This is a genomic window from Ruegeria atlantica, from assembly GCF_947495585.1.
Taxonomy (GTDB): Bacteria; Pseudomonadota; Alphaproteobacteria; order Rhodobacterales; family Rhodobacteraceae; genus Ruegeria; species Ruegeria atlantica_G.
The window spans coordinates 288,358-346,028 of sequence record NZ_CANLZK010000003.1; the positions used below are offsets into that span (position 1 = coordinate 288,358).

Consider the following 57,671-nt stretch of genomic DNA (forward strand, 5'->3'; position numbering starts at 1 on the left):
CCTTTTCCTCTTGTTGGCCAACGTTGCCCCATCCGGTCTGAGCCTGAGCCAAGGTTGTCGTAGGTAGGAAGGGGAGAATGAGAAGAAGTTTACGCATATCGAACCTCACACACGACCCATCGCGAAACCGCGCGCGATGTAGTTGCGGACAAACCAAATGACGATGGCTCCGGGGATGATGGTCAGGGTTCCGGCAGCGGCCAGCAGGCCCAACTCGTACCCGGCGCTGGAGGCAGTACGCGTCATCACGGCCGCGATGGGTTTAGCCTCTACCGCAGTCAGGGTTTTGGCCAACAGCATCTCGACCCACGAAAACATGAAGCAGAAGAAGGCCGCGACACCGACACCCGCTTTGATGTTCGGCAGGAAAATCGTCACGAAGAAGCGTGGGAACGAATAGCCATCCACATAGGCGGTCTCATCCAGTTCTTTGGGAATGCCGCGCATGAAACCTTCCAGGATCCAAACGGCCAACGGCACGTTGAACAATGTATGGGCAAGTGCCACGGCCAGATATGTGTCGAACAGACCGATAGAGGAGTAGAGCTGGAAGAAAGGCAGCGCGAACACCGCAGCAGGAGCCATACGGTTGGTCAGCAGCCAGAAGAACAACTGTTTGTCACCAAGAAACCGATACCGCGAGAACGCATAGGCGGCGGGCAAGGCAACACAGACAGAAAGCACTGTATTGATAGTCACATAGGCGATGGAATTGATGTAGCCCCAGTACCACGTCGGGTCTGTGAAAATGGTGATGTAGTTTTCCAGCGTAAATGTTTGGGGAAACAGGGAAAAGCCCGACAGAATCTCGTTCGTGGTCTTGAAGGACATCGCAACCAGCCAATAGATCGGCAGCATCAGAAACGCGATATAGAGGATCGGAATAAGGGAACGCTTCTTCATTGCGCGTCATCCTTTGTCATCAGAGTGTAGAATACCCACGACACCAGCAGCGTGATTGCGAAGTAGATCAGGCTCATCGCGGCTGCAGGGCCAAGGTCAAATTGTCCCAGCGCGATCTTCACAAGGTCGATCGACAGCAAGGTGGTTGAATTGCCGGGGCCGCCGCCGGTCAGAACGAAGGGCTCGGTATAGATGTTGAAACTGTCCATGAACCGCAGCAGTACCGCGATTGTCAGGACTGTTTTCATCTTGGGCAGCTGGATATAGCGGAATACCGACCACGGGCTGGCGCCGTCAATTTTGGCGGCCTGATAATAGGCGTCCGGGATCGATACGAGGCCTGCATAGCAGAGTAGTACGACCAATGAAGTCCAGTGCCAGACATCCATGATGACGACTGTGATCCATGCCGACAGCGGTTGCTGCGTCATGTCATAGTTGATGCCTAAAACGTCATTCAGGAAATAGCCCAGCAAGCCGATTTTGGGCAGGGTAAAGATATTCCACATCGACCCGACTACATTCCACGGGATCAACATCGGCAGAGCCATGAGAACCAGACAAACTGGAACCCAGAACCCTTTGCGCGGCATCGACAGGGCCACAATGATGCCCAGGGGCACCTCAATCAGCAGGATCAGGAAAGTGAACAGGAACTGCCGTCCAAGTGCGGCCTGGAACCGGTCGGACCGCAGGATTTGTTCGAACCAGCCCAGTCCCTCCCAGAAGAACTGGTTGTTGCCGAAGGTCTCCTGCACTGAGTAGTTGACCACCGTCATCATCGGCACCAGCGCATTGAAGGCGACCAGTGCCAGAACCGGTAAGACAAAGAACCATGCCTTTTGGTTTTCCGTTCTCATTGTGCCCGCTCCTCGCTAGCGATCCAGCCGTCGCGGTAGACGCGCGATTGTTCAGGTTTGAATTGCAGGAAGACTTGTGATCCCGGTTCCGGGACACTGTGTTCAGTTACTGCTTTCAGGGCCGTGTTACCGACCATGGCGCTGACCACGTAGTGACGGCCAATATCCGAGACCTTGGTTACATGTGCCGGGATACCGGTGTCACCGAACCCCACATATTCGGGGCGGATGCCCAGATCGGTTCGACCGCCATCACCATGGGTCGGACCTTCCAGCATCACTTCGTGACCTTCAAAAACGGCGCGGTCGCCCTTGGCTTCACAGGGCAGAACGTTCATGCCAGGTGAGCCGATGAAGTGACCAACAAAAGTGTGCTGGGGCCGCTCGAACAGCTCAACAGGCGTGCCAATTTGAACCACTTCGCCATCCTGCATCACGACCACTTCGTCCGCGAAGGTCAGCGCCTCGGTCTGGTCATGGGTCACGTAGATCATCGTGGCTTTGACGCGCTGATGTAGTTCTTTCAGTTTCGACCGCAGCTTCCATTTCAGGTGTGGGTCGATCACAGTCAGCGGTTCGTCGAACATCACCGCATTTACGTCGTCGCGGACCAGACCGCGACCCATCGAGATCTTCTGTTTGTTGTCCGGGCTAAGGCCCGACGCGCGGGTTTTCAGCAACTCGGTGACGTCCAGCATCTCGGCAATCTCATCGACGCGGCGTTTGATTGTCGCGGCGTCGACACCCCGGTTTTTCAGCGGAAAAGCCAGGTTTTCACCCACGGTCATCGTGTCGTAGATTACTGGAAACTGGAACACCTGCGCGATATTGCGTTGATCGGGCGGCAAGGCCGTCACGTCGCGGTCATCGAACAGGATCTGCCCCTCAGACGGTGTCAGAAGACCGGAAATGATGTTCAGCAACGTGGACTTCCCGCAACCTGATGGCCCCAACAGGGCATACGCCCCGCCATCGCGCCAGGTCACGTCAATTTCCTTCAGCGCGTAGTCATCCGGGCCTTTTGGCGTCGGCATATAGCTGTGTTTTAGGTTTGAAAGCTTGATCTGTGCCATGTCAGGCCACCCTTTTGCCGTCTTGGCCGAAATACCGGCAATGGGCCGGGTTCATATAAAATCGGTGATCTTCGCCCACCCGATAAGGGTGCACGCCTGCCGCCAAAGAGACCCAAGCATCATCCCCGTGCTGGAAGTGCGCGCTGGAATCCGAACCCGATAGCTCTGTGACAATCACACGACCTGTCAGTTCCACATCGGCATCCGAGGTGCGGGTGGGAGTCACTCGGTGCGGTCGTACTGCAACTATGTACTCGCCGTCCGCCAAATCCGAAACCGCCCAGCCGCCGCCGCCCGCAAGCTGTGCCTGCGTAGCTGACACGGTGACGCGGGCCACATTGATCGGCGGGTCTGAGAACACGCGCGCAGCGGCAATATTCTCAGGGTTGCGATAGATATCAGCAGTCGGGCCGAATTGCGTAACGCGACCGTCTTCCATAAGGGCGGTATATCCACCCAAAAGCAACGCTTCCTCGGGTTCCGAGGTGGCGTAAACCACCACCGCCCCGCGACCGGCAAACAGGTCGGGTAGCTGTTCGCGCAGTTCTTCACGCAGCTTGTAATCAAGGTTCGCCAGCGGTTCATCAAGGAATACGGCGCGGCTTTCTTTCGCGATGGCACGGGCCAGTGCGGTACGTTGTTGTTGTCCGCCTGACAGCTCATGCGGTCGGCGATGCAACATAGGGCGCAGTTGCAGCAGGTCGGCGGCCTCTTCCACGCGCCCTTCAATCTCGGATTTCGCCATCCCAGCCACACGCAAAGGCGAGGCGATGTTGTCAAAAACAGTCATATGCGGATAGTTCACGAAGAACTGGTGCACGAGGCTGATCTGCCGCTTTTGCGTGTTCAGCCTTGTGACGTCCTGCCCGTCCATCAGCACCTTGCCCGAGGCGATCGGGTCCAGCCCGGCCATCATCTTGATCAGAGAGGTTTTGCCCGATCCCGTCGCGCCCAGCAGCACATTGAAATGGCCGGTTTGCAGCGTCAGGGTCGTGGGCTTGATATGGATGACGTTGCCAACGCGTTTGGTGGCATCTTGTAGTTCGATCATGTCCGTGGGTTCCGGTTCTTCAGTGCGTCGCACTGGCCTTGAGGTGGGGATGCCTGAAACGGCATCCCCGGGTTTCAATGGCTTACTGAGACTGCCAGCGCTGAACCAGTTCGTCGTAGTTGACGGTCTGGCCCTGCGGCTTTTCGTTCTCGAGCTTGGCTTTGGGCGAGCCTGCTTTTTCCAACCAGAACGACGCATCCTGCGGTTCGTTCAGGCGGGGACCACAGCCACCGTAGACACCAGCACTTTCATCCGCGGCCTGCATACGGGCCATGGTGATGTCCATCTCTTCGGCCAGACGGTCCATCGCCTCTTGCGGGGTGAAGGCGCCTGAGTTCACGTCACCGATCTGCTGCCACCAGATCTGAGCCAGCTTCGGATAGTCCGGCACGTTGATACCGGTCGGCGACCATGCCACACGGTCAGGCGAGCGGTAGAACTCGACCAGACCACCCAGCTTAGGTGCGCGCTCGGTAAACGACTCGTGGTTGACCGAGCTGTCGCGGATGAAGGTCAGACCCACGTGGGACTTCTTCACATCGACGGTCTTGGACGTCACGAACTGAGCATAGAGCCAAGCCGCCTGAGCACGATCCGCAGGGGTCGACTTCAGGAAGGTCCAGGAACCCACGTCCTGATACCCGACCTTCTGGCCATCTTCCCAATAGGGGCCGTGCGGGCTGGGTGCCATCCGCCAAAGCGGCGTGCCTTCGTCATCTACAGTGTTGTTGCCTTCGGACTTCGGCTTCACCATGTCGGCGGTAAAGGCTGTGTACCAGAAGATCTGCTGGGCCACGTTGCCCTGGCTGAGCGCCGGCAGCGACTGATAGAAGTCATAAGACGCCGCACCCGGAGGTGCATAGTTCCGCAGCCATTCATCCCACTTACGGATCGCATAGACCGCAGCCGGACCGTTCGCAGCACCACCGCGCGACACCGAAGCACCGACAGGGTTACAGGTGCCTGCTTCCATGCGGATGCCCCATTCGTCGACGGGGATACCGTTTGGCTCGCCTTTATCACCTGCACCAGCCATCGACAGCCATGCATCAGTCATACGCCAGCCCAGGTCGGGCGCACGTTTGCCGTAATCCATGTGACCATAGATCGTGGTGCCGTCGACTTCTTTTACGTCGTTGGTGAAGAAATCTGCGATGTCTTCGTAAGCTGACCAGTTGACCGGAACACCCAGATCATAGCCGTACTTCTCTTTGAACGCGGCCTTGTTGGCCTCATCATCAAACCAGTCCTTGCGGAACCAATAGAGGTTTGCGAACTGCTGATCGGGCAGCTGATACAGCTTGCCGTCCGGACCGGTGGTGAACTGAATGCCCATGAAGTCATCCAGATCCAGCGTCGGCGAGGTCGTGCCCGCCCAGTCGCCACCCATCATGTCAGTCAGCGGATAAGCCAGCTGCAGACGCGAATGCGTGCCGATCAGGTCACTGTCATTGACATAGCCGTCATACAGGTTCCGGCCGGTTTGCAGTTGAGTCTGTACGGCCTGGACAACTTCGCCCTCACCAAGAATCTGGTGATTGACCTTGATGCCGGTGATTTCCTCGAACGCCTTGGTCAGCACCTCGGATTCGTAGGAGTGGGTCGGAATGCCTTCGGACAGAACGTTGATTTCCATGCCATTGTAAGGCTGTGCAGCTTCGATGAACCATTGCATTTCCGCCATCTGTTCGTCTTTCGACAGGGTCGATGGCTGGAATTCGTCGTCGATCCAACGTTGTGCTGCGGCTTCGTCGGCCCAAACGGGACCGTGCCCCGCAATGACGGCAGCAGCCGCCACTGCGGAAAGTAGATGTCTCCGCATCTCTTTCCTCCCAAAAAATTATGGTTTTCCGGCGCAAACCGGATAGCAGACAGCATCAGCGATTTTCTGCGCGCCTGTCAAACTAAATTTTTAGTAAATAGATAAATCCAGCATAACTATTTAATAATAATCATTATTTCAAACAAGCTAGCGTATCTACCAACGGCAGGAAAGTGTCCGACCATCGTAAAAAACACCCTGAGGGAAGATTGCTTAAGCTGACAAAAACCATTGTCGAGGATATGAAACCGTTCACGATACATATCCCGTGCTTCACCACACCTTCGAGCCAATAGAAGACGCCATTCTCATCTGGATCTCCCGATAATACACGCGAAAATTTTTAGGAAAAAATAGTTCGATAGCGACACAAAACGACGGTGCAGCGCAATCATGTCGCGTTGTCGCTTGACAGGATGACAGCATGCGGCCTGATCAATTCAATTCGCGGAATTTTCGATGACTCTGTCGACGGTTTTCGGAACAAAGCCTTATCGCGGTGGCCAAGTTCCGCCGCACGATCGTGAACCGCGCTCTGACTATGCACAGGACAAATCTATGATCCAAGACAACCCTGCCCTCATCGACGCCATCCGCGACCGGTTCGCCCATGTCGGCACTTGCCCATTTCAGGGCGAACGCATCTTTTTTGAGAATGCGGGCGGAGCACTGACATTGAAATCCGTCGCTGAAACCTCGGCTTTCTATGCAGCAATCCCGGACAATCCCGGGCGCATAAATCCGGCAGGTCAGGGAACCCAAGACGTTATTAACAAGGCCAAGGACGACCTGGCCGTGTTCATGAACGCATCTTCCGGGCAGTTCTTCGCAGGTGAAAGCGGAACCGAGCTGCTGTTTCGCATGATCCGCACTGCGTGTCTGGTCGCCCCCAACGGGTCAAAAGTGATAGGTTCATCCATCGAGCACCCGGCCACCCGAAGCGCAGCACGCCGCTGGGCTGAAATCGCAGGGCTGGAGTATGTGAATGTGCCCCACGGCAACGACACCGGATTGGTGACGGCCGATGACTATATCGCGCTGATGACGCCAGATGTCGTAGTGGCAACGATCCTGCATGCGTCGCCCGTGACAGGCATGGGCATGGACGTAGCTGCGATTTCCGCGGCGATCCGTTCTGTGGCACCGGATTGTTTGATCATCGTCGACGGCATTCAGCATGCGGCCCACGGGCAATTGGACCTGGATGGCTATAATGTCGATGGCTACGCGATCTCGCCCTATAAAGTGTTTTCGCGTCACGGATATGGTATCGCCTGGATTTCTGACAAACTCAGCGCTTTGCCGCATGACATGTTGATCGACGCACTCGCAACCGGGTGGGAGTTCGGGACCCGTGACGCGGGATCTTACGCAACTGTATCGGACGTAGTGGCGTATTTTGACTGGCTCGGTAGCGAAGTCTCGGATGAGACCGAACCGCGCAAGCGGATCGAGGCTGCAGGTCGCGCCATTCACACCTATGAAACCCACTTGACCGATACTGCTATCAACGGCACCGGCAATCTGCCAGGGCTGCGTGATATGGATCACGTGACCATTCTGGCGGGCACCGAAAACCCGGCACGCGAAGGGTTGGTGTCAATCGTGGTCGAAGGTCATGCGTCCGAGGACGTGGTCGAGATATTGAATCAACAGGGCATTCGCACCCATACGCGAAAGGCTGACCACTATTCCGGCAACGTTCTTACACCGCTGGGCCTGTCGGATTGTATCCGCATTTCTTTTTGTCACTACAACACGGAACAGGAAATCGCCCGTCTTCTGGGGGCGATCAAGGTATTGGGCGAAAGCCGCTGACTAGACTGGTGAATACATACGGGTGCGCGGCCTGTAGCCGCGCATCCGAGCGTCATCAGATTCGCAGCAAAGACACGACCGGCGTCAGTTCGATGATGGCCGTGGTGAAACCTTGCGTACTCACCAAATACCAGCGCAAACTTGCAATGGTCTTCTGCCAAGCAACGATCCTCACATTGCGTTGTTGTGAAGGATTGGTCAGCATTTTTCCGCACGCTTCGGCTGCAAATCTGTCAACCATTTGTCGGGTTACATCATCGGTAAAGTGAACACTGCCAAAGCCATCCCATCATCCGCAGCAGGTTTGGGCAAATGATCCCAAAAAGCCTGATTCCCACCCCAAGGTTGAACAACCATGTTGGCCCCATCGCAAACCACCTAGTCGCCCGAAACAACGCTCTTTTTCAAGCGCACCCAATGTGGCACCGCTGCGCACCCAGCGACGCAGAGCATTGTCCGTATTCAAGGTCAGGTACCGTTCAAGTGTCCAGCTCGTTGAAGCCACTATGGAATCGGCAGCTTCGACGTCACTAAGCGCAACTATGCTTATCCCCACGCCATTGCTAGTGACACAATAGCCGCCTGTCTCTGACCCGAAGCTCCATTCTAAATAGGGTTTGCTATCCAGACAATTGACCGCACGAAACGGATCAATAAGCCCCATTGTAGCGGCAAGGTTAAAGTTGGACGCGACCATGACAAGAATGCGGCTTAGGGCCTGAAGTACTGGCCATGTGGACTCTGTCTCGATTGCGCTATTTGAAGTTCAGGGGAGTATCCCTCCATTCAACGTGCGAGTTAATGCCAATAAACCAAGGTTAAAACGCCAATTACGAAGCTCGCTCGGCGGCATATGGACCATCCGCGACGACATGTATTTCCACTGTTGGGACATCAGTCTAGGATGCGCGCGAATGCTAGCCCATTCGAAACCCGAGCAACAAACACGAGAAGCTTCGTTCGTGAATATTAAGAACCACATGGCAGCACAGCCAAGACGTGAAATGCAATCGGCGCGCAACCAGGGGATCACATTCCTGGCGCTGGCGTTTTTGTTCAGTATCTTTGTCAACTTGCTAATGCTGACCGGGCCTTTGTTCATGTTGCAGGTCTATGATCGCGTTCTTGGGTCCCGAGCGGTCGAGACTTTGGCTGCGCTGTTTCTGCTGGTGGCACTTTTGTACGGCCTTATGGCCATGCTCGATTTCGCGCGGGGTCGAATCGTGGCACGTTTCGGCGCTCGGTTTCAATCGCAGTTGGACGAACGCGTCTTTGATGCAACCCTGCGCCGATCGCTACACCCACGCGCCCGGGCTGCACCTGCAACAGCGTTGCGCGATCTGGAGTCCATCCAAAACCTGTGTTCTTCTCCGGTTCTGCTGGCCGTCATGGACATCCCTTGGACGCCGATTTTTATCGCGGCAATTTTTCTGTTCCATCCTCTTCTGGGCTGGCTGGCCGTCGGTGGTGGCTCGCTTTTAGTTGTGATCGCGTTGTTGAACCAAATACTGACTCGTCGCAAGGTCGCCTTGGCTCAATCCGCGTCGGCAAAAGCCAACATCTTTTCCGAACATGCCCGACAAGCAGCCGAGGTCGTACACTCGCAAGGCATGCAAGAGGACATCACGCGTAGATGGCAGCGTCAACGAACAGACGCCTTGCAACAAACAATCGCCGCCAGTGACTGGACCGGCAGCTTTACGTCAGTGACGAAATCGCTGCGGCTGTTTTTGCAATCTGCAATGCTGGCGCTTGGGGCTTTGCTTGTTCTGCGCAATGAATTGACCCCCGGCGCGATGATCGCAGGTTCGATCCTGCTGGGTCGTGCCTTGGCACCCGTCGAGCAAGTTGTTGGGCAATGGGCTGTCGTTGAACGCGCCCGAACTGCGTGGAACTCGTTGAGCCAGTTTCTGGATGCCACGCCGCCCGAAATACAGCGCACCAAGCTGCCTGTGCCCCAAGCCCGGCTGACGGCCAAGGGTCTGACGGTCATCCCGCCCGGAGCGGATACTCCAACCCTCCGCAACGTCTCATTGAACCTCGAGCCCGGGCGGGCGCTTGGTGTTATCGGAAAAAGCGGGTCAGGAAAATCCACTTTGGCTAAGGCGCTTTTGGGTATTTGGCGTCCTGCAGCAGGCGAGATCCGATTGGGAGGTGCAACGCTGGATCAGTATGATCCAACTGATCTGGGCCAACATATCGGATACCTTCCGCAAGAAGTTACGTTGTTCAATGGAACTGTCGCCGAAAACATCGCGCGCATGTCGGAAGACCCAAACCCTGAAGCTGTTGTAGCAGCAGCCAAAAAAGCCAATGCGCATGAGCTGATTCTGACGCTGGAAAAAGGCTACGATACCATTCTGGAAGGCAATGACAGTCAGCTGTCAGGCGGTCAGAAGCAGCGGATCGCGCTCTCTCGCGCGCTGTACGGAGACCCCGTTTTGTTGATCCTGGACGAACCGAACTCGGCGCTGGATGCCGATGGAACCGAGGCGCTGAACGCCGCTGTCCGCGATCTTAAGGCCGCAGGAAAGTCTACGATCATCATGACGCACCGTCCCCAAGCGATCTCGGAATGTGATGATCTTGCAGTGGTCGAACGAGGCCAGGTTGTCAAATCCGGCCCAAGGGATGAGGTTTTGGGTGCAGTCGTTCAAAATGCCGGATCGATCAAGCGCAACCTCAGCAAGGCTGGCAACTGATGCAGGACAAAACAAATAATCCGCGCCCTGTATGGCGCATTACGATCCCTGCCTTGGTCGGGTTTGCGGCCCTCGGCATCCTTGTTGGCGGCTTGGGTGTTTGGGCAGTCAACACGCGTTTGGCCGGTGCCATTATCTCTCAAGGCATTATCGAGGTAGAAAGCAACCGTCAGGTGATTGAACACCCCGACGGCGGCGTTGTTGGTGAGATCTATGTGCGCGATGGTGATGCCGTCACCAGCGGCGAATTACTATTGCGGTTGGATGATACGTTTCTGTCGTCCGAGAAGACCATTGTCGAAGCCCAGCTGTTCGAACTGCTGGCCCGCCGGGCCCGTTTGGAAGTCGAGCGCGATGGCGCAAATGCCGAAGCTCTGGCCACCCGGTTGACTGAGATTCAGCAACAGGAAAACATCGACCATGATCTGATCGCCGGTCAGCAACGCCTGTTTGAGGCGCGATTGAATACATTGGACCAGCAAACTGAGCAACTGGGCAAACAGACCGTTCAAATCGAAAGTGAAATCGACGGTACCGAAGCGCAGCTTGTCTCGCTGCGGCGTCAGGTTGAATTGATCCAAACTGAACTGGATGATCAACAAAGCTTGCTTCAGCGCGGCCTTACCCAGGCCAGCCGAGTTTCGGCCCTACAGCGCGAAGAGGCCAGCCTCACAGGGGATATTGGTCGATTGGAAGCTGCCGCCGCGCGCCTGGGAGGCCAGATATCAGCGACCGAAATCTCGATCCTTGAGCTTGAAGCAACACGGCGAGAAGAAGCCATCACGACCCTGCGTGATATTCAGTCCCAGATTGCTGAATTGGCCGAGCGCCGTCTGTCACTGGACACCCGCCTTTCGCGACTGGATATCCGCGCCCCAGTTTCGGGAACGGTTTACGGCAGTCAGGTCTTTGCCCTGCAGTCCGTGATCCAACCGGCGGAACCAATGATGTATCTGGTACCGCAGGATACGCCCCTGGTCGTCGCCGCGCGCGTTGATGCAATTCACGTGGACCAGTTGCATGTTGGCCAGCCGGTTTTGTTGCGGTTTCCCGCGTTCAATCAGCGTGAAACGCCTGAAATTGACGGACAGGTTATGAATGTCTCTGCTGATACGTTTACCGACGAAAACACCGGCCAGACATTCTATCGCGCCGAAGTCGTTCCACAAGACGGGCAAGTTGATCGTCTGAAAGGGCAGGAATTGCTGCCCGGCATGCCAGTGGAAACATTGATCAAGACGGATGAACGTACGCCCCTGTCCTATCTGGTGAAACCGTTGGCAGATTACTTCAACCGGGCGTTCCGAGAGTGACCGCCCGGCCGCACTAAGGCGCTTCGAGGTTGCCCAGCAGGATCGAGGTCATGTCGGTAGCAATCAAGCCATCCACAGCCACTACATTGGCCCCGGTATCATAAGAAACATCGGTGCGCGTGATCCCTGAAAGGTCCGCGTCACTTTCGATGAAAACCCATCCCGGCGGAACGGCTGTCGGCTGTCCGACTGCTACTTGCAGAATCAACAATGCATCGAGCGCATTCACCGAACCATCCCGGTTGAAATCTGCCGCTATCAAATTCTCCGGCGAGGCCGGTCCCCATGTCGGGTCCAGTCCGACCGAAATTCGCAAAACCTGCAGCGCGTCCAATGCGTTGATGTCCTTGCTCGCAGTGGAATAGGTCTTGATGACGTCAAACTCGCCCTCAAAAGTGCCGGACGGTAAATTCAAATCGAACCGTCCATTGCTGTCTGCACGTACAGTGATTGTAGCTCCGCCATTTGGGGCGAAGCTGATTTCTGCGTCGCTGAGGCTGGGGTTGGCGGTTTCTGAGTTAATTGAAACATCCCCCAAAACCCCATCGGAACTGCCCGGATCGAGCCCCCCGAAATCGCCGAAATCGACGGGAATGTGATCGGGGCCGCCAAAACCCGCGCCAAACACCTGAGCGCTGGTCAGCGGACCACCAGAGGCGGAGTTCACGAATATTGTCTCATTGAAGTATTCAATCCGAGCGCCTTGTGCCGTCACGGTAAAAGTCAACTGTCCGGGCGTTCTGAGCAGCGGATAGTCGAATGTGTCCAACCGGTCGATACCGGCCTGAAAGTCCGTGATTGTGGTGGTTTCCGCTCCGTATTGCATGACAAAGATGTCGGCACCGGACCCGCCCGTCATTGTGGTCGCGGCCGAACCCGCAATCAATATGTCATCCCCGGCCCCACCAATAAGGGTCGTCGGAAGGATATTGCCGCTGAGTATATCGTTACCGACGGTCCCGTTAACGGTTTCCAGGCCACTACGCACGACGCCCAGATCCGCGACATCCACCGTAAGTTGGGTCAGCCCCGCATCCTGTTGCGACGCGACCAGAATCTGCAACTCATCACCGACCTGCGCGACGCTGAACGACTCCACATTCTGCAAACCGCTTTGGAGCGTATCGGCAAAACTGTCCAAATGCACCAATTGTCCGCCGGGCGTCATGGCGAACAAGGTTATTCCATCATCGCCACCGCCCGCGACAACAAACACATGCCCATTGACCTCAACCACTGAAAGATCCTGAACCGACTCGAACCGTGTGTGCAGCGAATCCAGGACATGATCGGTTGGGATTAGACGGCCATCGGCGGCCAATTCCATCACACTGAGAGAGTTGCTTTCAGCCCCCGCGACCACCACCCAGGACTTGCCATATGCCTGTATCACTTCGACCGCCGTGGGCGCAGCAATTCCCAAAGTCGTCAGGACCTCGCTGTTGTCTACCACTGCTATGGCTGCAGTTCCCCCATCAACCCTGTAGGTCGAGACAGTGTTGCTGGCCCCGTCGGCCGCAATAACAAAGTTGTCTGCGCCAATGCTCAATGACTGCATCGAATCAGATCGTGCCACGATCACGCCCGAGGACGTCAACGTGCCGTCCCCGTTCACGGTATAGGTGACAATCCGCCCGGTATCTTCATGCGCCATCATCAGCAGATCGCCGGACCCGGTCGACAGTTTCACCAGGGCCGAAATGTCACCGCCGCCAGTCAATGTCCCGGTTTCCCGCAAGGATCCAACGGTCCCATCCGCGTTCAAATCATATCCCACAAGCCCATTTGCAGTGTCGATATCCAAAACGAGCTGATTACCACCACCAAATGAGACCGGTGTTCCGATGCTGCCCACCTGAAACGTGATCGAACCACTGAAATACTCGGTATCGACCAGTTGCGGCACAGCGCCATCAACAAGCTTCCAGACCGCAACACCGCCTCCGGGGCCGGTCAAACTGTACAGATACGTGGCCCCGTTAAGCGTTTTTAAAGCCGTATCACGGATACCTGAATCGAGCGCTGCGCTCCCTGTTGCAACCACGCTTTCGAACTGAAGCATCATACTACATCACCCCACGCCAAACTTGGCAATGACTGCAGGATGATCCGATGCCCGGCCCGATACCAAAGCGGAATTGTGGTGAAAATGAGGAGTTCGGTTTGAGTTTAACACAATTTTTCCTGGTCCGACCGCATGAGTCACAAACGCGAAAGACTGATGAACAAAACCTGGCCCATCCAGGCGGACACAGACATCACATGTGAGGGTAAGATGACCAAAGAACATGATCCCAAAGCCAAAACTGCAGACCCCGGATCAGACAATGGTCGCAAGGACCACATTCGCCGGTGGATTGATGGCAAGATGCGACGCTGGGTTGGACGCGGTATCGCTGGGGGGCTTGGCTCGACTCTCATGGCGCTACCCGCCTTGGCGCAGGCAACGATAGAAGAGCTTTATGCCTATCAGTTTGCAGAAACGATTCCCGGCGTTCAGTCAGTGAAGCTCCTGAAAAACGGGGATGTTCTGCTGAAGATGATAGATGGCAGTACAATGATTGTCGCTGCGGAAAACGTTCAGGTTCTGGACAGTGGCGCGATCATGATCGCCGAAAATGCCGTGAGTGAAATTGCGCAATTCAGTCTGGCTGCCGAAGCAGGTGGTGCCGCTGCGGCGGGCGGCGGCATCAGTGGCGTCGGGGCTGCATTGGGCGGATTGGGCCTGGCGGGGGCCGCCGCTGCGGGGGCCGGCGGCGGCGGTGGTGGAGACGATGGTGATTTTCAACCCGCGCCGCCTGCACCGCCTCAGGTTTTGAACCTCGCGCAGGCACAATCCACTGCGCTCAGCAGCACGGAGGCGAATATCAGGGTCCCGGATGGAACCGAAACAGTGGAACTTACGATCGGGTCTTTGGTCAAGTCTGTGCCACTCAATCCCGATGGAAGTTGGAGCATTTCGCTGACAGCCGTCGAAGCGGCCAGTCTGCCACAAGGTGTTCAGAACGTCACGGTTCGTCACTTGGACAGCGGCGGGCGAGAACTTTCGGTAGAGACCGTATCTTACAACATCGATACAATCCCCCCTACTCTGACAATTTCCGGTTTGTCGGATGGTGCGGTCATAAATGCGGCGGAAAGTGCAACGGATCTGACCGTCTCCGGGACGACAAACGCGGAAAACGGTCAGACCGTGACGGTTACTCTGAACGGCGGAACATACTCTAGCACTGTGACCGACGGTCAATGGGCCGTCACTGTTCCTGCCAGCGATCTTGCCGCGTTGCCGGATGGCGAAACCATCGTGTTGACCGCAGATGTTTCAGATATGGCGGGGAACCCGGCAGCACAGGTCAGTGACTGCATTGAGACAGACTTTACGGCACCGACCGTTACCCTGGATCCTCTCCCCGTCGACAAAATCGAATTGGTCGACGTTCAGAACGATATGGAGCTGAGCGGATCGACAACAGCAGCTGATGGCCGGGCAGTTTTTGTCGAATTCGGGGGGCAGACCTATTCGACAACCGCCTCTGACGGTAGTTGGAGCGTCACTATTCCATCCGCTGATCTCGCAAGTCTGCCCTCAGGTACTCCTGTGTCGATAAGGGTCGTTGTCAGCGATGAAGCAGGAAACACTTCGGTTCCGGCAACGACCTCCGTTCCGGTAGATCTGACTGGCCCTGCAATTTCCATATCGCCGCTATCAGTTGGATCCGCTGTGAACGCGGCAGAAGTCGGTTCGGATTTAACAATTTCGGGAATTACCGGGAACGTAGAAGACGGCCAGCAAGTAACAGTCGTGCTGGACGGCCAGAGTTACACCGGCGCAGTGTTCGGCAACAGCTGGTCGGTGACCATCCCAGCGGCCGACCTTGGAGCATTGGCAGACGGGGGCACATTCACCATCACCGCAAATGTATCCAATACGGACGGGCTCGCAGCCAACCAGGCGAATGCACCCGTATCCAAGGATGTCACCGCCCCGACCTTGACCATCGACGGATACTCTGATGGTGCCGTCTTGAATGCCGCTGAGCGTGATACGGACCTGACAATCACCGGATCAACTGATGCAGAGGACGGACAGACCGTAACTGTATCGTTAAACGGCCAGGATTATACTGGCACCGTCGCTGGTGGTGTCTGGAGCGCGACTGTACCCGCGGCAGATTTGACGGCACTGTCCGATGGCGCAACAATCCCGGTGACTGCAGACGTGGCAGATGCCGCCGGAAACCCAGCGCTGCAGGCAAGCGGCAGTTTTGACACTGATTTCTCACCTCATTCCATCACCATCACCAATTTGTCCGACGGCCCGGTCATGAACTTGGCGGAACGCGGCACGGATCTGACGGTCTCAGGCACATCGGATGCCCCGGACGGCACCACCATCACCGTGGAAATCGTCAGGGCAGATGGCACTGTAGACCTGAGCAATACCACTACGGTCAGTGGCGGCACCTGGACGTTGGTTTCGTCGGCGGCCGGCTTAAATGCCCTGCAAGACGACGAAATTTACAGTGTGAATGCGACGGTTTCAGACACGGCTGGAAACAGCGCTAGCGCGAGTGATGGGTTTGGAACAGACTTCACAGCACCAACTGTGACGATCAACCCATTGGCTGTAGGATCAGTTTTGGACGTCTCCGAAAAGGGAAACGATCTGTCCATTTCCGGGGCGACATCGGCGGAAGAAGGGCAAATAGTCACCGTCATGCTGGATGGCCAATCATATACCGGTGTCGCCACTGGCGGCACTTGGTCGGTCACTGTACCTGCGGCGGATCTTTCCGGATTAGCGGACAGTACAAATTTCCCCATTTCTGCAACGGTCAGTGATCAGGCCGGCAATAGCGCCAGTCCGGCGACCACAACACTCGCTACGGATTTCCGGCCGCTGTTAGACCTGAATTCTATAGGGGCGAACAACTCAATTTCACTCGGCGACGCGCAGAGTTCTGGCGTTGTTGTATCTGGAACATCCGTTGGCCTCGCCGCTGGCCAAGCGGTGAACGTAACACTCAATAGTAACTCTGTCGGCACCGCTACTGTCGCAGCTGATGGAACCTGGTCGCTTGCAGTTCCGGCGTCGGATTTCACAGGTATTTCAGCAGGTGATGACCTGAACTTTCAGGCGCAGGCCACGGTTTCCGGCGGCCCTGATCCTTTACCGGCAACCGGTGAGACGACGGCGCATGTACCGGGCGCATATGTCATTGCAGAAGCGGGTCGGAGCGGTTCAACTATCACGTACCAAATCTTCGCAGACGCTGACCGCGACGTTTCCAGCGGGCTAGCGATGACGATCGAGTTGGGATTTGATCCGTCAGTTGTGACCTTCGACGCAGGATCCGATATTGGGAACGGGGCTTTCGGTCTGTATCTGTCCAACCCAGTTGGGGGCTCCGTGGTCAACTTTGCAGGTGTTGCGACCAGCTTTACGGATCTGAACCAACCTCTGGTAACGTTCACCATGACCGTTCAGGACCCCAGCAAACCGGTTGAACTGTCGCTTACCACCCCGGATGGGGGTCCGACGACCGTCATAGTCGGCACTGATGGAAATGACACTTTGGTCGCCAGCGATGTGGACAGCTTTGTTCGTGGTCAGGGCGGTGACGACGCCATCAATGTCTCGGACGCGGGTCGCGACGTCGTTGTGTTCGAAGCCGCCCCTGCGGCTAACGGAGTGGACACGATCACCGGCTTTTCACTCGGCGCGGCAGCGGATGTGTCAGATGCGTTGATGCTCAGTGGCCTCGATCACTCTACTTTGCGTGGCGATGGCACGGACGTTGAGACATTAAATGTAGGCAGCGCAGTTGGTGCCAACACGGGCGTCATCGGCTTGACCACAGCTCTGGCCGACCTGTCGATCAACACAATTGAAACTGCCGTCGAAAGTTTGACGGGACTTCAAGCCGGTGACGAGATCTACGTACTCGCGACAGATGGAGACGACAGCGTTCTGGTCAGGGTCGACTATTCATCCCCGACTGCAGCCACCGTTGAAACCATGGCGCATTTTTCGGGGTTGGACGACCTTAGCGGATTGAGCGCGGACAATATCCTGATCGCCGACCCGACCGGAGCAACGGCTTGATCAAAACACGGACTGCCGGCTTTTCAACCGGCAGCCACTCCATACACCAAAGGATCAAACATGGCAGAGAACGGCCTGTTTCCAGTCACATATGAGCGGCACAGTGGCAAATACTGGAAGCGTTTTTCATCTTACCACTTTGCGGAAACCCAGCAGGTTTGCTCGATTGTCGAGAAAGAAATTCTGCTCGTCGCGGCCACGTACCCGGTATTGTTTCGCGAATCCGAGGGGGAAATTGAACCTGTAGCGCTTTTGTCATTTAACACGGACGCGCCAACCCCTTTTGTGTCCGACGAAGGCCGATGGTTGGCCACCTACATTCCGTCCGCGTTACGGTGCCCGCCCTTTCAAGCGGGTGTGCCGAGTAAAACGGATTGTGAGCCACAACTTCAGGTCGATGAATCTTCTGGCCTGGTCACTGACACTCCGGAGGACGAACCGTTCTTTACCGACGCTGGTGAGTTGACCGCTGAACTTTTAAACGTCCTCAGGTTTATCCAAGCACGAGAGGCTTCGGCAAAGGACATTCGGTCCGTGTGTAAAGTCATTCAAGAGATGGGTCTTTTTGAAAAAATGACCAGCTACGAAAACGTCGCCTTGCCGACGGGGTACCTGGTCCTGGATGTCCGACGCCTGAAGGCTCTTTCGCAGACAGAGAAGCTTGCGTTGTTTGATGTCGGTGCAATTCAATTGCTGCACGCTCACCAAGTATCACTATCACACATTTCTTGGCTGTCGCAGGCACAGGAGCTGCTGGCAAAGCCAAAACTTCAAAAGCAATACACCGAAAATTCAGACATTTCGCGTTTCCTTACCGCCATGGCACACGCGCATAATGACGAACTTTTAGTGACCGGTGAGGTGTGAATATGCCTCTGATCTGCTGCAACTCTGACCTAAAGTATCTTGCCTGTCTGTGTATTCCTTTAATGGCGGCTTGCGCACCTCCGCCTGACCTTACGGGCGTAGAGGTTTCACTGTCAGCAGGTTCTGTCGGGGCTGGCGCGCAGCCCCCCCTTCCACGTCTGACGCAAAGCGAATTTGGTCAAAGGGTGCGGGCGGCTGTCGAAACCAACCCAAACCTCGCACAAAGCGCGACACGACTGGAAATCGCAGACGCTGACGAAAATGCGGCCAAGGGTGCTTTCCTTCCTCGCGTATCAATGGGCATCAATGCGCGATCACACCGTGTGAATTCCGATATTACAGATTTCACCCCGTATCTGCGCGTTTCGCAACTCGTCTATGACGGAGGCGCTGCGTCGGGCGAACTGGCTGCGGCTCAGGCTCGCGTCCTCGAAAGCCGGGGCGGTCAGCTGCAAACCGCAGCGGCGCTGGCCCTTGCCGCGATCGAAGCGTATGTTGTGGTCCTTGATCGGCGAAAGATCCTGGATATCTCAACCCAGAACGTTGAGGTTCACGCCGAGATCGTGCGCCAGATCGCGGAACGCAGCACGCAGGGCGTGGGCTCAAATGCCGACGTTTTGACCGCACGCTCGCGTATGGCCGACGCGCGAACGCAGCTTGCCGATGCAGAAGCTCGGACAGACAGGGCCGAGGCACAGTACCAGGAAGTCTTCGGACGCCCACCGGGGGCACTTTCCGCTCCGGTCGCTGCGCCCAAATTGGCTAGAACGGATTCGCAAATCGTTTTGGACAGCCCACAAGTACGACGTGCGAATGCCGCTTTGATCGCCGCAAAGGCCGAGCAGACCGCAGCCATTGCGCGGCGGCAGCCAGGTGTAGAGATCGCGGCTTTTGCTGATCGCGATGACAGTAATGACGCCAATTTCGGTGTCGACCTGTCCGTTAACTATGAACTGGACAGCACCGGTCAACGTAAGGCCGCCATAGCTGCTGCCCAAGCTCAGGTAAAAGAGGCCGAATTCGCCCGTGAGACGTTGATTCGAGAAATCCGCCGCGAGTTAGAGTTCATCCGGTCAGATCAGGACGCAGGCGCGGTTCGCCTGCAAGCGGCTCGTTTAGCTGCCCAGGCCAACGCCGAAAGCGTGGAAGCTGCACGGGCCCAATTCACCATCGGCCGACGCAGCTTGGTCGAGATACTGGATGCGCAGCGAGACTATGTGAACGCGCAGCAAAGGCTGATTTTGGCGGAACAAAGCTTCTTCCTTACAAACTACGCCGCCCTCAGTCTGACCGGGGACATCCTGGATTATCTCGGTATTTCAATTGCAAACACAGGTGAAGATTCATGGCCGCGTTGAAACCTTTAACACCTAAACAAGAGCTTTCTCCGTTAGAAACCTGCCTGCAGCACGTCGCCGCGCATCTTGATCGCTCACTTACGGTCGGGGCACTTCACGCGGCGCAATCCGGCACAACAGGTCATCTGACCCAGCGAGATGCAATTGAGGCTGCCCGCCATGCCGGGTTGCAGGCGGGATTTGGGTCGCGCAGACTTGCGGATTTCGATGACACACTGGTCCCAGCAATTTTTCTGTTGGAGGACGACAAAGCAGTTGTGTTTCACGGGCGTACTAAGAGCGGCCTTCTTCTAATTTTCGACCCCGAGATGGGTGAGGGCATCGGAGAGGTTGAAGAGAAAGTTATAGGAAATCGCTACACCGGTTACGCACTTTTGTTTCGGCGCAGCCACAACGAGGAAACGCAGGGTCGAAATAAGGCCGCATCCGGGCATTGGTTTTGGTCGGCCATGTTGGCAAACCGCTGGTCCTATGCGCAAGTGGTGCTTGCCGCGGCGGTAGCGAATTTTTTGGGTCTTTCCACATCCGTTTTCATCATGGTCGTCTATGACAGGGTTCTTCCGAATGAGGCGACGGAATCCCTTATCGCACTGACCGCAGGGGTTGGTATTGCCCTTTCTTTCGATTTCGCCCTCAAACTCTTGCGCGCTGGCTTTATTGATCAGGCCGGGCAAAAGGCCGACATGTTTATGGGGCGGCGCGTTTTTGACCAGGTTTTGAACATCAAAATGAAATCGCGGACCGGATCGACCGGTGCTATGGCCAGCACGATCCGCGAATTTGAAACTCTACGCGAGTTTTTTACATCAGCAACTCTAGTCGCCCTCGTGGACCTGCCCTTCATCGCCCTTTTTATACTGGTCATTCACCTCGTTGGTGGACCTCTGGCGCTGATACCTGCCCTTGCCGTTCCGATTGTTTTGATTGCGGGCCTGGTAGTGCAACCAATGTTATCGCGTTTGGCCGAAAAAAGTTTTGCGGATGGTCAGTCAAAACAATCCGTACTGGTCGAGACGGTATCTGGTCTTGAAACCATCAAAACAACCGCAGCGGCAAAACAAATGCGGGCGCGATGGGAAGATGCTATCGAGCGGCAGTCCTCGCATGGAATCCGCAGCCGGACAGTTACCCAATTCGCATTGAATCTGACGGGCTTCACGCAACAGGCGGCGCAAGTCCTGATTGTTTTCTTCGGCGTGTTCCTGATCACTGAAGGGCAGGCAAGTATGGGTGCGTTAATCGCGTCTGTAATGCTGACTGGACGCGCGCTATCGCCATTGGGGCAGCTTGCCCAAACACTCACACGTGTGAACCAGGCGCGCAGCGCGTATCGAAATCTGAACGCTTTGATGCAGGCGGAAAATGAGCGGCCCGAAGGGCGCAACTGGATTAGTCGACCACATGTTAAAGGCCGCATTTCTTTCAAAGATGTGCATTTTGCCTATCCCGAACAAGCCGATGATGCCCTTTCAGGTGTCTCATTCGACATAGAACCGGGTGAAAAAGTTGCCATTCTGGGCGCGATCGGATCTGGGAAAAGCACCATCGCGCGTTTGATGCTCGGTTTATTCGAGCCGAGAACCGGTTCGGTATTGCTGGATGGGGTCGATATCCGTCAGATTGACCCTGGCGACCTACGTCGCAATGTCGGTTCGGTTTTGCAGGACGTTTGGCTTTTTTCCGGCTCAATTCGCGAAAACATTGCCAGCGGTGCGATCCGGGCCAGGGATCAAGATTTGATCAGAGCCGGCCAGGTGGCCGGGGTTGAAGATTTTATCGCGCATTGCCCCAACGGCTATGACCAACAACTGGCAGAACGTGGCGAAGGAATATCGGGCGGCCAGCGTCAAGCCATCGCGCTTGCCCGCGCGTTGATTGGACGCCCACCAGTGTTGCTGTTGGATGAGCCGACCAGTGCAATGGACGTGAAGACCGAAGCCGAAGTTATCAAGCGTCTGAAGCAAGAAACCAATGACGCCACAATGGTTATCGTCACACATCGGACCAGCCTGCTTGATCTGGTCGACAGGGTCATTGTGATCGAACGCGGCCGGGTCGGTGCAGACGGCCCAAAAAGCATGCTGACCCAGCGTGCGCGCGCAACAGGGAGGCATCTGAATGTCGCGGCATCCTGACCTTGCCATGATGGCAAGAGAAATGCGGGGGAAATCTCCGTTGGGGGGATCTCTCCTGTTGCTTGCTATCATTGCCTGTCTCGTCTCCGCCGGGCTTTGGGCCTATATGACGGAACTGGACGACGTGACGCGCGTGGATGGCCGGATTGTGCCGTCGGCGGACGTTCAGCTGATCGAGGCAACAGAACCCGGAGTTTTGCAATCCTTGCACGTTGCGGAAGGGTTGGTTGTCGACAAGGGAACACTGTTGATGGAGTTCGACACAACTCAGATCGACAGCCAGTTGAGTCAGGAACAACAGCGTGCATTTGGATTGATGGCTCGTGCCCAAAGATTGCAGGCAGAGATTGACGGCACCCAACTTATCTTCTCAGGAAAGCTTATTGAAGGTGCGCCAGAAGTCGTAACTTCGGAAACTGCTTTGTATCAGGGCCGTCAGGCAGAACTGGCTGCTGAAATCGCCATTCTGGAGCGACAGCGTGAGCAGCGACATCGCGAGTATGAGGAAGGACTGGTAGACCAGGTAACAGCCGAAGAGACGCTTGGGATTCTGGCCGAAGAACGCGCCATCATGACCCCCTTGGTGGAAAAACGGATGGAGCCTGCGACAACGCTTTTGTCGCTGCGCCGCAGTTCCGCCGAATGGGAGGGTCGCAAGGTTCGTGCAGTTGCAGTGACCAACAGGTTGAAAACCGGACTGGAAGAAATCGATGATCGTATTCAAGCCGCACATAGCAGGTTCCGGAGCGCAGCTCTAACCGACCTTGCAGTCTCAACAGCCGAACTCGCAGCACTTCGGCCGTCCTTGCCGGCCTTGCAAGACCGCGCGGATCGCGCACAGATCAGATCACCGGTGCGGGGAATAGTAAATCGCGTTCACCGGACAACAATTGGCGGTTTGGCGCGCAGCGGCGAAGAGCTGATCGAGATTGTTCCACTAGACGACAGGCTTCTGGTCGAGGCCTATGTCCGCCCAGAAAATATCGCGTTTTTGCACGCGGGCCAGCCCGTTAAGGTAAAAATTACGGCCTATGACTTTGCGCGTTACGGCGCGTTGGATGGTGAGATCACCCGCATAGGCGCGAACACAGTGACAAGGCCGGAACGTAATGATGAAGAGGTATTCGTCATCGAAATCCAGACACGTCACGCTATTCTGGATGCGAGCGGCGTTGCCGTCGAGATCATCCCCGGGATGATTGCCGAAGTGGATATCTTATCAGGCAAGAAAACGGTTCTGGACTACCTTTTGCAACCCGTAATCAAGATCAAGGATCGCGCACTGCGCGAATAATAAAGCGCAGCGTCAAACGACAGACCGGTGCCTCAAGTATTAACGCGGCAGGGCGTCGTTTTGACCCGTGCTTACCATTCAACATCACCCAAAAATATATATCCGGCGCCATAAATTGTCTTGATCAGGCGAGGGTTTTTTGGGTCTTCGCCCAATTTGGTCCGCAACCTGGAAATTCTGACATCCATCGCACGATCGAAACTGTCGCCGGCAGCGCCACCCAGGGCATCTTGCATCTGAGTGCGGCTGATCAATCGCTTGGGACTTTCCAGAAACAGCCTCAGAACTTCTCCCTCTGCATGACTGAACGGGGTCTCGGCGCCGGATCCGTCTTCTAGGATGTAGCGATCAAAATAAGCCGTCCAACCGTTGAAACGCGCCACGTCAGACTGTGTGGTCTGCGCCTTGGGGGACCGCAACCGCGCCCGAATGCGCGCCACAACTTCGGCAGGGTCGAATGGCTTGGTAATATAGTCATCCGCCCCCAGTTCCAAACCGGTGACACGATCCTGAACCTGCGCACGACCAGATATGATGATGACCGAAGCCCCCTGCTCCAGCGCCAGCCGATGGACCAGTGCCAACCCGTCCGTATCCGGCAGTGACAAATCAACCAGACATACGTCCGGCGTGACCCGTTTGAGCGACGCTTCGAATTCCCGCGCGCGCGCAAAGCTCTGGGTGCGAAAGCCTGCTTCTTCAAGCGCGTCGGTCAGAATGCGCCGTATCTCCGGCTCATCATCGACGATGGTCACCAGCGGTTGGGTCATCAGGCAGCCTCGTCACGGATCAGGGCGGACAGTTGCGCCCGGGTGAAGGGTTTCCGCAGCACCGGCGCGCGTTTCAGCGCCTCACGATACAACGGATCGGCATAAGGCAAGGATGTCATCAGGATACGGGGCAAGGCGGGCTCCAATTTTGCCAAAAGATCCATACCCGTTTCCTGCCCTTCAAGGCGAATATCGGACAGCACCAAAGCAATGTCTTTGACATCTTTTGCCAGGGCGATGGCTTCGTCACAAGACGTCGCCTCAATCACTGCAAACCCGATGTCGACCAACATATCGCGGAACTGACTGCGCAGATCGTTGCTGTCTTCGACCAACAAAACCAACCCCTCCTGTACCGGCGGGGCCGCACGGTAAGGCAATCGCAAAATGACCGATGCACCTGATGGAGTGTTGCGCAGACTCAGGTCGCCCCCGGCCAGCTTGACAGTGTCGTAGACCATCGGCAGACCAAGGCCCGACCCTTTGTCGCCTTTGGTTGTGAAAAATGGGTTTAAGGCCTTGTCCAACGCATCTTTCGAAAACCCGGGGCCCGTGTCTGACACTGCGATTTCCGTCCAGATCTCACCGATTGTGTGGGCGCTGATTGTAATCTGACCAGTTTCACCACAAGCATCGCGCGCATTCAAAACCAGGTTCAGCAAAGCGTCCTGAACCATCCCGGGATCCAGCATAAGGGCTTTGTCCGGCAACGTATTGACAACCGACAGGCCAACCCCACGCGGCAAGGATGGAGAGGCCAGAATGCGCAAATCCTCGAGCAACCCGCGCATGTCCGTCGCTTTGGGTTGAGGCGTCCGGTTGCCCGTCATGTCGGCGATCCGGTTCAGCAATTGTCCGCCCCTGCGCGCAGTCTGCTTGGTCGCGTCGATCAGCTCACGGGCGTCTTCCGGCAAATCCATCTTTTCCAATCGGGACTGCATGCCCAGGATAATAGTCAACAGGTTCGAGAAATCATGTGCCAACCCACTTGTCATCTGTGCGGCCATCGCGCGGCGACGGGTTTGTTGCAGCGCTACACGCGCCTGCGTTTCCTCGGTGATGTCGACGGACATGATGTAAACACCACCTTCGCCATCAGGTGTGAAGGATACGCGAATGCGCCTGGAATCCTGATCTTCGGTAAATTCAAAAACAGAGGTTTCCCCGGCATAGGCCTTTTTCAGATGCGCCTGGACGCGTGTAAAAGCGGCAGATCCCAATGCCTTAGAAATATGCATACCCAAAATCTCGGACGGGCGACCTGGCATGACCGAGTTTAGCCGCCGGTTGGAGTAATCGTAACGGCCGTCAGCATCCAGATGTGCAATATGGGCCGGCATCATCTCGGTCGTCATACGGGTGCGCGCTTCGATCTCGGTCAATTGGCGCTTGGCTTCTTCCAGTGCCGAATTTGTGGCCGCCAGTTTTCTGTTCGTTGCTGACAGTTCTTCAGCCCGGTCGAGCAACTGACCAGAAAGCTCCTCGGAACGGGCGCGCAACAGCGCCTCAGCCTGTTTGGTATTGGTGATGTCTGTGTAGACCGCCACCCATCCGCCTTTGGGCAAAGGAGCCCCTTCGACCGATATGACCTGGCCATTGGCACGAACACGTTCAATATAGTGAGATTCGAAGGTCAGAGCTTGATTGACACGCAGATCGACAGCCGCTTCGACATCATCGACATTGCCGTATTCGCCACTCGATGCGAGGTGTCGGATCGTGTCGCTGAACAATGCGCCGGGCCGGACAAGATGGTCCGGCAAATCGAACATCGTCTGAAACGGTCGATTGCTGACCACCAGCCGAAGCTGGCTGTCATAAATTGACAGGGCCTGGCCGATCAGATTCAGACCAGCCGTCGTCATGGATTTTATCTGTTGCTCGGTTATTTCCAAATCCATCCTCCCCGCGACACATGCGTAACACCGGATCTGTTACAGGTGTAGAGGGCAACAGCGCGACAGGTTGGAAAAACGGGTCGCACATCTTTTGCGTTCAATACCTGGATTTGGTCTTGGGACCATCCGCCGTAATGGAATCCAGGGACAGCGTATGATCCATATTTTGCATCCGATGGCGCAACATTTGTCTGGATAGGCCCATCAAGACCGACATATATTTGGGGTCATTTGCTTTGTTCCGCAATTCTCCACCATCCTGCTGATCAAACAGCATGGGCGGAAGGTCTGCGGCGAACTCGACCAGAGTGAAACGCTCATCTCTTAGGATGCCAAGGCACGAGTCGCTGTTGCCCGTACCCAAAACCTGCTGCCAGATCGTAGGTTGCTGGGGTTCGGCAAAATCCAATTCGCTGAAGGAATATGTGCGCCAATCGTCGGGGACTTGCCCTTGCAACAGCGGCAGCAACGACCGGCCGTCCATGGAATTCGGGATCGGCTGGCCGACCCAATCCAAAATCGTCGGCGTTATGTCGATGGATTCCGTCGGTACCGAGATCACCGACCCGGCGTGCGATTGATTGTTGGGGTCCCTAATCATCAATGGCGTTTTATAGGCGGCGTCAAAGACCGCCATCTTGCCCCAGCTGTGTCGGTCGCCCAGCATCTCTCCGTGGTCCGCAGTGATGACAACCATCGTGTTGTCGTATTGACCACTATCCTTCAGGAACTGGACGACACGCCCGATGTGAAGGTCAACCTCAGTTGCAAGACCCAGATAAACCGCGCGCAGCGTTTGGATGTTTTCAAGCGTCGGCTCAACCCCGTCAAAGCCCAAAACAAAATCACCGGCGGACGTATTGTCAATTGTCGGGCCAATAAACGGGTGCATCGCCCGTTCATCCATCGGATCAGAGAAACCTTCGGGTCGGGGCAAGGTCGCTGGGTCATACATATTATTGTATGGCGCCGGGGCGACCAATGGCGGGTGTGGTCGAATATAGGTCAGATGGGCAAACCAGTTTTTGCCAACATAAGGCGCCATGCTGTTCAAGAACACGTCCGTCAGAAAGGATGTATCACTGTCTTCAGCCCGGTACATAGCCGGGTCATTCAACCGAGGATCACCCCCATCCGGCGCGACCGGCTTGTGAACGTCCCAGTAGTCTTCGAACGCATAACCTTTTTGCATCAGATGTCCGCGCCAAGGATAAGATTCCTCCAACCGCATTTCGAGGACCTCATGAAACCCAGCCATTGGGTGTTCATAGGATTTCAGGATCGGATCGTTGTGATCATGCACCCTAGGGTCGGCGGATGTATCCGTGTATCCAAACAGCATGGGCAGATAGCCGGCTTTGCGCATTTCGGTCGCGATGTTCGGGGTGTCATGCCGCAACGGGGTTCCATTGCGAACCGACCGGTGGTTCATCGCATATTGCCCGGTCAGGATTGACACACGCGATGGACCACAGGGGTTGGTCACCGAAAAATGCCGGTCAAACGTCACCGCCTCGTCCATGAATGCACGCAGGTTTGGCAGATCGACATGGGCCGCTAAAGCGCCATTCAGACAGTCGGCGCGCAACTGATCTATGATGATGAACAAAACATTCTTAGCGTGCTGCATTTCGCTCTCCCTGATTCCACGTCAGTGGCGCCAGAGCGAACTCTGGCTTGGTTCGCAGAACCCCGCAACACCTGAGTCACGACCCATCGGATTTTCGCCCCGCGCGCCCTTGCAACAGAAGCAACAGATTAATTTGAAATGATCTTGCACCGGTCGGCCCAGTTGAGCGCAAAACCAACCTCAACCATGACTTTGGTGTCTGGAGATGTCACTTAGACGCTATTGAGCGGCAAGAAATACAACGTAGTTCGCAAAAATCCGTTGCAGGTCAATGTCCTTTGCCATCACATACGCTCATGACGCAGCCAGTGATACAGTCGGACCGAGACGCCAACGGCGTTTACCTGCGGGTTTCGGGTGATCTGGTGACTCAATCCCTGGACATGGTCGAAAAGGCTTTTGAAGGGTTTCGAGCAGACAGTAACGAACTAACTGTCGATCTTTCGAAAGTCGGAGCACTGGATACCGGTGGCGCATGGCTGATTGCCGATGTTGCGCGGCGCGCAAAGGCAAGTGGCTCAAACGTACATTATGAAGGGTTAAAGCCCGCTCATTCCGCTCTTTTAGAGACCGTAGCGGAAAACATTCCCGACGACCCCGGTGTGGCAACTGAAAAGCGCAGTTTTACCGACTGGGTCGCAAGTGTCGGGGAACGCACCGCCCGGGCCGGAAAAGACATGCTATCCCTGCTGGGCTTCCTGGGTCTGACGCTGCATCGCCTTGTCCGAACAATTCTAATGCCGCGCCGTCTGCGCAAAGCGGCCTTGGTCTCGCAAATGGAAGAGACCGGACTCAAAGCCATCCCGATCGTTGCCCTTATGGGGTTTCTGATCGGCGTCGTATTGGCCTTTCAGGGCGCGACCCAGCTAAAGCAGTTCGGCGCCGAGATTTTCGTGGTCGAACTGATTTCGATCTCAGTTTTGCGTGAGCTCGGCATTTTGCTGACAGCGATCATCGTTGCTGGGCGTTCAGGCTCGGCTTTTACCGCCTCGATTGGCTCGATGAAGGTTCAGGAAGAGATCGACGCAATGCGCACATTGGGTTTGGACCCAATCGAGGTGTTGGTGATCCCACGTGTTGTTGCCCTGTTGATCATGCTGCCGATCCTTGGCTTCATCGCCGACCTTGCCGCCCTGATTGGCGGCGGATTGATGAGTTGGATTGATCTGGGTGTCAGCCCCGGTATGTTCGTCACACGCCTGAAAGAGAACACCGGTATTTGGCAATTCGCAATTGGCATGATCAAGGCCCCCTTCTTTGCTTTGGTCATCGGCGTAATTGCTTGTTGGCAGGCCATGCAGGTCAAGGGGTCTGCCCAATCCGTCGGGCAACGAACCACGGCTTCGGTTGTGCAATCCATCTTTCTGGTGATCGCTTTGGATGCGTTGTTCTCGATCTTCTTTTCGGTGATGGAGGTCTGAGATGGACGGCACGACGCTTGAACAGACATCTAATACCGACGCTCAACGCGAAGCGGTTATCCGCGTTCGCAATCTTACAAACCAGTTCGGGCCTCAAGTTGTACATCAGAATCTGAATCTGGATGTGTGGCGTGGTGAAGTTCTGGGGATCGTCGGTGGATCGGGAACTGGCAAATCGGTTCTGCTGCGCACGATTGTCGGCCTGAACAGACCCGCGGCGGGCAGCATTGAGGTGCTGGGTGTCGACGTATTGAATGGCCCGGAACAGGAACGCCGCCGGATTGAGCGTCGCTGGGGCGTTGCCTTTCAGGATGGGGCATTGTTTTCCTCGCTGACGGTCTTGCAGAACGTGATGGCTCCGCTGCGCGAACATACAGGGCTGAGCGAAAGCCTGATGTGCGCGCTTGGTAACCTGAAGATCAGCCTTGTCGGTTTGCCGCAACTGAGTTGCGGGAAATTGCCTTCCGAATTGTCCGGCGGGATGCGCAAACGCGCCGCCCTTGCCCGCGCCTTGGCTTTGGACCCCGAGATCGTATTTCTGGACGAGCCAACCGCCGGCCTCGACCCAATCGGCGCGGCTGCGTATGACGAGTTGATCGGTGAATTGCAGCATGCTTTAGGCTTGACCGTCTTTATGGTCACACATGACCTCGATAGTCTTTATGCCATTTGCGATAGGGTCGCAGTGCTCGCAGAAAAACGGGTTCTGGTTGAAGGTCCGATTGAAGAAATGACCAAAGTCGACCATCCTTGGGTTCAAGAGTATTTCACCGGCCCCCGGGCCCGCGCGGCGCAAGAGAAGGGGCAGGACAGGTAAAGGCTATGGAAACCCGGGCAAACTATATCCTGATCGGCGCGTTCACAATCGCGGGCATCCTTGGTGCCTTCGGGTTTTTCCTATGGCTCGCGAAATTCGAGGTGTCGCGCCAATACGCATATTACGACGTTCTGTTCGAAAACGTATCGGGCCTCTCCTCTGCGGGCGGCGTAAGCTTCAACGGCTTGCCCGTTGGTCAGGTGATTTCGTTGAACCTGGACGAGGACGATCCGTCAAAGGTGCGCGTTAAGCTTGAAGTAGATGCCGACATACCCGTCACCGAAGATACCATCGCGCAGCTACAATCTCTGGGTGTTACTGGCGTCAGTTATGTTGAGCTGACGGGTGGCAAAAGCAGCGACAAACCCTTGCCGGAAAACAGCGTAATCAAAAGCAAGCGCAGCGCAATTCAATCCTTGTTCGAAGGCGCCCCGAAAGTTCTGGATGAGGCGGTTACCCTGCTTGAAAGTCTGAACTCGGTCGTTGACGACAAGAACCGCCAATCCGTCAGCGAAATTTTGGACAACCTGGCTTCTGCGTCCGGCAGGCTGGACAAAACGCTGACAGATTTCGAAAGCTTGTCCACCGACCTTGGCGGCGCTGCCAAGCAACTGGGCAACTTTACAACGCGGCTTGATAAATTGGCCGATACAGCCGAAACCACCCTGACGACAGGGACAGACACACTCAAAAGCGTAAAAACTGCATCCGAGTCCGCAACGGAAACACTGAACAGCGCCAAGACAACAATTGAATCGGCCGATCGCATAATACAGGACGACGTGAAACCATTTATCGATCGGGCCTCAACATTGGCAGAACGCCTGACCGGCCTGTCCGACGAAGGCAGCGTTGCCTTGGCGACCGCGACCGAGACCTTTGTGAATGCAAACAAAACACTGGGGTCGATCACGGCAGCGATGGATACAGCAAACACCACATTGGCTTCTGCGGAACGCGCTTTTGACTCGGCCAATGAGGTCATCAACAAAGACGTCGGCGCAGTCATGGACGATATCCGCAATGCGGCCAATCAGGTCGCCTCAACAGTGTCTAATGTCACAAGCAAGTTGGACGAAATTTCGGCCGATATCCTCAATGCATCGCGATCGGCGTCCGAATTGCTGGGCACCATCGACGGCATCGTTCAGGACAACCGACGGCAATTGTCCGACTTCCTCCGCGTCGGCCTGCCGCAATTCACACGTTTCGTAGAAGAGTCGCAACGATTGGTAATCAGCCTGGATCGGCTGGTGGACAAGGTCGAACGTGACCCGGCACGCTTCTTACTGGGAACCCAAGCTTCGGAGTTTCGCCAATGATCAGGCTGTTTCTTTTGGTTCTGGCGTTGGGGTCGCTGGGCGCGTGCACCGGGTTGGGCACGCTGAGGCAGGCATCCAAGCCAAACGACCTGTATCTTTTGACGCCGAAAAGCACCTTTTCGTCTTCGTTGCCGCGCGTCCAAAAACAAATCGTTGTACAGGAACCGACAGCAACGGCGGCGGTCAATACCGATCAGATCGCTATTCAGCCGACCCCATTGCAGGTGCAATACCTACCGCGCGCCAGATGGGTCGACCGTGCACCGCTTATCGTACAGGCGCTGTTGGTCGAAAGCTATGAAAACAGTGGCAAGGTGGCCGCTGTTGGTCGCTCAACCGTGGGCCTGCGCGCCGATTATGTCATCGTTCCGGACCTACGCGAATTTCAGGGGTTCGTCGTCAGCGATGTTGAGGGGACAAAAACCATCCGCGTCGAAGTGCGCATGAACATTAAGATCATTGATGAATTCGAAGACAAGATCATCGCGTCTAGTTCATTTCGGGAAGTTGTTGCCTCTGCCAGCGATTCGACGCCTGACCTTGTGAAAGCCTTTGACGATGCTTTGGGCAGGACCATGCGCGACGCCGTAGAGTGGAGCGTGCGCCGGATCAACACACATGCGGCCAACAACCAAAGATCGTATTGACGGGACACGGGCGCTGCCCAACGCAGCGCCCCATTGCCCGCTGTTACCGTGACAACGTTTGCGCAAGCCGCATGAGCGTGGCAGCTTCGGCCCTGTACCCAAAGGGATCTTCACCGCGGGCTGCGTTTGCCAATCCGATCGCATCGTCGTAGGACCAGTTCCCCAGATATTCTGCACCGCGCAATAACTGCCCGAACCCGGCGATGGCATAGGAAAAGCGGACATCGTCTGAAACCTCGTCCTGCGTCGCCGCAATGGGCTGTTCGATCAACCGGCTCTGGTCGGACCCCGGCGTTTTATAACGCAGTTTGAAAAACCCGATCTCATCCGAACCGTCACGTACCACTTGGGCATTATAACGCAACGGATCGTTCAGGATCGCGTCTGAACCAACAGGCGTGACCTCGTAAATCGCCGTAACCGAGTGGCCTGCGCCGATATCGCCGGCGTCCACTTTGTCATTGGTGAAATCTTCCCGACGCAACGCGCGGGTCTCGTATCCGATAAGGCGATATTCGGCGATTTGTGACGGGTTGAACTCAACCTGGATTTTGACGTCGTTTGCGATTGGGAACAATGCGCCCGTCAACTGGTCGACCAGGACTTTTTGCGCCTCGCTCAGCGTGTCGATATACGCGGCCTGTCCGTTTCCGTTCTGGGCAAGTGCCTGCATCGTGGCATCGTCCAGATTACCCCGGCCAAAACCCAAAACACTCAGGAACGTACCGCTGTCACGTTTATTTGCTATGAAGTCTTTCAGCGCATCAGGATCAGACAAGCCAACATTAAAGTCGCCATCCGTTGCCAGGATGACGCGCGTGACCTCACCGTCAGCGCTCATGCTTTCGGCTACCTGATATGCCTGTTGCAACCCGGCCTGACCTGCGGTCGAACCGCCTGCCTCCAACTGGTCGAGCGCGCCGAGGATTTTGTCACGTTCCACGGCCGCGGTGGGTTCCAGAACCTGCCCCGCGCTTCCGGCATAGGTCACGATCGAGACCTCGTCCTCTTCTCGCAACTCTGACAGCATCAAACGGAACGATTGTTTTAACAGTGGTAGTTTGTTGGCATCATGCATCGATCCCGACGTATCGATCAGAAAGATCAGATTCAGCGGTGGTCGGTCCTCAATCTGCGGCAATGCCCCTTGGATACCGACATGCACAAGCTGAGTACCCTCATTCCAAGGCGTCGGTGTTACTGTGATCGTCGGCCGGAACGGCGCGTCCCCTTCCGGTGCGGGGTACGAGTAAGGAAAATAATTTACCATCTCTTCGACACGGACGGCATCCTTGGGTGGAAGCTGGCCGCGCATAAGAGAGGACCGGACGATCGAATATGAGGCCGTATCAACGTCAATTGAAAAGGTGGAAACAGGCTCTTCACTGGTGACTTTCAGAGGATTGGCTTCAGCGTTTGAAAACGCCTCGGTATCCGGGAGGGGCAGAATTCCCACCTCTGGTTCAACCATCATATGAGTGGCATCGCCCGAAGTGACGCCAAGTCGAGCAGTGTTTTCAGCAACTAAGCCCGAAACGCCTTGCTGAGGGGCGGCCGCTTTGGATCGCACGGGCGCGGCATACTCTTCAACAACGACCTGGGCCTCAACGACGGGTTCTTCCAATGCGGCAGAATCTGCTTCAAGTGCGGGCGCAGGGCTTTCGCTGCGCGATAGGGGCTGCACAACAATGTCGCGGGATTGCGGCACGAACATAATCAGCGCAACAGCGGCAATTGCGGTTGTCGCGGTTAGGGCGCCGCGATGGGACAAAGCATTCAACATGGATTTCACTCCTTCTGTCATGCGGGCCATTGGGCCTCGCTTAACAGTCGGACGCATCGCAGCATGCGATCCTTGGCTGTGTGCAAAATTTTTCTGAGCCCGTTTTAAGTTTTGCACCCGCCGTTCGGCATCTGGTGCCGGCGTCGCAGCATCCATCAAGGCTTTGAAGTCATCAAGATCATCGGTCATAGTGCCAATTCCTCTTGTCGCAGGGCGCGCAGACGTTTGCGAATGTCGGACATGCGCCAGGACACGGTGCCTTCGGACACGCCCAGAACTGCTGCAGCTTCGGCGTGTGTCATTTCATCCTCTAACGTCAGGGCCAGAGTATCTTGCAAATCGGGTGGCAGAGACCGCATGGCGCGCTGCAACCAATCCATTGCTTGGGCCGTTTCGGTCGCCTCTGCCCGGCGCAATTGCTCCACATCACCCCACCCTGCGGCGGCGCGGCTGTGGCTTGCCTGGCGACGCCGGGCGTCCTCGGCCGCGTTGACGACAACGCGGTAGAGCCAGGTCGTGAACTTGGCCCGCGCCCGGAAGCCCGCGATTTTGATGGGCAGCGCTACACAGATATCCTGTGTCAGATCCTCGGCCTGATCTGCCCGTCCAGTCAGACGAAAAGCCAGACGAAAGACCCGGTCGTAATGGCGCTGCAACAGGGTCGCAAACGCCTCAGCGTCCCCGTCCGCGGCGGCCCTGGCCAAGTCTTCATCCGATGTTTTCATACGCATCACACTGAGTATGACGGATCGAAAACGTCAATCCTTGGCGATATCTCCAAAAAAATTAAAAGCGATCCGCCGAGGCAAGTTTCCAATCGGCCGCGTAGTCGGACGGTATTGTGTCTGTCAGCAAAACGCCCTCGTCGATAAGGGTATAGAGTTCGGCATAAGACCGTTCCCGCTCATCTGCCGTACGGCGGCGGATATCTACCGGGTGAAGCTCGGACACCTTGTCTTTGCCCATAGCGCCCAAAAGTTCGCGGAAACTTTCCAATGTCGCATCGTGAAAGCGGTGTACGCGCTGGCGTTTTTGGGGAACATTGACCGCCCTGCCCCGTATCGGGTCCTGAGTGGCAACGCCGGACGGGCAGCGGTTCGTATTGCAATGCAGCGCCTGAATACACCCCACGGCAAACATCATCGCGCGTGCCGCGTTGCACATGTCTGCCCCCAGCGCGAATTTCTCGACCATGTCGTAGCCGGTGGCCACCTTACCCGAACAGATGATCCGGATTTTGTCGCGCAAACCGACGCCACGCAGGCAGTTGTTGACGAAAATCAGCGCTTCGTTCAATGGCATGCCCAAACGGTTGGTGAATTCGACCGGGGCAGCACCGGTACCGCCTTCGGCACCGTCAATCGTGATGAAGTCCGGCAGGATTCCTGTTTCCAGCATCGCCTTGCAAATCGCCATAAATTCGGACGGTCTGCCAATACACAGCTTGAACCCGATTGGTTTACCGCCAGACATTTCCCGCAGATGTTGCACAAAATGGATCAGACCGGTCGGGCCTTCGAAGGCAGAGTGGGTGGGCGGGGATATCACGTCCTGATGCTCGGGCACGCCACGGATTTCAGCGATCTCCTGATCCACCTTTGCGGCAGGCAACACCCCGCCATGCGATGGCTTGGCCCCCTGCGACAGTTTGATTTCAATCGCTTTGACAACGTCCTTTTTTGCCTTTTCGGCAAACAGGTCCTTGTCAAAACCACCCTCGGGCGTGCGGCAACCAAAATAGCCTGTTCCGATCTGCCAAATGATGTCGCCACCCTCGGCCAGATGGTGCGGGGACAGGCCGCCTTCCCCGGTGTTGTGCGCAAATCCGCCGTCCTTCGCGCCCCCATTGAGGGCGCGGACAGCATTGGCGCTGAGTGCCCCAAAGCTCATGGCGGAGACGTTCAGCCGCGACGCACTGTATGGCTGCGTGCATTGCGGCCCACCCAGCATGATCCGTTCTTCGCTTTCATCCACATGCTTGGGCGCAAGCGAGTGGTTGGCACGATGATATCCGACTGACAGGACGTCGTATTGTGTACCAAATGCCTGCGTATCCACCTGTCCTTTGGCACGCGAGTAGACAAGTGATCGTACGATTCTGTTAAAAGGGCGGCCGCTTTCGTTGGTTTCAACAAAATACTGCCGGATTTCCGGGCTGACGAACTCCAGCATGTACCGGAAATGCCCCAGGACCGGATAATTGTTCAGAACGTTGTGCTTGGTCGTCAGCATGTCGTAAAGGCCGATTACGGCATATGGAATAAGCACCACCAGCAACCAATGGGCGGGCGGCCAGAAAAAACCCCACAACAGAGTCAGCGGCAGACACACATATGCAATGAAGTAATAGAGTCTGCGTACAATCATTCGTGCTCTCCCAGGGCCGCGTGCTTTCCAGCCTGCTGCAGCAGGCGAGGTGTTCGCCAAACGTGGGCCAAATCGCTGTTAGATTGCAAGCGATTGTGCCCGCCTTCACGTAATCGGGCGAAGATGTGAAATATGGCGCGGACATTGGTCACGGTTGATCCGGGCAACGTCAGCTATTATGCCCGAAGAAACGGGATAGAGGCAGGACGGCAGGCTGTGACACAGAAACGAACGCATGTTCGGACCACGGCATTGATGTTCGGAGCCGTGTTCATTGGTGGCGCAGTTGGGTCGCTGCTGCGCGAGTTGTTCTCGGTGAGCATACCGCATGCCGGATTTCTGACGCAGACCTTTGGCATCAATATAGTGGCCTGCTTCATACTGGGGTGGCTGTATTCGGTGCGAAACCGCGTCCATGCCCATGTTCTGCATCTTGGCGCAGTCGGCTTTTGTGGTGGCCTGTCGACCTTTTCCTCGTTTGTTTCCGAATTGGAGCGGTTAGCCTTGTCCAACATCTGGGTTGCGGCTTCGGCCGCCGCGTTGGAAATCGCGGCGGGACTGGCAGTCGCCATTCTGGGTGAGGCTATCGGAAGGCGCTTTCATCCGCCGAGGGCGACTGAATGACCGAATTGTTCCTGCACGCGATGTTCGGATTAGGCGGTGGTTTAGGGGCTGTTTTGCGCCACTGGATCGCTCTGCGAATTGTTCATGACCTGCCGTTTTCGACCCTGATTGTAAACGTTCTGGGTAGCCTGCTGCTGGGTTTGTGGATCGGCTATCTCGGCGGATCAATTGAGATGGGCGAAGAACAAAGACGTCTGGTCTTTGGTTTTTGCGGCGGCTTCACGACGTTTTCCAGCTTTGCCTATCAGTCGCTGGAACTCAGACGCGAAAGGACCATCGCGCTGGCGGCGGGCAATATATTACTCAGCTTGGGTCTTTGCTGGGCGGCACTGGCATTTGGCTTGTTCGTGATGCGTTAATGTGCAGGCACTGACGCCTGCGTTCCAGGTTTAGGTGCTTTGCAAAAGAACAGCAGCGGAATGGTCGCCAAAGCCAAAAGCCCAAGATTGTTGAAGACGGTTAGATATGAAATCAGTTCAGCCTGCTGCGCGATCTCCTGCCCCAGAATGGCGGCCCCCTGCGCACTGTCCGGTGTCAGGTTCAGTGGCGTAAGATAGGCATGTGCGGCGGGGTTATAGGGCGTGACATTTTGGCTGAGAACAGCCGTGTTTGTTTGAAGCCCTCGTACGACCCAAGTTCCGACCAAGGAAATTCCAACCGATGAGCCAAGCTGACGGGTCACATTGAACAGGCCGGATGCCTCGTCCTGCCGCGATTTGGAGATGCTTTCGAAGGCCAATATCGACATCGGCACAAAAACCAGCCCCATTCCCAGACCGCTTACTGCCCCTGGCCAGGCAAGCTCCCAAAACCCCGCATCTATGTTGAGCCGCCCCATCATGAAATTGCTGACAGCCGTCAAAAGCATACCCAGCCCGGCCAGAACACGCGGATCGAAACGCGTAACCAGAACAGCGCCGGTCAGGACCATCGACAGCCCGGCGGCGACCCCTCGCGGGATAAACAAATGGCCCGATGTGATGACTGGATAGTCCAGCAAGTTCTGAACGAAAGTCGGCAGGATCGCGATACCGCCGAACAGGGAAATGGCAAATCCGGCGATAACCAGATTGCACAGCGCGAAATTGCGATCCGCGAAAAAACGCAGATCGACAACCGGCTTTTCCGTGGTCAGCACGTGAATGATGAACCCAAACGCGCCCAAAACCGACGCGATGAGGGCAACCTGAATGATCCGTGATGACAGCCAGTCCTTGGTCTCTCCCTGATCCAGAACAAATTGCAGGCAGCCTATGCCAATGGCCAGTAGGGCAAGACCCTTCCAATCGATGCGAACCTCTTCGGTTTCGTCGTCTGGCAACTCTCCGGCCAACAATAGCAGTGCCATCGCGGCTACCGGCAGGTTCACGAAGAACACCATCCGCCACGAGAAATATTCGGTCAGGATCGCCCCTACTGTGGGCCCCAACACTGGGGCCACGACGACTCCCAAACCGAAGACCGCCATCGCCTGCCCGCGTTTTTCACGGGGATAGGCGTCGAATAGAATGGATTGGGACAACGGGATCAGAAACGCCCCGAACATGCCTTGGGCCAGGCGAAAGGCGACGATGGTCTCAAGGCTCCAGGACAGGCCACACATGACCGACATCGTCGCGAAGCCGGTCACAGCGGTCAGGATCAGACGTCGACGGCCGACACGGCGGGCGACAAAGCCCGTCAGTGGCATGACCACAACGGCCGACACAATATAACTGGTCAGTATCCACGTGGCCTGATCGGTTGTTGCGCCGAACGCCGCCTGAATATGGGGCAGCGCGACATTGACGATTGTACTGTCGAGCACCTCAAGAATAGCGCTGAGGACAACAGCAACCACAATCACCGGATTGATGTGGCCTGCTGCCGAGGATGTCATTTTTGGGCCTGCGGTGTGGTATCCACGGTCACCTTGCTACTGCCACCTACGCGCAATGGGGCATCCGTAGGATCAAGTTCAACCCGTACCGGAAAGCGCCGCGTCACCTTGACCCAATTGCCACTGGCATTCTCGGACGGCAGAAGCGAGAACGTATCCCCCGACCCCCGCCCGATTGACGCAACTTTGCCCGTCAGGGTGACGCCCGGCATCATGTCGATCTTTACCGTGACCTGCTGACCCGGACGAATGCGCGGCAGTGATGTCTCTTTGAAATTGGCGTCCACCCACCAATCAGAGGACTCAACGATGGAAAACTGCGGCGCGTTAGCTGAAACCGACGATCCAGGTCTGAGTGTCAGGTTGGCGATCCACCCATCTGCCGATGCAAAGATCTTGGTCCAATTCTGATTGGCCTGCGCAATTTCCAATTGAGCTTGCGATGACAGAATATCATCCTGTTTGGCCGCCAGACCGCTTTGCAAGGCCAACAGGGCGGATTGACTTGTGGTAAGCTGCGCCGCGGCGCGCGCAAATTCCGAACTGGTCTGATCCAGTGACGCCTGCGCCAGATCACCATCTGAAAACAGCGCCTTAGCACGTTCCAGATTGCTCTGAGCCGTATTGTAGGCCGACTGCGTGCTGTCGACCACTGCTTGTGCAGCTGCGATCTGCGTACCGTAAGACTGCGCCTGCTGCACCGCGCTGTCGAGATTGGCCTTGGCCTGATCGACCGAAGCTTTGAATTGCGTATCGTCGATTGTGAACAGCAAGTCCCCGGTTTTGACCGGCTGGTTCTCAATCACAAGCACTTCGGCAACCTGACCGGTGACTTGTGGTGCCACGTATATGATGTTCGCCCCCACATAGGCGTCATCGGTCGAAGGGTATCGTTCCTGATGGCGCCAGTACAACAGCAGCCCGACGGCAATTGCGCCCAAGATGACCACCGCGCCAACGACCTTAAGAGATTTCATGAACCAGCCCCCTTCATTTGGCTTGGCCGAACGTCACATTGGAAACGTGTGCATCCGAACCGCCAGATTACCCATGATCCAAACAGTTCCAAGAATGATGATCAGCAGCACCATCGTGGAAAACAGGATAAGGTCCAGATCTTCGCGGCTGCTGCGACGTCGGTCGATGTGCAGGAAATAAACCAGCTGTACGATCAGCTGAGCCAACCCAAGCAGACTGATTGCAAGGTAAACGCCCTTTGTCTCAATGCCGTAACGATAAGCGATTCCGAAAACTGCAAAGGTCAACAAAAGCGACCCACCATAGCCGATCACATAACGGCGGCGCTCGCGGCGATGCATTTCGCTACGTTTATCCATAAGTCAGCCCTCCGAAATAAACGATAGTGATGATGCCAATCCAGATCAGGTCCAGAAAGTGCCAGAACAACGCCAGCCGCACCACGCGTGACATCAGGAGATCAGTCAGGCCAAAGACCCTTAGCTGAATGCCCAGCACGATCAGCCAAATGCACCCTGCTGTAACGTGCAGGCCATGAAGGGGTACCAAGCCATAAAACGCGGACAGAAAACCGCTACGCTGAGGGATACCGCCCTTTTCCGCCATCGCCATGAAATCGCGGATCTCCAGAACCAGAAAACTGAGACCAAGAACCAGAGTCACGAAGAACCAGAATATGATCCGCCACCGCGGAAGATTGTATTTGAGCGCAAGCATCGCCAGACCCACGGTAAGGCTGCTGGTCAAAAGGATCAGCGTCTGGGCAAAGATGCTTTTCAGGTCGAACAATTCGTGCGGCCCGGGTCCGCCTGCCTGTGCGTCGATCATTGTGATGTAGATCGCGAACATCAGCCCGAAATAGACTAGGTCGCTCATCAAAAAGACCCAGAACCCGAAGGTAACGACTTCGCTTGCCTTGTCGGCACTTGCGTGCCGCCGTCCAAGGTTCAGGCCGGGATAGCTGTGGGTGGGCGCGCGTTTCATGTCACGGCCTCCAGATCAGGGCGGGCCAATCCGCGATTTTCCGGGGCAGTTTCGTGATCACGGTCAACGGGCGTAGAATTGTGCACCAGATCCAACCAGGCTTCGTGCTGCTTACGCACGTCGTCTGCCGGAATGACCCGCTCTGTTTCGGCCTTGAACGTCCATGCGATAAAGGTCGCGAGCATAAAGATTGTCATCAGCGCCGCCAGCCACCAGATCCACCAGACCAGCGCAAACATCCAAACCCCGCTGAGCACGCAGAGACTGAAGCCTATGCCAGTGTTCAGCGGAACCGAGATATCCTCATAGGCATCAGGCGACGGGTACGCGTTGCCGCGCTCTTTCACGGCAGCAAAATCGTCCCGATCGGTCACATGGGGGATGATGGCAAAATTGTAGGAAGGCGGCGGGGCCGGGATCGACCATTCCAACGTATGCGCATCCCACGGATCACCGACCGGAACTCGTGCCTTTTCCCGATCACGGATACTAACCCACAGTTGCACGATCACCGACAGCAAAGCCGCCAATATGATCAGCGCGCCGACGACGGCAACGATCATGTACGGGTGGAAGCTCGGGTCCTCCCAACTGAATGACCTGCGTGGCATTCCCATCAGGCCGACAAAATACAGCGGCAGGAATGTCAGCATGAACCCGACGGTCCACAACGCAACCGAGACGCGGCCCCAGAATTCGTTCAGGCGGAACCCGAAAGCTTTGGGGAACCAATAATTGTATCCGGCAAGCAATCCGAACAGCACACCCGGCAACAGGACATTGTGGAAGTGGGCGACAAGAAATAGCGTGTTGTGGACCTGATAGTCCACTGTTGGGTTTGCGAGGATCACACCGGATAGCCCGCCGATGACAAACAACATTAAGAAAGACAACCCATAGAGCATTGGCACCGAAAACCGGATTCGCCCGCGGAACAAGGTAGCCATCCAGTCATAGACCTTCACCCCTGTCGGGATAGCAATTAGCATTGTAGCGATGCCAAACACGGCGTTGATCAGCGCGCTTTGACCCATGGTGAAGAAGTGGTGCAGCCAGACAGTGAATGACAACACCGCAATCGACATGGTGGCGATTACCAGCGAGTTGTAGCCATACAGGCGCTTGGCCGAGAATGTTGCGAAGACCTCAGAGTAGATACCGTAGGCCGGCAGAACCAGCAAATAGACTTCGGGATGACCAAACAGCCAGAACATATTGGCATAGTTCATCATGTTGCCGCCAAGGTCGTTGGTGAAAAAATGAAAGTCCAAATACCGGTCCGCTGCCAGCATCAGGGCGGCAACACCCAGAGGCGGCATGGCAAAGACGATCAGGATTGAGCTGCAGATGATTGTCCAGCAATACATCGGCAGCCGCATGAATTTCATGCCAGGCGCGCGCAACTTATAGATCGTGACAGCAAAATTGATGCCCGTCAGTGTGGTTCCGACACCAGAGACGACGATCGCCCAGATCCAGTAGTCAGGGCCAACACCGGGATTGAACGCCGCACCGGTATATGGCGGATATGCCGTCCAGCCGCCGGTCGAAAACTCGCCCACCACCAACGATACCATCAGCATCATCCCGGCTGAGACGGTCAGACCAAGGCTGATCTGGTTCATCACTGGAAAGGCCACATCGCGCGCACCGATCATCAGCGGGATCAGGAAATTCGCCAGCCCAAACACAAACGGAACGGCGACGAAGAAGATCATGATCGTGCCATGGGTACTAAATAGTTCGGCGAAATGCTCGGCCTTAAGAAATCCATCGCCCGGACCGGCTGCCTGCTGCGCCCGCATTACCACGCCTTCCAAAACGCCGCGCGCAAGCATGACGATTGCAAAGACGATGTACATGATGCCGATCTTCTTGTGATCCGCACTGGTTAGCCAATCGCGCCACAATGGTCCCCAAAGGCGAAACCACGTTAATGATCCAACGACGACGATGACACCGACGATCACTATCGCAGCGGCAGTGTTGGCGACAATCTCGTTCGTGTTGGGATTCTGAATAAGCCCTGTAATCGGAAACGCGTCCCAATTCAGGCGGCCGAAGAAGCCAGAACCATTGGTGGTCATTGCTGCGCCTCCTGCCCGAATTCTACCGTCCCTGGCTGCTGGTCGGCGGTCAGAGCATTGTTGCCGTGATACCGATGCACAATTGAATGAAACAGGTTGCTGTCCTCCAGCGTGAAATACAACGCGTTATCTGGCATTTGCTCGGTTCCCAACGCGGCTTGCACCTCGTCCCGGTCCGTCCGCATGGCCAAAATGCGATAGGTCTCGTCATTCAGCGCAATGCCGTTACTGCGCACCTTGTCGACCCATTCGTTGAATTCCTCGACGGACATGGCAACGGTTTGGAACTTCTGTTTGGTGAACCCGCGCCCGTTATACTGGGTGTTCTCGCCCTGCATTGTTGCAGCCACATCCGACACAACATGCAATTCCGTAGTCATACCGGGCATTGCATAAATCTGGCCTGCCAAAGCAGGGATCATAAAGGACTGCATCACAGTATCGGTCGTCAGTGTCATTGCGACCTGCTGTTTGACGGGGATGCCAAGCTCTCCGACGCTGGCGATGCCAAGATCGGGGTAGATGAACAGCCATTTCCAATCCAATCCGACGACCTGAACGTTCAGCGCAGGCATTTCGCCAAAGCGATCCGAATATGGATCCAATCGGTGGGTCGCCTTCCACAGATAGAAAGACAGCAGAGCAACAATCAGGACCGGCACGCCCCACATAACGAACTCCAGCGGACCGGAGAAATCCCATTTGGGCCGGTATATGGCTCCGCCTTCTTTGCGCCGCCGATACCGAAAGGCAATCAGCGGCACCAGAACGAGAACCGGAATAACCGCCAACAGGATCAGGACAGTTGCGCGGAAAAGGTGCACTTTTTGGACTGCAGCAATCGGACCTTGTGGGTCCATGAAACTGTCACTTGCGCCGGCAACTTGCGCCGAAGCAGAGAGAGCCGCGGCGACAATCACAACTTGCATCGCCTTTGGTGACATTCGGAATAGGGCCACGCCTGATTGTCCTCCTAAAGCAATCTCTCGCGCCAACTATCGGCAGACAAATGAAATTTCTCAAGGCTTTTTCCCAAATAGGGTGGTGCTCTGCCACCGACCCTGATCAACGGTGGGGATAGGCGCAGACAAAACCACGGGAAAACCGCTGTTGACTTGCGGCTTTGACCAAGCCAGACCTTAAGCGATGCGATGGATCATGTTCGTCCTGGGTCTTTGGTGCCTCTCCACAAGTGCAACAGCGCAAGATCGTGCTGCGGTTGAAAGACAATTCCAGTCCTGGCTGCAAGAAACTATCTGGCCAAAGGCCAGAGCCAAGGGTGTTTCCAGGCGTACAATGCAACAGGCCTTTGACGGTGTGAGGCTGAACTGGAAATTGCCGGATCTGGTCCCTCCGGGGCAACCGATCAAAACCCCGAAACGGCAAAAACAGGCTGAATTTGGCTCTCCGGGTCGATACTTCAACGCGGGTTCCGTTCAGGGCGCGACATCCGTCGGGCGGCAGATGGCCCGGCGACACGCCGCAACCTTGGCGCGCGTCGAGACCGAAACAGGCGTGCCCGCCCGCATCATTCTGGCCATCTGGGGTCGTGAGAGCGGCTATGGGCAAGTTCCCATTCGACACAACACCTTCCAGGTGCTGGGTACCAAAGGGTTCATGAGTACCCGCGCTGACTATTTTACCAAAGAGCTGATAGCGGCGTTGCAAATCGCCGAAGCGGGCGATGCACCGCCGGGCACAATGAAAAGCAGCTGGGCAGGCGCTTTGGGCCAACCGCAATTCATGCCCTCCAATTTCCTGACCTATGCGGCCGACGGGAACGCGGACGGGAAAGCTGACATTTGGACCTCAGCCGAAGATACAATTGCCTCTATCGGGAATTATCTGGCGCAGCATAGCTGGAGGGCCGGGCGCGATTGGGGGTTCGAAGTCCTAGTTCCTGAAACCATATCCTGCGCGCTGGAAGGCCCTGACCAAGGCAGACCCATTCGGGACTGGGCCGCAATGGGAATTGCGCGCGTGTCAGGCAAGCCGTTTCCAAAACATGAACTGGCCGGAGAGGGGTATTTGATGATGCCCGCAGGGCGGAACGGACCTGCCTTTGTCGTCACGCCGAACTTCTATGTCCTCAAGGAATACAACAAAAGCGATCTGTATGCCTTGTTCGTTGGACACGTCGGAGACCGCATTCAATATGGCGTTGGCGATTTTTCTGGTCGCTGGGGCAAGATCGACGCCATGTACCGATCCGATATCGCTGCCATGCAGCGCACACTGGAACAACAAGGACACGACGTGGGCGGAGCAGATGGCTTACCGGGTTTCAAAACCCGTCGCTCGATCGGACGCTGGCAAGAAACGATCGGCCAGACTCCTACCTGCTTTCCTGATGCGGGAATGAAGGCCAGCCTGAAACAGTAGCGATTCGCCCTGATCCAGATACCCTCAGCTGTTTGACCCAGCGGAAACAACTAAACGAAAATCGGCACCCTTCACGAAAGTGTCACGAAGCCTCCGAGTTTCAACATAAAATTTCCACTGCACCCCCGTTTCCATTCACATTCCACCTCTGGTTGCCCAATTTTAAGGCAAAGGCTTTAACCTTTTTTGAAATAATGCCACGTTCGACATCAGTGAAAGGCGACTTTTGCAAACACGTTCCCGACTGCAAACCGAAAGACTGCGACGCGGTGTTCATTGCGATCTGAAAAAGCAAAATTCGAACCAGTCCCGGTCTCTTTCTGGGTCGGACAAACATGGTGGCCCTCAGCCATCCTGAAGGGATGCGCGTGGGTTGCTGAATAAAAAACGGGAGTTGAAAAACATGAACAAGTATATTCGTACATCTCTTGCGGGGCTGTTGACCTCGACCATGATAACCGGTGCTGCATTTGCCGCCGGAACCCATCCGACTACCGGCGAAGCGTTGGCGGATGACCAAACCTTTACCTATCGTATTCTGGACGAACACAGCTCGGTCGATCCTCAAGTTGTTGAGGATGTTTCCGGCGCCGAGATCGTGCGTGACCTGTTCGAAGGCCTGATGAACCAGGACGAAGACGGCAATCTGGTCCCGGGTGTTGCCACCGGTTACACGACCAACGACTCCAAAGACGTTTACACCTTTACCCTGCGCGACGATGCGAAGTGGTCGAATGGTGATCCGGTAACCGCCAGCGATTTTGTTTTTGCCTGGAAACGTGCCGTCGATCCCGCCCTGTCCTCGCCCTATGCATGGTTCATGGAACTGATGTCGATCGAGAACGCATCTGAAATCATCGCAGGTGACAAGTCGGTTGACGACTTGGGCGTCAAAGCCATCGACGACCACACGCTTGAAGTGACGCTCAGCGCACCGCTGCCGTACTTCCCGCAAATGACCACGCATTCGACCACTTTCCCTGCCCCGCAGAAAGTTATCGAAGAGTTTGGCGACGCCTGGACCAAGCCTGAAAACATCGTATCGAACGGTGCATACGTCCTGACCGAGCATCTGCCGCAGGAACGTTCGGTTCGTGAGCGGAACGAAAACTACTGGGACAACGACAACACGATCATCGAAAAAGTCGTGGCACTGGTCATCAACGACGAAAACGTCGCGCTGACCCGTTACCTGGCAGGTGAGCTGGACCGCACAGAAGTTCCCGCAGGTCAGTTCCCACGCCTGCAAAAAGAGCATCCGGAAGAAGCAATCAGCTTCCCGCGCCTGTGTAACTATTATTACACGTTCAACCTGTCCGATGGTGGCCCCGAAGCCTTCAAGGACCCGAACGTCCGTCAGGCGCTGTCCCTGGCAGTTGATCGTAAGATCATCACCGAGAACATCATGGCAGGTGGGCAGCCGCAGGCTTATACCTTTGCCCCGGCAGCAACCGCTGGCTTTGACGTTCCAGACGTAGAAATGGCGTCCATGTCGCAGGCCGAGCGCGACGAACTGGCCAAGGAACTGCTAGCCGCAGCTGGTTATGGTCCCGACAACCCACTGAGCTTTGAGATGGTTTACAACACCTCGGAAGCGCACAAAAAAGTTGCCGTGGCCCTGAGCCAGATGTGGAAGCAAAAGCTGGGCGTAAATGCCGAGCTGGCCAACATGGAATGGAAAATCTTCCTGGAAGAGCGTGGCAATCAGAACTTCGATATGGCACGCGGCGCATGGTGTGGCGACTATAACGAAGCCTCGACCTTCCTCGATCTGCTACAGTCGGATTCCGGCTATAACGACGGCAAGTACAACAACGCCCGCGTTGATGAACTGCTGTCCGAAGCCAAAACCTCTGACGATGCCGCTCCTCTCTACACCGAGGTCGAGCGTATCATCGCGCAAGAGACGCCTGTTATCCCTATCTATCACTATGCTGGCGTCTACATGATGGACAGCGATGTCGGTAACTGGCCGGTCAAAAACGTAGAGCAGAACTGGTATTCCAAGAACCTCTACAAAACCGCCGAATAATCTTCCTTAGACCAAGCTTTGCCCCGGAGTTCCTTCCGGGGCAAAGCCAATAATGGGGGCATGAAATGCTTGCCTATATCGTCCGGCGATTGCTGATCGCCGTCCCAACGATCCTTTTGCTGATCGTTGCAAGTTTCTTTCTGATGCACTTCGCGCCAGGTGGACCATTCACCTCGGAACGGCCACTGCCGCCGGCTGTGCTGGCCAATATCGAGGCGCGGTACGGTTTGGACCAACCGCTATGGAAACAGCTGTGGGACTATCTGTACAACATCGTCGTGCATTTTGATTTCGGCCCGTCCTTTAAGTTCAAGGACCGGGACGTGAATGACATCATCGCGCAGGGTTTCCCGATCTCGCTGACCTACGGTTCGCTTTCCTTCTTGGTGGCAACAACCGTCGGAGTCGCACTGGGGATTGCCGCGGCGATCAAGCACAACAGCTGGATCGACTATTTGGCTGTTGGCTTGGGTATCGCAGCGCAGGCGCTGCCGAACTTCATCATGGGTCCGATCCTGATCCTGACCTTCACCTTGTGGCTGGGATGGCTGCCGGGCGGCGGCTGGAATGGCGGCCAGTGGCCGTATCTGATCATGCCGGTTATCGCGCTTGCCACCTCATACATGGGGTCCATTGCGCGGATCACGCGGTCATCGATGCTGGAGGTTCTGAACTCGAACTTCATCCGCACGGCCCGAGCCAAGGGTCTGCCGACAAGAACCGTGATCTGGCGCCATGCACTGAAACCAACCTTGCTGCCCGTCGTGTCTTATCTGGGTCCGGTTTTCGTCTACGTACTGACCGGTTCGGTCTTTGTGGACATCTATTTTTCGACCGGTGGACTGGGGCAGGCCTATGTGGGTTCCGCGCTGTCGCGCGACTATGCCGTGCTGTTGGGGGTCACGATCCTGTATGGCGTCCTGACCGTTCTCGTAAACCTGTTGACCGACCTGGCGTATGCCTGGTTCGATCCGAAAATCCGTTACTGAGGGGCTGGCAATGCTTGGTAAATCACAAAAAGCCGCCCACCTGGCCGAAGACATCACCGATTACACGGTCATTCAGGGGCGTTCACTTTGGCAGGACGCACGTATGCGTTTTGTTCGCAACAAGGCGGCCATGGCCAGCCTGTTCATTCTGGCTATGATCGTGTTGTTCACGATCATTGGCCCCTACTTTGCCGTTTGGAGCAACGAGGAAATCGACTGGAACGTCATGGGCGACGTGCGCGGCATGGGAATGCCGTCTGCAGAGACCGGACATTTCTTCGGCGTCGATGATCTGGGGCGCGATCTATACAGCCGCATCATTCAGGCGACGACGACATCACTGCTTGTGGGGCTGATCGGCGCCGCGACCGCCCTGATCGTCGGAACCTGCTACGGTATTGCCGCAGGGTATATCGGTGGCCGTACTGATGGCGTGATGATGCGCTTCGTCGATATCCTGCTGGCCATTCCGGCAACTCTGGTCATCATCCTGTTGCTGGTTGTCGCGGGTCGGTCATTCGTCATGCTGTTCATCGCACTTGGTGCGGTTGGTTGGCTAACGATGGCACGGATTGTTCGGGGGCAAACCCTGACCCTGAAGAACCGAGAGTTCATCGAGGCCGCACGCGCAGCTGGAGTCAGTGAATTCACCATCATGTATCGCCATATCCTGCCCAACCTTCTTGGCGTGGTGATTGTGTATGCTTCGCTTCTGGTGCCTGAAATGATCCTGACCGAAAGTTTCATCTCGTTCCTCGGCCTTGGGATTTCCGAACCCTATACCTCTCTGGGTCGATTGATCGCCGAAGGGGCCGGGACGATGGGCTATGGCACGCTGTGGCAGTTGTTGTTCCCACTGACATTTTACGTCGCAATCATCATCACCATGTTCTTCATAGGTGATGGCCTGCGCGACGCTCTGGACCCGAAGGATCGCTGATATGAGCCTGTTTTCCGTAAAAGACCTGAGCGTCCAGTTCAACACCGCCGACGGCGTTGTAGAGGCCGTCAAAGGCATCAGTTTTGACATCAATCCAGGCGAATGCCTGGGCATCGTGGGCGAAAGTGGGTCCGGCAAAAGCCAGACATTCATGGCCGCGATGGGCCTGCTGCCACCTGCCGGGCAGGCAACCGGTTCCGCCACGCTGAACGGTCAGGAAATTCTGAACCTGCCGGTGAACAAGCTGAACCAGATCCGTGGCGACGATGTCGGCATGATCTTCCAGGATCCCCTGACCGCCCTGACCCCGCACCTGCGGATAGGTCAGCAGATGCGCGAAGTTCTGCAGGTTCACGAGGGGCTGCAAGGATCGGCTGCTCGGGCGCGCTGTCTTGAATGGCTGGACCGTGTGCGCATCCCTGAGGCTAAACGGCGTCTGGATCAGTATCCACATGAGCTGTCGGGCGGTATGCGTCAGCGTGTCATGATTGCAATGTCCATGTTGTGTAATCCAAAGCTGTTGATCGCTGATGAACCGACAACGGCGCTGGATGTAACCGTTCAGGCCGACATTCTAGATCTGATGGTACGCCTGCAAAAGGACGAAGGCACCGCGATCGCGCTGATTACCCATGACATGGGTGTCGTGGCCCGTATGTGCGACCGCGTACAGGTTATGCGGCTGGGTCAATTCGTTGAGGCCGGCGAGACGCGCGAAATCTTCCGGGCGCCTAAACACGACTACACCAAGACTTTGCTGGCTGCGATGCCACGAATCGACGCCGGTGACGCACCCAAGGCGCTGGAAAAAGTCGATGAGCCGCTGCTGAAAGTCGACGACGTCAAAGTGCACTTCCCAATCCACGTCTCGGGCGGTTTGTTCGGGCACAAAGTACCTTTGAAAGCCGTCGATGGTGTCAGTTTTGACATCCGCAAGGGCGAAACATTGGGAGTTGTGGGCGAGTCTGGTTGCGGAAAGTCCACTCTGGCACGGGCCGTCCTGCAGTTGATCGAACCCAGTGCGGGAAATGTCAGTTGGCTGGGTCATCCCATTGTCGGACTTAGAAGGGCCGAGTTGAACAAGTACCGCAAGGACTTACAGATCGTGTTCCAGGATCCACTGGCCAGCCTTGATCCGCGTATGACCATCTCGGCCTCAATTGCGGAACCGCTGAAGACCTATCGCCCTGACCTGACTGAGCGGGAGCGCAAGAAGCTGGTCGCCGAAATGATGGAACGGGTCGGCCTGAAGGCCAACATGATCAACCGCTATCCGCACGAGCTTTCGGGCGGTCAGAACCAGCGCGTCGGCATTGCACGGGCGATGATCAACAAACCCAAGCTGATCATCTGCGACGAAGCAGTGTCCGCGCTGGACGTGTCAATTCAGGCGCAGATCGTGGAATTGCTGCGCGAGTTGCAGCAGGAGTTCGGTCTGTCGATGATCTTCATCAGTCACGACCTGTCGGTTGTACGAGCGGTATCTAACCGGATCATGGTGCTGTATCTGGGTCGGATCGTGGAACTGGGCGACGGAGAAGTGATCTGTTCTGATCCGATCCACCCCTACACCAAATCGCTGATCTCGGCCGTGCCAATTCCGGACCCGGACGTGGAGCGCAGTCGCACACGCCTGAAATTGCCGGGCGAGCTGCCCTCACCGATGGATCCGAAAGCCGCGTTGCGTTTCCTGCCAAGTCGTTTGGCGGCTGGCGAGAATGACTACGTTCCGCAACTTAGCGAAGTGAAACCCAATCATTTTGTGGCCGAGCACGACCCGCTTGAGGCGATCATGGCAAAGGCATAAACCAGCCTGCCCCGAAGCAAGTAATTGCCTTCGGGGCAGGTTCGTTTTTGGTTGTTTCGGCGATTCACTTTTGTTTCGCCACCGTGTCCAATGTGTGCAAATTCTTCCTCTTTGCCCCCGGCAAAGCAACTTTCGAGGCTAAGTTATAGCAGGCATGAACACAGCATTTTGACTTCCGATTTCAACGGTGGCACGATCTCTCCGAGTTGACCAGCTTTGCCTATTTGCGTTGATTGTTCTAACCGCGCGCACTATGAGGTGGCATCGACAAAACACTTTCATTCGGACAAAACTTTTTGCTGAGAGGTAGCATGGCACGTAAGGTCACAAAGGCGATTTTTCCGGTTGCGGGTCTTGGTACGCGCTTTCTGCCCGCGACAAAATCGGTACCTAAGGAAATCATGACCCTGGTCGATCGCCCGCTGGTTCAATACGCAATCGACGAAGCCCGGGCGGCCGGGATTACCGAGTTCATCTTTGTAACATCCCGCGGAAAATCGGCGCTTGAGGACTATTTTGACCACAACCAAATCCTTGAACAAACGCTTAAGGAAAAGGGCAAAGACGACCTGTTGGAAACGCTAAATGCGACCAACATGGAAAGCGGGGCAATCGCCTATATCCGGCAACACAAAGCTTTGGGTTTGGGTCACGCCGTGTGGTGCGCACGCCGCCTGATTGGAGACGAACCATTTGCGGTCATGCTGCCCGACGACGTCATCGCAGGGGAAAAGCCCTGCTTGCAGCAGATGATAGAAGCCTATGAAGAAACTGGCGGCAATATGGTTGCCACCATGGAAGTTCCCCCGGAAAAGACAAGCTCTTACGGCGTTTTGGATGTGGGCGATAACATCGGAACAGCGGTGCGCGCGCGCGGCATGGTCGAGAAACCGAAACCCGAGGAAGCACCGTCCAATCTGGCAGTAATCGGTCGTTACATTCTGCGCCCATCGGTTCTGTACAACCTTAATCAGAACAAGCTGGGCAGTGGCGGTGAGATTCAACTGACGGACGCAATCGCCGAAGACATCAGAAATGGTGTCCCGGTCTTCGGATACAAATTCGACGGCCAGCGGTTTGACTGCGGGTCCAAAGCGGGCTTCCTGCAGGCAACCGTCGCGTTTGCGCTGGCGCGCGATGACCTTCGAGAGGATTTGCAGAAATACCTGCACGACGTTGTCGCAACGGGTCAGGCAGCTCAGTAACCAAGATTGCAGCCTTGGCGACAAGGCAAACGGCATCGATTTAAGGGCAAACTGCGGGCATTGCAGTTTGCTTTTTCTTTCGGTGTGGATGAAAAGCGTTGGGGCCGATTGAGTAGACCTTCACTCCCGCGAAGTGTTGGCACGGCATTAACCGAGCGTTCGTATCGGTCAGGTGGGATTCATGTTAGGCGCGGCAGTCTGGTGCGCAACGCAATTGTCGATCCGACAACCAACGGAGAATGCCCTTTGTCCCAAAATTCGCCCAAATTGAACCTGCCATTCCTGCAACCGTCGCAAGCGCAAAAGCACGTCACGCATAACGAAGCCCTGAGACGCCTTGATCTGGTCGTCCAGCTTTGCATTGAGTCTACTAATGCCTCGACGCCGCCCACAGTTCCGGCGCAGGGTGAGCTTTATGCCCTTGGGTCGACGCCCTCCGGCGATTGGTCGGATCATGCGGGAGAACTTGCAGCTTGGTTAGACAATGGCTGGCATTTCATAACGCCCAAATCGGGCTGGCGCGCGTGGGACCAGGAGAATAACCGTCTGACAATTTGGGACGGGTCGGCATGGGTCGAACCCCCGACCACGACGCAGAACCTGCCAGGCGTCGGAATTGCCACCGGGCACGACACGACCAATCGTCTGTCAGTGCGCGCGCCTGCAACCTTGCTAAGCCACGAAGGTGCTGGGCATCAACTAAAGATCAACAAGGCAAATGCGGGTGAGACCGCATCCCTGTTGTTTCAATCCAATTGGACCGGGCATGCCGAAATGGGCCTGTCCGGCAGCACGGGCTTTTCTATCAAGGTCTCACCGGATGGGAACAATTGGTTTGAGGCGCTGAGCTTTGATCCAGCGTCCGGGGTGGCCTCTGGTACGGCCGTGCAAAACAGTGCAAACGACACAACGGCGGGCCGCCTGATGCGGGCTGACTATGGGTATGGGCCCGGAAATCTTTTGGGGGCGGTCACGCAAAGTGGCGGAACCCCGACCGGCGCAGTGATTGAGCGAGGAGTCACACCGAGTGGTGATTTCGTCCGGTTTGCTGATGGTGCCCAGATTTGCACCGCTAAACTGGATGCAACGACCTGCATAAACACCGAAGGTGCACTGTACGCAAGCTCGTCGGAAACGTGGGATTTTCCAGCTGCTTTTGCTGCGGGCACGACGCCGGCACTCAGCGGCAGCGGAGGTTCAATCGGCAGGTTTATCGGGTTTGATGGACCGACCGACACTCAGGTCGTGTACAAAGTTCTTTCGTCTGCTTCTGACGCAACGGTTTTACCACCAACGGCCATAGCTATTGGCCGCTGGTTCTGATCCGACAGACTGCCCGGATCTTTGTCCGGGCGGTCACTTCGCGCGAAGTTCTGCCTCGGGTTGCTCTAGAAACCAGGCATAGGTTTCGCGAATACCGTCTTCGATCCTGATAGTCGCGCGCCATCCCATGTCGGCCAGCCGGGAAACGTCCATCAGCTTTCGTATGGTACCGTCCGGCTTGCTGACGTCTTGCGTAATCCGTCCAGTGAACCCGGTGATCTTTGCAATCATCGCTGCCAGTTCCGCGATTGAGATATCTTCACCACATCCCACGTTGATATGGCTCAGCATGGGTTGGGTATTCGCCTCATATGCAGCACGGCGCAGGTCCATTACGAACAAAGACGCCTCAGCCATGTCGTCAACATGCAGAAACTCGCGCCGGGGCTTACCTGTGCCCCAGATGACAACTTCTTCCAGATCATCCCGGCGTGCCTCGTGAAATCGGCGGATCAGGGCGGGTAGGACGTGACTGTTTTCAGGGTGAAAATTATCGCCTGGTCCGTACAGGTTTGTCGGCATCACGGAACGATAGTCCAGGCCGTACTGCCGATTGTAGCTTTCACACAGCTTGATTCCGGCAATCTTTGCCACGGCATAGGGTTCGTTTGTCGGCTCTAGCACACCTGTCAGCAGGGCATCTTCGCGCATTGGCTGCGGCACAGCGCGCGGATAGATGCAGGAACTGCCCAACTGCAGCAGGTTTTTGACCCCCGCGGCAAACGCCTGATGGATCACGTTGCACTCGATCATCAGGTTTTTGTAAATGAAATCAGCCGGGTAGGTGTTGTTGGCATGGATACCGCCGACTTTAGCCGCCGCCAGAATGACAACGTCTGGGCGCTCGGCTTGCATGAAATCGGCGACAGCGGCTTGATTGGTCAGATCAAGTTCCGCACGGGTCCGTGTTACAAGTTCCAGCGCCTCACCTGATGCCTGACGGTCTTGCAAGCGACGCAGGATTGCGCCGCCGACCATGCCGCGGTGCCCGGCGACGTAGATCTTGCGCATGCCCCCTGCGTTAGCCATTTTCAAGCGTGACCGGTAATTCATAACCATGCTGTTTCAGCAAGGCATGCCGTTTGGCTGTCTTCAGGTCCTCGGTGATCATTTCAACGCACATCTGCTGAACCGTCAGTTCCGGCTCCCAGCCCAGTTTGTTTTTGGCGTTCGAAGGATCGCCAAGCAATGTTTCCACTTCGGCCGGGCGGAAATATTGCGGGTCGATGCGCATGATCACGTCGCCGGGTTTCAACGCAGGTGCACTATCGCCCTCGACGGATTTGACCATCGCGATTTCATCGACGCCTGTACCTGAGAATTCAAGCGTCACGCCCAGTTCAGCGGCAGACCATTCGATGAATTGCCGCACTGAATACTGCACACCCGTTGCGATAACAAAGTCCTCGGGGGCGTCCTGTTGCAGCATCAACCATTGCATCCGGACGTAATCCTTGGCGTGCCCCCAGTCGCGCAGGCTGTCGATGTTGCCCATGTAAAGGCAGCTTTCAAGACCCTGGGCAATGTTGGAGAGACCACGGGTGATCTTGCGCGTCACAAAGGTTTCGCCCCGGCGTGGGCTTTCGTGATTGAACAGGATGCCGTTGCACGCATACATGCCATACGCTTCGCGGTAGTTCACTGTAATCCAATAGGAATACAGCTTGGCCACCGCATAAGGGGAACGCGGATAAAACGGCGTTGTTTCGCGTTGCGGTGTTTCTTGGACCAATCCGTACAGTTCGGACGTGGACGCCTGATAAAAGCGTGTCTTTTTCTCAAGACCCAGAAAGCGGATCGCCTCGAGAAGGCGCAACGTACCGATCGCGTCGACATCAGCGGTATACTCCGGCGATTCAAAACTGACCGCCACGTGGGACTGAGCGCCAAGGTTATACACCTCGTCCGGCTGAACCTCTTGAATGATGCGCGTCAGGTTCGATGTATCGCTTAGGTCACCGTAATGCAGGTGCAGGCGCGGATTGGGCACATGCGGGTCCTGATAAATGTGGTCAATGCGCTGTGTGTTGAACGAAGATGCACGGCGCTTGATCCCATGGACTTCATACCCTTTTTCCAGCAATAGCTCAGCAAGATAAGATCCGTCCTGCCCTGTAATACCAGTCACCAATGCTGTTTTTGTCATAGCCGCGATCCGAGAATATCTGATTTGCTTTTCGCCGCCTCAGAAACAGCAATATACCCCTGAATGCAACCCTGCGCCACGATCGGGCTTTGATTCAACTGCAGTTGACCATCGTTTGCGCAAGCGCTTCAGGACGACGCATATAACGGTACTGAGCCTTTTGCACCTTCTGCTAGCGCTGCGCTTTGATCGCTGCGAACCCTGTCGTACAGCGCAAGCGCATCAGCAGAAAACAACTCGGTTGGTGGCTCGACATGAACAAAATTGCTTTGGCCGTCCTGCCCGCGCGCCAGCATGGCATAGTCTCGCTCGGCAACCAGTTGCTTGGCATTAGGGTTAAGATAGCGGATCGCAAAACCAATACGCCGGTCACCCGATTGATTGGGACCCGAACCGTGGATCGTCAGCCCATGATGCAGAGACATCTGCCCTGGTGCCAATTCGATGTGGGTCTTGTCTTTCTCGGCGACATCCACAGCAACCTCTTGTCCGCGCGACAGAAGATTGGTGTCTGAATAAGTGTCCTTATGGGGAAGGATCGGGTTCTTGTGGCTGCCGCGCACAAAATCCATACACCCACTTTCAACCGTTGCCGGCGACAGCGCAATCCAGGCGGTGACCTGATCCGGGGTTTCACCCATACCCCAGTAGGTCAAATCCTGGTGCATCCCGACGGTATGGGCTGTGTGCGGCTCTTTAATGAAGAATTCAGCTGACCAGACCATGATATCCGGCCCCAATACACCCTCAACCACATCCAATACGCGGGGATCCGTCGCGACACTCGCCGCAAGCGGCATCACCAGATGTGCGTTGACCCGTTTATAGGTGTTCAACGGCAAGGGCAGATCCGCGTCAAGCCACTCCCGCTCAATCCGCTCAAGCTCAGCGCGGGTTTCGGCAGCCTCCTTTTCGGAAAAGATGGTCAGCGGAAAAAGAAACCCATCCCCCCAATATTTGTCGGATTGCGCCTGGCTAAGTACGACGTCACGCGTTGGGGTGCTTTCAGACATCTGGCATACCTTCTCGAAAACTTGCTTTCCCAGAGTTTTACCCTGCGCTGCCCGCAGGGCGCTTATCCTACCTGCGACGATAGGTTCAGCTTTGCCTTTGGGGCAAGTCACCTCGCGTTTCATTTCTGAAACGCTTTCGTGCCTTACAAACTCTGGCCTGATCCACACGGATCAGACCCTGTGATTAGATTGAGGGCACGGCTAGTCCCTCCCGGTTCAAACGTGTCGCCCGAAAGCCAAAGCCGGAGTTCACGTTTCAGCATCCCAGCTGAGCGAAAGCACCTATGCTGCCTATATTCACCAGCCCGCTACCATCGCCGCAGCGGATAACAAGGGTGTTCGGGTCTATCATCTCGGGCTGATCGCTATAGGCGATCAAGCCACTTCCCAGCACCGTATACAGCCCACCGGGCTGGGGTTCCGAGTAATAGCCCTGAACCTGAACAACGCCGACCGCACCGGCGAACAGCCCGGCTTCCAGACGCTCGGCCATGATCCCGTCGCGTGTTGGCTGCCCGACAACTCGAACAAGATCACCCGGCGACAGATGTTGCGGCTCAAGCCCACTAACAACGCTTGCCCCGATCACTGTTTGGGCCTGAGGGTCAGACCCAAGATATGTGCCGGACAACCGCGCCTGATGCCCAACGCTTGTCAGTTTTTCGATGTGTGAAGCGCGCACTGACTGACCTTGCCACAATCCGCTGATGGCGACCCAATCACCGATTTGAATATCAATTGACCCTTCGTACACAACGTTCGTCCCAAGAGCCGACACCCTACCGTCCTGCACGCTGGACACTGGTCCGACCAAAGGCAGGACCTGACGGATATGCTTTGCGTGCCACTCGCCATTTTCCTGCGCTACAACAACCGCAACGGTATGACCCGGCTTCAACTCGCCCGCAGTGATCAGAGGAACCGAGTCGGCAACCGGCATCTGGCCATCGAACAGAATATGCTGCCCATTCACATGGATACTGCCCAGATGAGTGATCGTGCCCACGATACCGGTGCCGATAATGCCACCTTCACGATCAGTTTCACTTTTGTCTTCGGCCTGAGTCGGAGCAGGCAGCCAAGACACCAAAAAAAACGCCGCGAGCACACGAAGAAACACACCCATGCCTACTCATCCTCTTTCGTGTTTTTACTTGGCACCCTTTGCGGAGAGGGCAGGACAAAGGCGCCCATTGCAAACCGACCGCTGTGATCGCCGTCACTGTCCTTTTCCTGTAACGCGCGAGCGAGGGCATTGATTTCTAGCAACAATGATTGCGCCCGATCTGACGAAAATTGGCGCAACTCTTCAATTGATTCAGGCG

The 57,671-nt window shown here is 55.9% G+C and carries 46 protein-coding genes (2 of these 46 only partly in view); 21 read left to right on the forward strand and 25 right to left on the reverse strand.

What is annotated here, in order from left to right; all coding sequences use genetic code 11:
• From QMP16_RS09020 to QMP16_RS09045, 6 genes are all read right to left on the reverse strand, one after another.
• On the reverse strand, window positions 1-97 hold the 5' portion of the coding sequence (locus QMP16_RS09020) for a DUF2160 domain-containing protein (RefSeq protein ID WP_282119455.1). 308 nt of this gene lie to the left of the window's left edge; the window shows 97 of its 405 coding nt (coding positions 1-97); its start codon is at window positions 95-97; the stop codon falls past the left edge of the window.
• A gap of 8 nt (window positions 98-105) precedes the next feature.
• Window positions 106-903, reverse strand: a complete 798-nt coding sequence (locus QMP16_RS09025; RefSeq protein WP_058274621.1) for a carbohydrate ABC transporter permease — start codon at window positions 901-903, stop codon at window positions 106-108.
• Entirely contained in the window at window positions 900-1,763 is an 864-nt protein-coding gene (locus QMP16_RS09030) for a carbohydrate ABC transporter permease (RefSeq protein ID WP_058274620.1), read from the reverse strand. Before QMP16_RS09030 ends, QMP16_RS09025 begins: the two co-directional genes overlap by 4 nt.
• Entirely contained in the window at window positions 1,760-2,836 is a 1,077-nt protein-coding gene (locus QMP16_RS09035; RefSeq protein WP_282152090.1) for an ABC transporter ATP-binding protein, read from the reverse strand. Before QMP16_RS09035 ends, QMP16_RS09030 begins: the two co-directional genes overlap by 4 nt.
• Window position 2,837: 1 nt before the next feature.
• Complete coding sequence (locus QMP16_RS09040; protein WP_282152091.1) at window positions 2,838-3,887, reverse strand: ABC transporter ATP-binding protein; 1,050 nt, start codon at window positions 3,885-3,887, stop codon at window positions 2,838-2,840.
• An 82-nt stretch (window positions 3,888-3,969) separates the two neighbouring features.
• On the reverse strand, window positions 3,970-5,709 hold the full coding sequence (locus tag QMP16_RS09045) for an ABC transporter substrate-binding protein (RefSeq protein WP_282152092.1): 1,740 nt from the start codon (window positions 5,707-5,709) through the stop codon (window positions 3,970-3,972).
• Between the two features lie 558 nt (window positions 5,710-6,267).
• Between QMP16_RS09045 and QMP16_RS09050 the strand changes: the two genes are divergently transcribed.
• Window positions 6,268-7,527, forward strand: coding sequence for an aminotransferase class V-fold PLP-dependent enzyme (locus QMP16_RS09050; protein ID WP_282152093.1), 1,260 nt, complete (start codon window positions 6,268-6,270; stop codon window positions 7,525-7,527).
• A gap of 55 nt (window positions 7,528-7,582) precedes the next feature.
• On the opposite strand, the gene QMP16_RS09055 is transcribed toward QMP16_RS09050, so the two are convergent.
• A complete protein-coding gene (locus QMP16_RS09055; protein ID WP_282152094.1) occupies window positions 7,583-7,768 on the reverse strand; it encodes a hypothetical protein in 186 nt (61 codons plus the stop codon).
• A gap of 763 nt (window positions 7,769-8,531) precedes the next feature.
• Between QMP16_RS09055 and QMP16_RS09060 the strand changes: the two genes are divergently transcribed.
• Together QMP16_RS09060 and QMP16_RS09065 are read left to right on the forward strand one after the other, a co-directional pair.
• The gene (locus QMP16_RS09060) at window positions 8,532-10,229 is read left to right on the forward strand and encodes a type I secretion system permease/ATPase (protein ID WP_282152171.1); all 1,698 of its coding nucleotides are present in this window, start codon (window positions 8,532-8,534) and stop codon (window positions 10,227-10,229) included.
• Entirely contained in the window at window positions 10,229-11,542 is a 1,314-nt protein-coding gene (locus tag QMP16_RS09065) for an HlyD family type I secretion periplasmic adaptor subunit (protein WP_282152095.1), read from the forward strand. The genes QMP16_RS09060 and QMP16_RS09065 overlap by 1 nt, the downstream gene beginning before the upstream one ends.
• A 13-nt stretch (window positions 11,543-11,555) precedes the next feature.
• Here QMP16_RS09065 and QMP16_RS09070 read toward each other — a convergent pair whose 3' ends face one another.
• Entirely contained in the window at window positions 11,556-13,604 is a 2,049-nt protein-coding gene (locus QMP16_RS09070) for a dockerin type I domain-containing protein (protein WP_282152096.1), read from the reverse strand.
• A gap of 213 nt (window positions 13,605-13,817) precedes the next feature.
• On the opposite strand from QMP16_RS09070, the gene QMP16_RS09075 reads away from it, so the two are divergent.
• The 5 genes from QMP16_RS09075 to QMP16_RS09095 all read left to right on the forward strand — a co-directional run bounded on the left by QMP16_RS09075 (window position 13,818) and on the right by QMP16_RS09095 (window position 23,302).
• A complete protein-coding gene (locus tag QMP16_RS09075; protein ID WP_282152097.1) occupies window positions 13,818-17,648 on the forward strand; it encodes an Ig-like domain-containing protein in 3,831 nt (1,276 codons plus the stop codon).
• A 60-nt stretch (window positions 17,649-17,708) separates the two neighbouring features.
• A complete protein-coding gene (locus tag QMP16_RS09080) occupies window positions 17,709-18,515 on the forward strand; it encodes a SapC family protein (RefSeq protein WP_282152098.1) in 807 nt (268 codons plus the stop codon).
• A gap of 62 nt (window positions 18,516-18,577) precedes the next feature.
• Window positions 18,578-19,873 carry a TolC family protein gene (locus QMP16_RS09085; RefSeq protein ID WP_282152099.1) on the forward strand — a complete coding sequence of 432 codons (1,296 nt, stop codon included), beginning with the start codon at window positions 18,578-18,580 and terminating at the stop codon, window positions 19,871-19,873.
• A complete protein-coding gene (locus QMP16_RS09090; RefSeq protein ID WP_282152100.1) occupies window positions 19,861-22,008 on the forward strand; it encodes a type I secretion system permease/ATPase in 2,148 nt (715 codons plus the stop codon). The genes QMP16_RS09085 and QMP16_RS09090 overlap by 13 nt, the downstream gene beginning before the upstream one ends.
• 22 nt (window positions 22,009-22,030) lie before the next feature.
• Complete coding sequence (locus QMP16_RS09095; RefSeq protein ID WP_282152172.1) at window positions 22,031-23,302, forward strand: HlyD family type I secretion periplasmic adaptor subunit; 1,272 nt, start codon at window positions 22,031-22,033, stop codon at window positions 23,300-23,302.
• Between the two features lie 71 nt (window positions 23,303-23,373).
• Here QMP16_RS09095 and QMP16_RS09100 read toward each other — a convergent pair whose 3' ends face one another.
• From QMP16_RS09100 to QMP16_RS09110, 3 genes are all read right to left on the reverse strand, one after another.
• Window positions 23,374-24,072, reverse strand: a complete 699-nt coding sequence (locus tag QMP16_RS09100; RefSeq protein ID WP_058274613.1) for a response regulator transcription factor — start codon at window positions 24,070-24,072, stop codon at window positions 23,374-23,376.
• Window positions 24,072-25,937, reverse strand: a complete 1,866-nt coding sequence (locus QMP16_RS09105; protein WP_282152101.1) for a hybrid sensor histidine kinase/response regulator — start codon at window positions 25,935-25,937, stop codon at window positions 24,072-24,074. Before QMP16_RS09105 ends, QMP16_RS09100 begins: the two co-directional genes overlap by 1 nt.
• 130 nt (window positions 25,938-26,067) lie before the next feature.
• Window positions 26,068-27,600: a sulfatase-like hydrolase/transferase gene (locus tag QMP16_RS09110; RefSeq protein WP_282152102.1), complete on the reverse strand. Its 1,533-nt coding sequence runs from the start codon at window positions 27,598-27,600 to the stop codon at window positions 26,068-26,070.
• Window positions 27,601-27,896: 296 nt separating this feature from the next.
• Here QMP16_RS09110 and QMP16_RS09115 point away from each other — a divergent pair, with 296 nt between their 5' ends.
• The 4 genes from QMP16_RS09115 to QMP16_RS09130 are packed head-to-tail and all read left to right on the forward strand — an operon-like array spanning window position 27,897 to window position 31,807.
• Entirely contained in the window at window positions 27,897-29,021 is a 1,125-nt protein-coding gene (locus QMP16_RS09115) for an MlaE family lipid ABC transporter permease subunit (protein WP_282152103.1), read from the forward strand.
• A gap of 1 nt (window position 29,022) precedes the next feature.
• Window positions 29,023-29,838 carry an ABC transporter ATP-binding protein gene (locus QMP16_RS09120; RefSeq protein ID WP_282152104.1) on the forward strand — a complete coding sequence of 272 codons (816 nt, stop codon included), beginning with the start codon at window positions 29,023-29,025 and terminating at the stop codon, window positions 29,836-29,838.
• A gap of 5 nt (window positions 29,839-29,843) precedes the next feature.
• The gene (locus QMP16_RS09125; protein ID WP_282152105.1) at window positions 29,844-31,160 is read left to right on the forward strand and encodes an MlaD family protein; all 1,317 of its coding nucleotides are present in this window, start codon (window positions 29,844-29,846) and stop codon (window positions 31,158-31,160) included.
• On the forward strand, window positions 31,157-31,807 hold the full coding sequence (locus QMP16_RS09130) for an ABC-type transport auxiliary lipoprotein family protein (RefSeq protein ID WP_282152106.1): 651 nt from the start codon (window positions 31,157-31,159) through the stop codon (window positions 31,805-31,807). Before QMP16_RS09125 ends, QMP16_RS09130 begins: the two co-directional genes overlap by 4 nt.
• 43 nt (window positions 31,808-31,850) lie before the next feature.
• Here the strand turns inward: QMP16_RS09130 and QMP16_RS09135 are convergent, their stop codons facing one another.
• The 3 genes from QMP16_RS09135 to QMP16_RS09145 all read right to left on the reverse strand — a co-directional run bounded on the left by QMP16_RS09135 (window position 31,851) and on the right by QMP16_RS09145 (window position 35,957).
• Complete coding sequence (locus QMP16_RS09135) at window positions 31,851-33,779, reverse strand: vWA domain-containing protein (protein ID WP_282152107.1); 1,929 nt, start codon at window positions 33,777-33,779, stop codon at window positions 31,851-31,853.
• Window positions 33,776-34,315 carry an RNA polymerase sigma factor gene (locus tag QMP16_RS09140; RefSeq protein WP_282152108.1) on the reverse strand — a complete coding sequence of 180 codons (540 nt, stop codon included), beginning with the start codon at window positions 34,313-34,315 and terminating at the stop codon, window positions 33,776-33,778. The genes QMP16_RS09135 and QMP16_RS09140 overlap by 4 nt, the downstream gene beginning before the upstream one ends.
• 61 nt (window positions 34,316-34,376) lie before the next feature.
• The gene (locus QMP16_RS09145; RefSeq protein ID WP_282152109.1) at window positions 34,377-35,957 is read right to left on the reverse strand and encodes an FMN-binding glutamate synthase family protein; all 1,581 of its coding nucleotides are present in this window, start codon (window positions 35,955-35,957) and stop codon (window positions 34,377-34,379) included.
• Window positions 35,958-36,089: 132 nt separating this feature from the next.
• On the opposite strand from QMP16_RS09145, the gene QMP16_RS09150 reads away from it, so the two are divergent.
• Window positions 36,090-36,581: a fluoride efflux transporter FluC gene (locus QMP16_RS09150; protein WP_282152110.1), complete on the forward strand. Its 492-nt coding sequence runs from the start codon at window positions 36,090-36,092 to the stop codon at window positions 36,579-36,581.
• Window positions 36,578-36,940: a fluoride efflux transporter FluC gene (locus QMP16_RS09155; protein WP_282152111.1), complete on the forward strand. Its 363-nt coding sequence runs from the start codon at window positions 36,578-36,580 to the stop codon at window positions 36,938-36,940. Before QMP16_RS09150 ends, QMP16_RS09155 begins: the two co-directional genes overlap by 4 nt.
• On the opposite strand, the gene QMP16_RS09160 is transcribed toward QMP16_RS09155, so the two are convergent.
• The 6 genes from QMP16_RS09160 to QMP16_RS09185 are packed head-to-tail and all read right to left on the reverse strand — an operon-like array spanning window position 36,937 to window position 43,468.
• Window positions 36,937-38,460 (reverse strand): DHA2 family efflux MFS transporter permease subunit, encoded by a 1,524-nt coding sequence (locus QMP16_RS09160; protein WP_282152112.1) that lies wholly within the window; start codon window positions 38,458-38,460, stop codon window positions 36,937-36,939. The genes QMP16_RS09155 and QMP16_RS09160 overlap by 4 nt on opposite strands.
• Complete coding sequence (locus QMP16_RS09165; RefSeq protein WP_108859760.1) at window positions 38,457-39,437, reverse strand: HlyD family secretion protein; 981 nt, start codon at window positions 39,435-39,437, stop codon at window positions 38,457-38,459. Before QMP16_RS09165 ends, QMP16_RS09160 begins: the two co-directional genes overlap by 4 nt.
• 33 nt (window positions 39,438-39,470) lie before the next feature.
• Complete coding sequence (locus tag QMP16_RS09170; protein ID WP_113790775.1) at window positions 39,471-39,797, reverse strand: cytochrome o ubiquinol oxidase subunit IV; 327 nt, start codon at window positions 39,795-39,797, stop codon at window positions 39,471-39,473.
• Window positions 39,790-40,422: a cytochrome c oxidase subunit 3 gene (locus tag QMP16_RS09175; protein ID WP_282152113.1), complete on the reverse strand. Its 633-nt coding sequence runs from the start codon at window positions 40,420-40,422 to the stop codon at window positions 39,790-39,792. Before QMP16_RS09175 ends, QMP16_RS09170 begins: the two co-directional genes overlap by 8 nt.
• The gene (locus QMP16_RS09180; RefSeq protein WP_282152114.1) at window positions 40,419-42,509 is read right to left on the reverse strand and encodes a cbb3-type cytochrome c oxidase subunit I; all 2,091 of its coding nucleotides are present in this window, start codon (window positions 42,507-42,509) and stop codon (window positions 40,419-40,421) included. Before QMP16_RS09180 ends, QMP16_RS09175 begins: the two co-directional genes overlap by 4 nt.
• Window positions 42,506-43,468, reverse strand: coding sequence for a ubiquinol oxidase subunit II (locus tag QMP16_RS09185; RefSeq protein ID WP_282152115.1), 963 nt, complete (start codon window positions 43,466-43,468; stop codon window positions 42,506-42,508). The genes QMP16_RS09180 and QMP16_RS09185 overlap by 4 nt, the downstream gene beginning before the upstream one ends.
• A gap of 187 nt (window positions 43,469-43,655) precedes the next feature.
• On the opposite strand from QMP16_RS09185, the gene QMP16_RS09190 reads away from it, so the two are divergent.
• The 7 genes from QMP16_RS09190 (at window position 43,656) to QMP16_RS09220 (ending at window position 53,187) form a co-directional block, all read left to right on the forward strand.
• Window positions 43,656-44,891 (forward strand): lytic murein transglycosylase, encoded by a 1,236-nt coding sequence (locus tag QMP16_RS09190; RefSeq protein WP_282152116.1) that lies wholly within the window; start codon window positions 43,656-43,658, stop codon window positions 44,889-44,891.
• A 403-nt stretch (window positions 44,892-45,294) separates the two neighbouring features.
• Window positions 45,295-46,923 carry a peptide ABC transporter substrate-binding protein gene (locus QMP16_RS09195; RefSeq protein WP_109310969.1) on the forward strand — a complete coding sequence of 543 codons (1,629 nt, stop codon included), beginning with the start codon at window positions 45,295-45,297 and terminating at the stop codon, window positions 46,921-46,923.
• Window positions 46,924-46,988: 65 nt separating this feature from the next.
• Window positions 46,989-47,912 carry an oligopeptide ABC transporter permease OppB gene (oppB, locus tag QMP16_RS09200; RefSeq protein ID WP_058274596.1) on the forward strand — a complete coding sequence of 308 codons (924 nt, stop codon included), beginning with the start codon at window positions 46,989-46,991 and terminating at the stop codon, window positions 47,910-47,912.
• Between the two features lie 10 nt (window positions 47,913-47,922).
• On the forward strand, window positions 47,923-48,852 hold the full coding sequence (locus QMP16_RS09205) for an ABC transporter permease subunit (RefSeq protein WP_058274595.1): 930 nt from the start codon (window positions 47,923-47,925) through the stop codon (window positions 48,850-48,852).
• Window position 48,853: 1 nt separating this feature from the next.
• The gene (locus tag QMP16_RS09210; RefSeq protein ID WP_282152117.1) at window positions 48,854-50,659 is read left to right on the forward strand and encodes an ABC transporter ATP-binding protein; all 1,806 of its coding nucleotides are present in this window, start codon (window positions 48,854-48,856) and stop codon (window positions 50,657-50,659) included.
• 311 nt (window positions 50,660-50,970) lie between these two features.
• Complete coding sequence (gene galU, locus QMP16_RS09215) at window positions 50,971-51,864, forward strand: UTP--glucose-1-phosphate uridylyltransferase GalU (protein ID WP_282152118.1); 894 nt, start codon at window positions 50,971-50,973, stop codon at window positions 51,862-51,864.
• Between the two features lie 246 nt (window positions 51,865-52,110).
• Window positions 52,111-53,187: a DUF2793 domain-containing protein gene (locus QMP16_RS09220; RefSeq protein WP_282152119.1), complete on the forward strand. Its 1,077-nt coding sequence runs from the start codon at window positions 52,111-52,113 to the stop codon at window positions 53,185-53,187.
• 33 nt (window positions 53,188-53,220) lie between these two features.
• Here QMP16_RS09220 and fcl read toward each other — a convergent pair whose 3' ends face one another.
• From fcl to QMP16_RS09245, 5 genes are all read right to left on the reverse strand, one after another.
• Window positions 53,221-54,198: a GDP-L-fucose synthase gene (gene fcl, locus QMP16_RS09225; RefSeq protein ID WP_282152120.1), complete on the reverse strand. Its 978-nt coding sequence runs from the start codon at window positions 54,196-54,198 to the stop codon at window positions 53,221-53,223.
• Window positions 54,199-54,208: 10 nt separating this feature from the next.
• Window positions 54,209-55,333 (reverse strand): GDP-mannose 4,6-dehydratase, encoded by a 1,125-nt coding sequence (gmd, locus tag QMP16_RS09230; protein ID WP_282152121.1) that lies wholly within the window; start codon window positions 55,331-55,333, stop codon window positions 54,209-54,211.
• A 128-nt stretch (window positions 55,334-55,461) separates the two neighbouring features.
• Window positions 55,462-56,346, reverse strand: a complete 885-nt coding sequence (locus tag QMP16_RS09235; RefSeq protein WP_282152122.1) for a phytanoyl-CoA dioxygenase family protein — start codon at window positions 56,344-56,346, stop codon at window positions 55,462-55,464.
• Window positions 56,347-56,602: 256 nt separating this feature from the next.
• Window positions 56,603-57,472 (reverse strand): DUF5666 domain-containing protein, encoded by an 870-nt coding sequence (locus tag QMP16_RS09240; protein ID WP_282152123.1) that lies wholly within the window; start codon window positions 57,470-57,472, stop codon window positions 56,603-56,605.
• Window positions 57,473-57,474: 2 nt separating this feature from the next.
• Window positions 57,475-57,671: the 3' end of a DUF6502 family protein gene (locus QMP16_RS09245; RefSeq protein ID WP_282152124.1), read on the reverse strand. Its footprint extends 634 nt past the window's final position; only the last 197 of its 831 coding nucleotides appear in the window; the start codon falls outside the window, past its right edge; its stop codon occupies window positions 57,475-57,477.

Coding starts and splice junctions, on each gene's coding strand:
- QMP16_RS09160 (WP_282152112.1), bottom strand. CDS start 38,460: ATGACATCCTCGGCAGCAGGCCACATCAATCCGGTGATTGTGGTTGCT.
- QMP16_RS09075 (WP_282152097.1), top strand. CDS start 13,818: ATGACCAAAGAACATGATCCCAAAGCCAAAACTGCAGACCCCGGATCA.
- QMP16_RS09210 (WP_282152117.1), top strand. CDS start 48,854: ATGAGCCTGTTTTCCGTAAAAGACCTGAGCGTCCAGTTCAACACCGCC.
- QMP16_RS09100 (WP_058274613.1), bottom strand. CDS start 24,072: ATGACCCAACCGCTGGTGACCATCGTCGATGATGAGCCGGAGATACGG.
- QMP16_RS09080 (WP_282152098.1), top strand. CDS start 17,709: ATGGCAGAGAACGGCCTGTTTCCAGTCACATATGAGCGGCACAGTGGC.
- QMP16_RS09135 (WP_282152107.1), bottom strand. CDS start 33,779: ATGACCGATGATCTTGATGACTTCAAAGCCTTGATGGATGCTGCGACG.
- QMP16_RS09030 (WP_058274620.1), bottom strand. CDS start 1,763: ATGAGAACGGAAAACCAAAAGGCATGGTTCTTTGTCTTACCGGTTCTG.
- QMP16_RS09170 (WP_113790775.1), bottom strand. CDS start 39,797: ATGGATAAACGTAGCGAAATGCATCGCCGCGAGCGCCGCCGTTATGTG.
- QMP16_RS09105 (WP_282152101.1), bottom strand. CDS start 25,937: ATGACGACGGCTGGTCTGAATCTGATCGGCCAGGCCCTGTCAATTTAT.
- QMP16_RS09040 (WP_282152091.1), bottom strand. CDS start 3,887: ATGATCGAACTACAAGATGCCACCAAACGCGTTGGCAACGTCATCCAT.
- QMP16_RS09120 (WP_282152104.1), top strand. CDS start 29,023: ATGGACGGCACGACGCTTGAACAGACATCTAATACCGACGCTCAACGC.
- QMP16_RS09065 (WP_282152095.1), top strand. CDS start 10,229: ATGCAGGACAAAACAAATAATCCGCGCCCTGTATGGCGCATTACGATC.
- QMP16_RS09190 (WP_282152116.1), top strand. CDS start 43,656: ATGCGATGGATCATGTTCGTCCTGGGTCTTTGGTGCCTCTCCACAAGT.
- QMP16_RS09240 (WP_282152123.1), bottom strand. CDS start 57,472: ATGGGTGTGTTTCTTCGTGTGCTCGCGGCGTTTTTTTTGGTGTCTTGG.
- QMP16_RS09035 (WP_282152090.1), bottom strand. CDS start 2,836: ATGGCACAGATCAAGCTTTCAAACCTAAAACACAGCTATATGCCGACG.
- QMP16_RS09045 (WP_282152092.1), bottom strand. CDS start 5,709: ATGCGGAGACATCTACTTTCCGCAGTGGCGGCTGCTGCCGTCATTGCG.
- QMP16_RS09140 (WP_282152108.1), bottom strand. CDS start 34,315: ATGAAAACATCGGATGAAGACTTGGCCAGGGCCGCCGCGGACGGGGAC.
- QMP16_RS09145 (WP_282152109.1), bottom strand. CDS start 35,957: ATGATTGTACGCAGACTCTATTACTTCATTGCATATGTGTGTCTGCCG.
- QMP16_RS09175 (WP_282152113.1), bottom strand. CDS start 40,422: ATGAAACGCGCGCCCACCCACAGCTATCCCGGCCTGAACCTTGGACGG.
- QMP16_RS09055 (WP_282152094.1), bottom strand. CDS start 7,768: ATGGTTGACAGATTTGCAGCCGAAGCGTGCGGAAAAATGCTGACCAAT.
- QMP16_RS09130 (WP_282152106.1), top strand. CDS start 31,157: ATGATCAGGCTGTTTCTTTTGGTTCTGGCGTTGGGGTCGCTGGGCGCG.
- QMP16_RS09060 (WP_282152171.1), top strand. CDS start 8,532: ATGCAATCGGCGCGCAACCAGGGGATCACATTCCTGGCGCTGGCGTTT.
- QMP16_RS09085 (WP_282152099.1), top strand. CDS start 18,578: ATGGCGGCTTGCGCACCTCCGCCTGACCTTACGGGCGTAGAGGTTTCA.
- QMP16_RS09090 (WP_282152100.1), top strand. CDS start 19,861: ATGGCCGCGTTGAAACCTTTAACACCTAAACAAGAGCTTTCTCCGTTA.
- QMP16_RS09205 (WP_058274595.1), top strand. CDS start 47,923: ATGCTTGGTAAATCACAAAAAGCCGCCCACCTGGCCGAAGACATCACC.
- gmd (WP_282152121.1), bottom strand. CDS start 55,333: ATGACAAAAACAGCATTGGTGACTGGTATTACAGGGCAGGACGGATCT.
- QMP16_RS09150 (WP_282152110.1), top strand. CDS start 36,090: ATGGCGCGGACATTGGTCACGGTTGATCCGGGCAACGTCAGCTATTAT.
- QMP16_RS09115 (WP_282152103.1), top strand. CDS start 27,897: ATGACGCAGCCAGTGATACAGTCGGACCGAGACGCCAACGGCGTTTAC.
- oppB (WP_058274596.1), top strand. CDS start 46,989: ATGCTTGCCTATATCGTCCGGCGATTGCTGATCGCCGTCCCAACGATC.
- QMP16_RS09125 (WP_282152105.1), top strand. CDS start 29,844: ATGGAAACCCGGGCAAACTATATCCTGATCGGCGCGTTCACAATCGCG.
- galU (WP_282152118.1), top strand. CDS start 50,971: ATGGCACGTAAGGTCACAAAGGCGATTTTTCCGGTTGCGGGTCTTGGT.
- QMP16_RS09050 (WP_282152093.1), top strand. CDS start 6,268: ATGATCCAAGACAACCCTGCCCTCATCGACGCCATCCGCGACCGGTTC.
- QMP16_RS09095 (WP_282152172.1), top strand. CDS start 22,031: ATGCGGGGGAAATCTCCGTTGGGGGGATCTCTCCTGTTGCTTGCTATC.
- QMP16_RS09165 (WP_108859760.1), bottom strand. CDS start 39,437: ATGAAATCTCTTAAGGTCGTTGGCGCGGTGGTCATCTTGGGCGCAATT.
- QMP16_RS09025 (WP_058274621.1), bottom strand. CDS start 903: ATGAAGAAGCGTTCCCTTATTCCGATCCTCTATATCGCGTTTCTGATG.
- QMP16_RS09235 (WP_282152122.1), bottom strand. CDS start 56,346: ATGTCTGAAAGCACCCCAACGCGTGACGTCGTACTTAGCCAGGCGCAA.
- QMP16_RS09155 (WP_282152111.1), top strand. CDS start 36,578: ATGACCGAATTGTTCCTGCACGCGATGTTCGGATTAGGCGGTGGTTTA.
- QMP16_RS09110 (WP_282152102.1), bottom strand. CDS start 27,600: ATGCAGCACGCTAAGAATGTTTTGTTCATCATCATAGATCAGTTGCGC.
- QMP16_RS09070 (WP_282152096.1), bottom strand. CDS start 13,604: ATGCTTCAGTTCGAAAGCGTGGTTGCAACAGGGAGCGCAGCGCTCGAT.
- QMP16_RS09195 (WP_109310969.1), top strand. CDS start 45,295: ATGAACAAGTATATTCGTACATCTCTTGCGGGGCTGTTGACCTCGACC.
- QMP16_RS09180 (WP_282152114.1), bottom strand. CDS start 42,509: ATGACCACCAATGGTTCTGGCTTCTTCGGCCGCCTGAATTGGGACGCG.
- fcl (WP_282152120.1), bottom strand. CDS start 54,198: ATGCGCAAGATCTACGTCGCCGGGCACCGCGGCATGGTCGGCGGCGCA.